The sequence below is a fragment of the Streptomyces sp. NPDC001515 genome (genome assembly GCF_053597115.1).
Genome location: NZ_JBSFHN010000022.1, coordinates 54,729 through 109,616 on the forward strand (window position 1 = coordinate 54,729; position 54,888 = coordinate 109,616).

A 54,888-nucleotide genomic window follows, 5' to 3' on the forward strand; every position below is an offset into this window, starting at 1 on the left:
TGGGCTCCTGCAGACCCCTGGGCACGCGCGGGCGCTTTTCGAGGCCCGGCAGCCGCCGTACACGCAGGACGAAGTGGAGCGCATGGTCGCCGCGCGCATGGCCCGGCAGTCGATCTACGAACGATCACCCGCACCCGCGCTCAGCTTCGTCCAGGAGGAGTCGGCACTCCTGCGCCCCATCGGCGGCAGGGAGGAGTGGCGGAGGCAGCTCGAACGGCTGTTGGAGATCGGGCAGCTGCGTCATGTAACCCTCCAGGTAATGCCCACACATCGCGAGGCGCACCCGGGAATGGACGGCGACATCGACGTGCTGAAATTCAACGACGGTACGGCAGTGGGCCGTTCCCCCGGGGCCTTCAACGGCCGACGGGTGACCGATGCCAGGCAGCTCCGTATCCTGGAACTGCGGTGGGGCACCATCCGGGCCGAGGCTCACACACCCCGAGCGAGCCGGGCCCTCATCGAGCGAATTCTGGGAGAGACATGATCCGCAGGACTTCCGCGCGGGACGTTTCCGAACTGGCCTGGTTCAAGAGCAGCTACAGCAGCAACGGAAACGAAGGCGACTGCGTCGAGGTCGCCGCCGCCCCCGGCGCGGTGCACGTCCGGGATTCCAAGGACGTGCCGGGACCACGGCTCGCCTTCGGCGAGACCGCCTGGGCCGGGTTCGTGTCGTACGCCGCCGGGCACTGAGCCCGTAGACGGCCCGCCCCCCGGGCGCGGAAAGTCGATGGAATCCCGCCCAGCCGCCCGCCAGACTCACCGCGTGACGATTCACGAGAACGAGATTCCGGTCGACGACGCACTGGTGCGGTCGCTGCTGAAGGCGCAGCGGCCGGAGTGGGCGGAGTTGCCGTTGAGGCGGGCGGGGGCGGGGACGGACAACACGATGTTCCGGCTCGGGGACGAGCTGTTGGTGCGGGTTCCGCGTACGGCTGAGCACGCGGCGCCGTTGATGAAGGAGCGGGAGTGGCTGCCCCGGCTGGGGGCGGTTCTTTCGTGGCCGATTCCGGAGCCCGTGCACGCCGGGACGCCCACCGAGGGGTTTCCGCTGGACTGGTCGGTTTACCGGTGGATCGAGGGGGATCCGGTCGGGCCGGAGGCCGTGCGGGACTGGGGGGTCTTTGGGGCCGATCTGGCCTCCTTTGTACGGGAGTTGCACGGGACACAGCTGATGGGTGCGAGTCGCGCGGGCGGGCTCACTTGGTACCGAGGGGGCCGGCCGGCCGAGAGCGACGCGTGGGTCCGGCCGTCGTTCGACGCGTGCCGGCGCCTCGTGGGGGACGAGCTGGACGTGGACGCCCTGGAGGAGATGTGGCGGGCGGGGCTCTCTCTGCCCGACTCCGACGTGGGCCCCGTATGGCTGCACGGCGACCTCAGGCCGGCCAATCTCCTGGCCCGGGACGGGCGGCTCCACGCGATCATCGACTTCGGCGGGCTCTCCATCGGGCTGCCGGACGCCGAGCACGCGGCCGTGTGGGATCTGCCGCCGCAGGCGCGTGCGGCGTACTGGGACGCGCTGGACCTCGATGAGGCGACCTGGACGCGGGCTCGCGCCTGGGCCGTCGCCGTGGCCGTCCCCGGGATCCCGTACTACTGGAACACGTACCCGTCGTTCGTCGCCGAGTGCCGCGCCCGGCTCCGCGCCGTCCTGGCGGGGCCCCGTTCCCTTCACTGACCGCCGGAACGCCGGGGCGCCGGAACGGGTACGCCGCTGCCTGGCCCTCGGCCGGCGCATTTTCTTGCACGGGCCGAGGCCAGGGCATCGTCATTCACGGCCGAGAATCAGGTGATCGTCAGGTCCGTGTTTCCACAGGTAGACGTCCACACATCCCGGGCACCGTATTCGCCGATGCACGCCTGGTAATACACGTACGTTCCCTCGGGGAGCGCGTAATTGCAGTCCTCGTAGCCATTGTTCGCGCCGTCTGAATCCCAGCAGTAGTGATACTGGGAATTCGGGCCGGTCTGCCGCTACCTCCCGATGGCCGAATGGCCGTCCGCGGCCGAGTCGACGACCCTGAAGTGCTCCCCCAGAGAGAAGAACTTGGCCTGGGAGGAGTAGGTGGTGTCGAACATCCACCCGCCCTCCGTGACGGCCGAAGCGCTGCCGGACATGCCGATGCCGATCACAAAAGCCCCGGTCACAGCGGTCAGACCCTGGCCGCGTTACGGAATTCCTTGCCCATCAGATCCCCTTTCCCGGCCGCCCCGCCGCCGTCGATCGGCGCATCTCACCGGGCCGCCTATTCCCCCGTTCACCGCCGGGAAAGAAATGAACCCACGGCGATCTTGAAGGCGTGGCCGGCACGCTAACCGAAGCCCCATCTCCCCGGCGACCGACCCGAACCAGCTCTTCACACAACAGGTGCATGGGTCACGCTTCCCTTACCGCACCCCCTCATCGGACCCCAACGCCACACCTCGCTGGCGACGCCACCCCGGCCGCGCTCCTTACTCCGTATCCAGGAAAATTCCGGCTTCGGAGGATGAATTGAGGAAGAATCGCACAGCCCTGCTGCGAGGTGCGGCCCTGCCCGTGCTCACCGCCGCACTGCTGATGGGCGCCCTGTCGACACAGGCGGTGGCCGGTGGCGACGACGGCCTGGGCGGGGACGGCACCTGCCAGAAGACCTGCCCGCACGGCAAGCCCGGCCCGCCCGGTCCCGCCGGGCCCGAAGGCCCCCAGGGCCCCGCCGGACCTGCCGGGCCTGCTGGACCCGCCGGACCCGCCGGGCCTGCCGGGCCTGCCGGGCCCACTCAGCCGACCCAGATCATCGAGGCGGCCTACCCCCTTCAGCCCGGCCTCAACACGGGAACGGCCACCTGCCCGCCGGGGGACGTCGATCACCGGTGGCGGCATGAAGACGCCGCTCGGTGGCAACAACCTCACGGCGCAGACGTACGAGTCGTACCCGTCCGCCGGGGACACCTGGACGCTGTCCTTCAACAACTCGGCCTCGACGACGGGCACGTACGTCGTGTACGCGATCTGCCTCCCGGTGACGCCTCCGGCCTGAGCGCCCGCCCATGCTCCGGGCCGCTGACGGAGCCGGCTCCGGCCCCACGTCGTTCCGAGCCGCGTGCGACGGCCCCTAACCTGGCCGGGTGATCGAGGCAGAGGACATCCGGGCCGGAGACGTGCTGTCGGTGACCTGCCCCTTCACCCCCGCCGAGGTCGTCCACGGAGTTGGGGCCGCCGGGGAGGAGATCGCGGTGCGATGGCCCTGGTGGGAGATCGACGAGAGCCGGACGTACGGGCACTGGAACGGGGTCGTCGCCCTCGGCGTCGCGCGGGACGGCGGCCACGTGCCGCCCGTGGCGGACGCCGAGCTGTTCCGGACGGAGCCGGCGGCCGAGCGGCTGGCGGCGGGCGACCGCTGCCGGGTCGGGATACCGCCGACCGTGGTCCACGTGACGGGCGTCGAACGGCATGATCCCCCGCTGGAGACCGTCTGGCTGCCGCGCCCCACGCGGACCGTGACCGTGCTGCGGCGGGGGCTGTCGTACCGCGAGTACCCCGACGGCAGCCATCTCGACGGTTCGGGGTACACGCTCCATCCCGGGGACGGCATCCCGTACGCCTTCGAACTGGTGATGCGGCCGTACGCCGCGCTGCTCGCGGGGGACGAGATCGCCGACGCCGCCGGGCGGGCCTGGCGGTTCGACGGGCCGTGGGACTGGACCGCCTTCGACGGCGACTCGTACGGTGCGGCCCCCGTCTGGCCGCTCACCCTGCTCACGCGGGCGGGCGCGCCCCGCTCCCCGGAGGGCTCGGAGGACCCGGAGGCGCGGGCCGTGGCGGTGAGCACGGCGAACGGTTCGCACGAGGAGACGGTGCGGGCGTGGACGGCCCTGACGGGGGCCTCGCCCACGCCGTGACGTTCGCCCCGCCGGACTACCGCCCGGCCTCCGGCCCCTCCACGCACCGCGCCACGAACACGAACTCCCTGCCCGGCCGGTCGGGCGCGTCCCGTACGTCCTCGACCTCGTAGCCCAGCTCCTCCAGCTCCGCCGCCACCTCCTCGCGCTCGCGGAAGCGCAGGGTGGAGTCGGAAGTCAGCACGGCACCGTCCGCGCCGAAGACGTACGTCCAACGGAACGTCACCAGAGGCCCGTTGACGTCAACAAGGTCCACCCAGCTCTCGACCGGCCCGGTCCCGGGGATGTCCGTCACGGTGTACGAGGCGGCGCGGTTCCACTCCTCCCACGCGCGGGCGGCCGGATCGCGGGTTTCGAAGACCAGGTGGCCGCCGGGGCACAGGGCGGCGTGGGCGGCGCGCAGGGTGCCGCGCCAGACGGGCGGGTCGGTGAGGGCCTGGGCGACGTTCGCCGTCATGGTCACCAGGTCGACGCGCAGGGGCGGCAGGGCCGTGGCGTCGCCGTCGATCCACCGGACCCGCTCGGCGCCGGGCTTGCCGCGCGCCACGTCGACCGAGGCCCGCGCGGGGTCCACGCCGACCACCTCGATGCCCCGCCCGGCCAGCAGCAGCGCGAACACCCCCGTACCGCAGCCGATGTCCAGCACCCGCCGCGCCTCGAACTCCTCCGCGATCCGCACGTACGCGTCGAGATCGCCGCGGTCGGGTTCCAGCGCGTCGTAGACGGCCGCCAGACGCGGATCGCCGAAACACTCGTCAGCCATGCGGACGAGGGTAGGGGCGGAGCCGGGCGCCGGCGGCGTCAACTGCCGCTTCGGCAGCGCACTGTGCTCTCACAACAACTCTTTCGAAACACCTGTTGTACGTCTACGCTCGTCGCCCATGGCTGCCTCCTCCTCCTCGCCCTCGTCCGCACCCGGTCCCGCTCCCGATCCCGACGTCCGTCTCGACACCGCCCGGCTCCGGGTCCTCGCCCACCCCATGCGCCTGAACGTCCTCGCGCTGCTGCGCCTGCACGGCCCCGCCACCGCGACCCGGGTCGCCGAGGCCCTGGACATCACCCCCGGCTCCGCCAGCTACCACCTGCGGCGCCTCGCGGCGGGCGGGCTCATCGCGGAGGTTCCGGAGCGGGGCGCGGGGCGCGAGCGGTGGTGGCGGGCCGTGCACCGGCAGTCGGTCCACGATCCGGCGGTGGAGCCCGTGGAGCAGCGGGCGGCCGGGCGGGCGTACGCGCAGGCGGTCGCGCTGGCCGCCGCCGAGCGGCTGCGGAGGGCCGCCGAAGAGGTGCCCGCCCTTCCGCCGGAGTGGTACGCGGCCGGGGTGTACGCCGACTTCGCGCTGCGCCTCGCCCCGGACGAGGTCGAACGCCTGCGCGCCGAACTCTTCGCGGTGGTCGACCGCTACCGGCGCGATCCCGCCGACGCCCCGCCCGGTGCCGCCCCCGTCACCCTCCAGATGCAGGCGTTCCCCGCCCCGGGCACCATGGCCCCCGACACGGAGCCCGTGTGACCGCGCACGCCGACACCCCGCCCGGCCCGCAGGGCCCCTCCGGCCCTCCCGTTCCGCCGGGTCCCCCCGGCCCTCCCGGCCCTCCCGGCCCGCAGGGTCCCCCCGGCCCCTCCAGCCCTCCCGACCCCTTCGGCCCTCCCGGTCCCCCGGGTCCCCCCGCCCACCGCGATCCCAACCTCCTGCGCTGGCTCGGGGCCTACACCGCGTCGGTCATGGGCGACGTGGTGTATTTCCTCGCGCTGTCGTGGTGCGCGACGCGGGCCGGAGGGCCCTCGCTTGCCGGGTTCGTGATCGCGGCGGGGGCGCTGCCCCGGGCGGTGCTGATGCTCGGCGGGGGCGTGGTGGCGGACCGGTTCGGGCCGCGCCGGGTCGCCGTCGTGAGCGACGCGACGCGGTGTGCGGTGATCCTGGCGGCGGCGGCCGTCCTGATACTGACCTCGCCGCGCCTGTGGCTGCTGGTGCCGGTGGCGCTGCTGTTCGGGGTGGTGGACGCGGTGTTCATGCCCGCCGTCGGCGCGTTGCCGCCGCGCCTCACGGCTCCGGGGCAGCTCGCCCGCGTCCAGGGGATGCGCGGTCTGGCCGTACGGCTCAGCAACGCCGCCGGCCCGGTCCTGGCGGGCGTCGTCCTGGCGGCGGGCGGCGCGGCGGGCGCGTTCGCCGCGAGCGGGGCGCTGTTCGCGCTCTCCCTGGCCCTGCTGCTCACCGTACGGACGAAGGATGCGCCGGAGGCGCCGGAACCCACTTCCCCGGCGCGGGAGTTGAGGGACGGACTGCGTTACGTGCGCCGGCACCGGCTCCTCGCCCCGCTGGTCACCGTGATCGGTCTGAGCGAGATGTGTTTCAGCGGGCCGGTCGCCGCCGGGCTGGTGCTGCTTGCCGATGAACGCGGCTGGGGCGCGGCCGGCATGGGGTGGATCGCGAGCGCGTTCAGCGCCGGGGCGGGGGCCGGTGCGGTGCTGATGGCCGCCGCGCCCCGGCTCCCGCGTGCCGGACTGGCCGTTTCCGGGTCCCTGTTCGTCACGGCGGCGGGCACCGTGGCCCTGGGGCACGCCGGGTCCCTGGCCGCCGCCGTGGTGTGCGGTGCGGTGGTGGGACTGGCCAACGGGGTCACCGCGACGGTGACCGGGGCGCTGGTGCAGACGGAGACCGATCCGCGCTACCTGGGCCGGGTCACCTCCGTCACCAGCCTGTGCGCGGTCGGTCTCGCCCCGGTCCTCCTCCCCGTCGTCGGCCTCACCGTCGCCGCGTGGGGAGCCGCCGCCTTCTTCACCGTCTGCGGCACCATCTGCCTGCTCGGGGCGGGGCTCGGGGTCGCCGTCACGGAGCTTCGTCGGGCCGAACTCCGCTCGCCGGAAGGTCCATTGAGCGCGGAAGCGTAGCCCGGGCGCCCCGCCCGTCCACCTGCTGACACCCGGACCCCATTCCCTTGCCCGTGCGCCCGCGGGCCTTTCATCATCAGCGCATGGACGACACACCCAGCACTCAGCCCGCCTCCCTGCCCGCCCTGCGTTCCCGGGCACGCGACGCGGGCTTCACCATGTCCAGCGACGACCGTACGGGGAGTCTGCTGGCCGCACTCGCCGCCGCCCGGCCGGGCGGGCGCATCCTGGAACTCGGTACAGGGGTGGGCGAGGGAAGCGCCTGGCTGCTCGACGGCATGGACGCCTCCGCCCGCCTCACCAGCGTCGAACTCGACGCCGCCGTGCAGGAGGTCGCCCGCGAGGAGCTGGGCGCCGACCCCCGGGCGACCTTCGTCTCCGGCGACGGCGGCGCCTGGCTGGAGGAGTACGACGGGCCCCCGTTCGACCTGGTCTTCGCGGACACGTGGCCCGGCAAGTTCACCCACCTCGACCGGGCCCTCGGTCTGGTGGCGGTCGGCGGCACGTATCTCATCGACGACCTGGACCCCCAGCCCAACTGGCCGGAGGGCCACCAGAAGTCCGTCGACGCGCTCCTCGTGGAGCTGGAGGCCCGCGAGGACTTCCGGTGCGTACGGCTGGCCTGGTCGACCGGGCTGCTGATGGCCGTCCGTACGGGGTGAGGGGCCCGGAATCCGTGGGCCGGGTGTCCCCGTAACTCCCTCGACAACGCACTCGCCGGGCTGGCAGGCTCCCCGCATGACCCAGGGAATCGAGACCCGTCCCGCCCGGTGAGCGCCCAGGAGGAGCGCGACGCGCTCACCCCCGCGCCCGCCGCCCTGTACGACCAGGTGCGCCGGCTGCTGCACACGGCCCACGCCGGGATGCCGCCCCGGCGCGGCTTCCCGCTCCCCCGGCAACCCGCCTCCGGTGCGGACCCCCTGCCGTACGAAGACGTCCCGCGCGTCCTCGCGGAGGTGCTGACGCCGCTGCCGCGCGGCGCGGCCGAGCTGGGCCGCCGCCTCGCCCCGCTCGGCCTGGACCACAGCCACCTCCCCCGGCTCCGGGCGGCCGTCGCCGCCCTGGCCGTGCCGGAGGGGCCGTCCGAACGGGCTGCCGCCGCGCTGGCCCGGGACGTGGTCCGGACCGGCACCACCGAGTCCGCCGTCGCCGTCGGGATCGCGCTCCTCGGCCGGTTCGGCGGGTCCGGGGACGTCCGGTATCTCACCGCCCTCGGGCTGTTCCGGGAGTTCACCGACGGGGCGGTCCGTGCCCTCGACCGGCTGGACCGGCGCCGCGCCGCAGCCGTCTGGCTCGCCGTCCGGGCCCGCCCGGCCGAGCTGACGCCGCTTGTCCACGCCCTGTGGACAGGTGATCCCGATGCCGTCCGGGAGGAACTCGGCGTGCTCTCCCCCGGACCGCGCTTCCTCCCCGCCGAGGTCGCCCGCCGTATCGCGGAGGCCGCGTCGCTCCCGGACCTGCTGGACCGGCACCCCGACGACCCCCTTCTGCTCTCCCGCGCGGCCCGGCTCCTGGTCCGGGGCGGGTCCTCCCGCGACGGCGACACCGCGCTCCTCGCCTTCCGCGACGCGCCCGCGCTGTACGAGCGGGTGGTGGCCCGAGCCGGGCTCCTGCCGCCCACGACCGAACACCACGCCACGCTGCTCTCGCTCGCCCTCGACCTGAGCAGCGGCGCCGCCGTCCTGCTCGACTGGGCGCCGGGACGGCGTACCGATCTGCTGCAAGCGCTGGGCCGGGTGCTGTCGCAACCGCGCTGGGCCGTTGCCGCCGCTTCCGCCGTCGCCGCATCGGAGTCCGGCCCGGCGGAGGGAAGACCGGGGGTCCGCTCCCGTGCGGAGTCCAGCCCGGCGGAGGGCGGACAGGGGCTCCACAGCCCTTCGGAGTCCGGCCCGGCGAACGGAGAACACGGACTCCGCGTCCGCTGGATCCGCCGCACCGGGCGGCGCCCCTTCGCGCTCGCCGCCGCACCGGGGGCGTTGCGCATCGAGGTCGTCGCGGGCGACCCGGTGGACCGCGAACCGGTCGAGACCCGGATCCTCGTCGACGGGCGGCCCCTCGTCCCGGCGCTGTTCCCCTGGGGCCCGGCCGAGGAACCCGAGGCGCTGCTCGACAGCCGGGCGCTCCGGGCGGGCGAGGAACCGCACGAGGTGCGGCTGGCGGAGGCGTACTGCACGGAGGGGTGCTGCGGGGCGCTGTACGTGACCGTGCGGCGGGACGTCGACGCGGTGGTGTGGGAGAACTGGCGGCGGCCGGGCACCCCGCCGCTGCCCCCGGGCGTCCCCGCGGAACCGGCCGCCCTGCGCTTCGACGCGGCGGCGTACGACGCGGAGATCGCCCGCGCCGAGGCCGATACCTCCTGGTCGTGGCCCGCCCGGACCACGGGCCGGCTGATCAGGGCGGGGCTGGTGGCACGTCCGGACCTGCTGGGCCGGTGGGACGCGCGGCGCGGCTGGATCAGCACGGGGTTCGACGATCCGGACACCACCGTCGTGACCTTCGACCACGCGCCGGGCCTCGGCGCGGGCACGCCGGACGGGATCCCGCTCCAGTTCCGCTGGATCATCCCGGACGACGGCACCCAGCCCGAGACCCGGGCCGCCGCCGCCCTCGGCCGTCTCGCCGCCGAGAACCCGACGACGTACGCCGACGTCTGCGGCGGCAACCGCGCCCGCGCCGAACAGCTGGGATTCACCTGGCCCGAGGCCTTGTGAGCCCGACCGCGCGACGACGCGGGCGCGCACGCCGTGCCCCTACCCGACGGGCCGGACGCCTACCCGACGACGCGGGCGCCTACGCCCGCACCCGCGCGTCAGCTCTGCTTGATCGCGGAGATGTCGAACTCCAGGACGATCTTGTCGCCGACGAGCACCCCACCGCCCTCCAGGGCCGCGTTCCAGGTCACGCCGAACTCCTTGCGGGAGATCGTCACGGAACCCTCCAGGCCGACCCGGAGGTTGCCGTACGGGTCGACGGCGTTGCCCGTGTACTCGAAGTCGATGGTCACGGGGCGGGTGACGTCCTTGACGGTGAGGTCACCGGTGACCCGGTACTCGCTCTCCGACGTCGGCTCGACGGCCGTCGTACGGAAGGTGATGTCGGGGAAGTTGGGGGCGTCCAGGAAGTCGTTGGTCCGCAGGTGCTGGTCGCGCTGGTCGACGCCCGTGTCGATGCTCTCGGTCTTGATGACCACCTGCGCGGTGCTGCGCGACGGGTCGGTGCCGTCAAGGTGAGCGGTGCCCTCGAACTGGTGGAACGCGCCGCGGACCTTGGTCACCATGGCGTGGCGGGCCACGAAGCCGATCCGGGTGTGGGTGGGGTCGAGGACGTAGTCCCCGGTGAGGTCGGCGAGTCCTGCGTTGGTCGTCAAGGGGTACCTCCGTGGCCGAAGTGGTGGTGGGGGTGGGCGCACGGGGCCGCCCTGGCCGGGCCGGCCCCGTGGAGCGTTGCCCCCGCCACGCTAGGACGGGAACGGCCTCAGCCGTACAGCGCCACGCGGTACAGCGCGGCCAGGGCCGCGTCGATCGGGTGCGGCTGGGGCCTGCCGTCCGCGCCGAGCCGGTTCCAGCGCTGGAGGTTGATCGCGACGGCCAACTGCCTCCCGCCGTCCGCGCGGGTCATGGCCAGGGTGCCGCCGCCCCACACCGTGCCGCCGTGCCCCCAGAAGGCGTCCGGCCCGTCGTGCTCCTCCTGGCCCTCCATCGGGTGCAGTCCGAGCCCGTACGCGATCAGGCGGCCCTCCTGGGAGACGACCGGGCCCGTACGCCGCATCTCCGCCAGCGAGGCGGGCGCGACGATCCGGCCCGCGAACAGCTCCGCGTAGAACCGGTTGAGGTCCGCGACCGTCGAGACCAGCGAGGCCGTCGGGCCCACCCACGACATGTCGAACACGCTGAAGTCGCGCGGCGGGTCGAGCTTCCCGAACCAGGACTCGTACAGCCGGGAGTGCGGCCCCTCGACCTCCGGGCCCTCCGGGAATCCGGTGTCCCGGAGCCCGGCGCGCTCGATGACGTGGCGCGTGATGTACCGCTCGGCCGGGACGCCGGTGACCTCCTCCAGGAGCCGGCCGAGCAGCAGGTAGTTGGTGTTCGCGTACACCCCCGGCCGGCCGCCCGGCGCCCCCGCCGGCGGCGCGGAGACCCCCATGCCGATCAGCTCCGCCGGATCGAACCGGGTGAACCGGTGCTCCTCCAGGCTCTCGGGCCCCGTCTCCGCGACGACCGGATACGCCTTCAGCGAGGGATAGGCGTACGGAAGGTACTCGGGGAGCCCGCTGGTGTGGTCGAGCAGCATCCGTACGGTGATCGCCGCACCGCGCTCCCCCGGCACCAGCCCCGGCAGATACCCGCCGACGGGCGCGTCCAGATCGATCCGGCCGGCCTCGGCCTGCTGGAGGACCGCGGCGGCGGTGAACGTCTTCGTCACGCTGCCGACGCGATGGCGCAGCCCGGCCTCCGCGGGGCGGCCCGTGTCGAGATCGGCGACGCCCACCGCCCCGCGCCAGACCCGGTTCCCGGCCCGGACCTCGGCGAACAGGCCCGGCACGCCCGCCCGGTGGACGCGGTCGAGGGCGGCGTCCAGCGCCTCGGAATCCAGCGCGTTGTCCGTGTCATCCGGTGCGTTGCCCATGTCGGGGTGTCCCTCCGTCGTTTCCTGCGGCCGGCTTCCTCAGCCCCTCACGTTCATGCACCCATTATGCACGCGGTGCGTGCAACGCCAAGTGCACAGCCGGGCGCATGCCGGTGTCCTTCCGTTACGCTGGCGCCCTGATCCGGCAGTGGAAGCGTGAGGGGAACGACATGGCAGGCCGCAGGCGCTGGTCGACCGAGGAGATCCTGGACGCGGCGGCCGAGCTGCTCCGCACGGGCGACGCCGACGCGTTCAGCGTGCGCGGACTGGCCTCGGCCCTCGGCACGGACTCCTCCAGCCTCTACCGCCACTTCCGCAGCAAGACCGAACTCCTGCGCGCGGTCGCGGACCGGGTCCTCCTCGCCGCCATGGAGGGCCACCGCCCCGAGGGCGACGCGAAGCAGCGCATCACCGCGCTCGCCCTCCGACTGCGCGCGGCCTTCGGCGAGCAGCCGCAACTCGCCGCCGTCTGGGGCCGTTACGCCTCCAGCGGCGACGGCGCCCGGCTGATGATGGAGGAGGTCCTCCAGGCCCTGCGCGCCGCCGGGATCCCCGACGAGGAGATCCCGGCGCGCTACCACCGCCTCGCCGTCCTCATCGCCTCCCTGATCGCCTTCGAGGCCGGGGCCGCCACAGTGGGCCCGGACGAACAGGCCCAGGGCATGGAGCTCTTCCGCGTCGCCGTCCTCGGCGCCGACCCGTCCCGCTTCCCCGCCGTCGCCCACTTCTCCCGCGACCTCCGCCCCCTCGGCGCGGACCGCGCCACCGCGTTCGAGGAGATCCTGGCCGCGCATCTGGAGGGAGCCCTCTCCGTATGACCGCCGTCTGGAGCACCCACGGACTCGACCTCGGGCCCGTCACCGTCACCAAGCGGTTCCGCCCCGGCTCCCACGGCCAGGCCGCCCGCGAGTGGCGGGCCCTCACCCTGCTCGACGCCCACGCGCCCGGTCTCGCGCCCGCGCCCCGGCACGCGGACCTGGACGCCGAACGGCCGTCCGTGGCGATGTCCCGGCTCCCGGGCGCACCGCTGCGGGGCCGCCCGCTCGACGCGGCGCGGCTGGACGCGCTGGCGGCGGCGGTGAGCCGGGTGTACGGAGCGGTGCCCGCGCCGCTGCTGGCGGAGGTGCCCGTACGGCCCGGCTCCCGGGCGTATCTGACCGGCCGGATCCACGCCTGGACTCCGCGCGCCCGGCCCCGCGTGGGACCGGAGGCGGGCGCGGCGATGGACGCCGGGCTGGAGTGGCTGGCGGGGACGGAGTGGGGGCCCGCCGGGGCCGGGGGCCCGGCCGTTTCCGGGCCTGGGGGCGGCTCGGCTGCTTCGGGGCCCGGGGTCCCGGCCTCTTCCGGCCCCGGGGCCCCGACTGCTTCCGGGCCCGGGGTCCCGGCCGTCTTCGGGCCCGGCGACGGCAATCTCGCCAACTACCTCTGGGACGGCTCCCGCGTGCGGATCGTGGACTTCGAGGAGTCCGGCCGCAGCGACCGGCCCCTCGAACTGGCGGAGATCACCGAGCACGTGGGTTCCTGGGTCGACGGCGAACCGCTCGACGCCGAGGCGTTCCTCGCCCGCTTCGACCTGACGGCGGGCGAGCGGTCCCTGCTGCGCGACACCCGTCGGCTGCTCGCCCTCGTCTGGCTGTTCCTGCTCGCGCTCGACGACCCGGACCACCCGCGCAACCCCCCGGGGACGGTGGACCGCCAGGCCGCCCGGCTGATCCGGCTGCTCCGCTGAGCCGGGGCGGGGAGCGGGGGTGCGTCGCCACGAAACCGCACGGCTGCCAGGAACCTGGAATTCCGGGATACCGGGGCTCCCGCCCGGCGCGCTCCCACGCCGACGGACCTCACTCGGCCGCGCGCGCCCGTACCGCCAGGCTCGCGGCCAGCACGCTCGGGACGAGGAGCAGGCCGAAGGCGGCGGCATACGCGGCCGTGTCGGCGGAGCCGCCGGCCAGCGCGAGGTTGAACACGGCGGCGGCCACCCCCATCACCGCCATCTGGCCCAGGTTCTGACTGGTCTGCATCGCGCTGCTCGCGTATCCCTGACGGCCCGGCGGGCTGTGGGTGAGCGAGAGCAGGGTGAGCGAGGGGGCGGCCATGCCCATGCCGACCGCCGCCAGGACCATGGCCGCGGCGGCGGTCTGCGCGGGCAGGGCGGGCAGCGTCCCGGCGGCGGCCAGCGCCACCGACGCCCCCATCACCAGCGCCCCGGCCGTGACCAGCCGGTGCCGGGCGACCCGGCCCTGGAGGCGCCCCTGCGCCCAGGAGGAACCGGCCCACGCGATCGCGGCTCCCGTGAACGCCAGCCCGGTCTGCACGGGCGGCACCCGCCGCGCCGTGCTGAGCAGCAGCGGTACGAACGCCTCCAGCGTGAAGTACGCCCCCGACGTCATCGCGCGCAGCAGGACGGTGGCGGGCAGCCCCCGCGCGGCGCGCCAGGTGCCGGCCGGCAGCAGACGCGGCACGCACACCACCAGCAGCGCGAGCCCCACCGCCCCGCACAGCAGATGCGTGAGGTTCCAGCCCGAGACGCCGAACTGCCCCAGCGCCGCCCCCACGCTCACCGCCGCCGCGACCAGCAGCGGCGGCCTCGGCCGCGCCGCACCCGGACCCTCGCCCTCGCCCTCGCCCGCACCCGGAACGCCGCCCTCGCCCGCGCCCTCGCTCTCCCCGTTCCCCGTGTTCCCCGTTTCGCCCGCGCCCTCCGCCTTCCACGAGCGGCCGCGCAGCTGCATCACGACGATCAGCGACGGGACCACCGTCAGGGCCGCCAGGCCGAAGAACACCACCCGCCACGACCACCAGGCCGCCACCAGGCCCGCGAGGGGCGGGCCGGCCAGGGACGGGATGATCCAGCAGGTGCTCATCAGGGCCAGGGCGCGGGCCCGTAGACGGTCCGGATAGGCGTGCGCGATGGCGGTGTTGATCGCCACCGCGATCATTCCGGCCGCCACCCCGTCGAGGAAGCGCCCGGCCGCGAGCTGCCAGATGCTGGTACTGGTCGCGGAGACGACGAGGGTGACCACCGCGAGGACCACGCCCGCCGCCAGGGGGCGCGCCGCGCCCGAGCGGTCCGCCCAGTCGCCGCCCAGCACCCCGCCGAACAGGCTCGCCGCGACGAAACAGCCCGCCACCAGCGGGTAGAGCGGCACACCGTCCAGCTCCCTGGCGGCCACCGGAAGCATCGGGACGACGGCGAGGGCGGCGAAGCCGGTCAGGAACATCACCGCGGCGAAGCTGAACGTGGCCGCCGCGTACGTCCGGGAGAACAAGCGCTCCTCGGGGCCCTCCGGCGGGGTCGCCGCCCGCCCCGTCGCCGCCCCGTGCCGTCCGTCGTCGGGCGCCTTCCGATCATGGGTCACGGGCCGTCAGGCTAGGCGCGCCGCTCACCGACCCGCCACGGGTTTTCCCGCCCCCGGCCGCCACCACCCCTCCCCCTCCCTCACCCGTGACCCCACCCGCGGCCCCGTTCGTCCCGTCCGTCTCAGCCCCCTCCGCGTACGCCGCGCACCGCCGCGCTCGCCGCCCGAAGCGTCGGCGCGCCCGCTCCCATCAGCAGGTCCGTGCTGTCCGCCCACTGGTCGACGGTCCCCGTCAGCGGCAGCCCGCGCAGCTCGGGGTCGGTGAGCGAGGCGGCCAGCGGGCGGGCGAACCGTTCCGCGTGGAGGACGAGGAACGGCCGGCTGTAGTACGGGCGCGGGGACGGGTCCACCGGGTCGACCAGGCCCGTCGCGTTCTGCCGGACGGCCACCGCCTCGTACGCCGCGCACAGCAGCCGCTCGCGCTCCGGGTACGCCGTGGCGGCCAGCGCGCCGCTCAGCAGCGGGGTCAGCTCCCCGGCCGCGTCCAGCAGGGCGAAGGCGCTGCCGAGCCACTTGGTGTACGGGACGTAGCGCCGCTCCAGCAGCAGGCTCAGCCGCATCAGGTCGCGGACCAGCCGGGCGGCGACGACGGCCGAACCGAGCGCGTCCCCGACCTCGGCGCAGCGCCCGACGAACGCCTCCTCCTGGGAGATCCGCTGCCACTGGCAGGCCAGCACGTACCGCCAGACCTCGTCCGGGTAGCGGGCCAGCCGGGCCCGTGCGGTGGTCAGGTCGCCGGGGCCGTCGTGGAACACCGCGCCGGCGGTGACCCCCGCGAGCCGCTGCTGGGGCATGGCGAGCCAGTCCCGTACGCCCGGTTCGGAGGCGGCGGCGTCCTGACCGACCTCCGCGACCAGCCAGTCCCCGAGCGCGTGCACGGCCACGCGGTGGTCGACCGGCCCGTCGGTCGCGGTCATGTGGCCCGCCGGGTCGAGCGGGTCGACGTCCGGGGCGAAGTGGGTGGACCAGCCCCGGACCCGCTTCGGCAGCCGGTCCGCGAGCAGCCGGCGGATCGCCTCGCCGTGGGCCGCCGCGTCCCGTGGCGCGAGGAAGAGGTCCAGTCGCGGCCCCCAGTCGTGATCGGCCGAGCGCGCGGTGTCGAAGCCCAGCACCTCCGAGCCGGGGCCGATGCGGGCGGCGGCGTACGGCAGGCCGGGGAAGACCTCGTCGAGGAGGGGGCGCACCGCCTCCTCGTACAGGATGCGGGAGAGGTCGAGACCGGGCAGGAAGACGGGTTCGGCAGCGGGCATACGGTCACTCTGCGACCCTCCGGCGCACACGGCCAGCGGTTATCACGAGCCGTCCACTTGCGGACGATCTGTCACAGACCGAATTGTTACGCTGGCGGACATGACGGCCATGGCACCCACCCGCACCGCACCGGACCTCTCCTACCTCCTCGACCACACCAGCCATGTGCTGCGCACCCAGATGTCGGCGGCGCTCGCCGAGATCGGGCTCACATCGCGCATGCACTGCGTACTGGTCCACGCGCTGGAGGAGGAGCGCACCCAGATCCAGCTCGCCGAGATCGGTGACATGGACAAGACCACGATGGTGGTGACGGTGGACGCCCTGGAGAGCGCGGGGCTGGCCGAGCGCCGGCCGTCGAGCCGGGACCGCCGGGCGCGGATCATCGCGGTCACCGAGAAGGGCGCGGAACTGGCCGCCCGGAGCCAGGAGATCGTCGACCGGGTGCACACGGACGCGCTGGGCAGCCTGCCGGAATCCGACCGGAACACCCTGCTGCGCGCATTGGAGCGGCTGGCCGGCGGGCACCTCGCCACCCCGTCCGAGCTTCCCCACACGGCCCGCCGAGCCCGCCAGAACCGCCAGAAGTAGCCCGTCGGGGCCGACGGGGGCCACGAGAACCACGAGGGTCACCCTCCCCTGGCCGCCGTATGCCCAGAAACAAGAACCGAAAGAAATAGTCTGCAACAAAACCATCTGCTACGTTCTCTCTTGTCGCACCGACCGACAGGAGAGCCCCATGCACGCCTCGCATTCCCCTGCCCCCACGCCTGACCCCGCCCCCGGCTCGCCCCGTACGCGCCGCCTCGCCCTCGGCGTGATCGCCACCGGTCTGCTGATGACCGTGCTCGACGGCTCGATCGTGACCGTGGCGATGCCCGCCATCCAGAACGGCCTGGGCTTCACCCCCTCCGCCCTGAGCTGGGTCGTCAACGCCTACCTGATCGCCTTCGGCGGCCTGCTGCTGCTCTCCGGACGGCTCGGGGATCTCATCGGCCGCAAGCGGATGTTCCTCGCGGGCACCGGGGTCTTCACCGCCGCCTCCGTCCTCGCGGGCGCCGCCGGCTCCCCCGCGCTGCTGATCACCGCCCGCTTCCTCCAGGGCGCGGGCAGCGCGATGGCCTCGGCGGTCGGCCTGGGCATCCTCGTCACCCTGTTCACCGAGCGCCGCGAACGAGCGCGCGCCATCGCCGTGTTCAGCTTCACCGGCTCGGCGGGCGCCTCGCTCGGGCAGGTGCTCGGCGGGGTCCTCACCGACGCGCTCGGCTGGCACTGGATCTTCCTCATCAACCTGCCCATCGGCATCGCCGCGCTCCTCGTCGCCGTCCGCGTCCTGCCCGCCGACCGGGGCCCCGGGCTGGCGGCCGGAGCCGACGCGCTCGGCGCGTTCCTCGTCACCGTCGGGGTCATGACGGGCATCTACGCCGTCGTCCGCGTCGAGACGTACGGCTGGCTCTCGGCGCACACCCTCGGGCTCGGCGCCCTCGCGCTCGCCCTGATCGCCGGCTTCGCCGTACGCCAGGCCACGGCCGCCGCCCCGCTCCTGCCGCTGCGCGTCCTGCGCTCACGCGGCGTCGCGGGAGCCAATCTGGTCCAGATGCTGATGGTGGCCGCGCTGTTCTCGTTCCAGATCCTGGTCGCGCTGTATCTCCAGCGGGTGCGGGGCTACGGTGCCACCGCCACCGGGTTCGCGATGCTGCCCGCCGCGCTGATCATCGGCGCGGTGTCGCTCGGGGTCTCGGCCCGGCTGATCGCGCGCCACGGCGAACGGCGGGTGCTGGTGGCGGGCCTGGTCCTGCTGACGACCCTGCTGGGGCTCCTCGCCCGGCTGCCCGTGCACGCCCACTACGCCACGGACCTCCTGCCGCTGATGCTGCTCGCGGCGGGCTTCGGACTCGCCCTCCCCGCCCTGACGACGCTCGGCATGTCGGGCGCCGACGAGAAGGACGCCGGTCTCGTCTCGGGCCTCTTCAACACCACCCAGCAGCTCGGCATGGCCCTCGGGGTCGCCGTCCTCACCACCCTCGCGGCGTCCAGGACCAGCACGCTCCTCGCGGCCGGCCACGACCGCGCCGAGGCACTGACCGGCGGCTACCACCTGGCCTTCGCCGTCGGCTCCGGACTCCTCGCCACCGCCCTGCTGGTGGCCCTGACCGTCCTGCGCCGCCCGGCCCGCCCGGCACCGGCCCGGTCCGTCCCCGCACCCGCCCCCGACGCGTCGCCCCGCACCCCCGCCGAACCGGAACACCAGGCTCACGCACCCCGGTTGCCCCATTAGGATCCCGCCCATGGCTACCGATCCCGGCTACACCTGCTCCCGCTGCGGCGAACACCACCCGGAACTCCCGATGGGGTACTCCACCATGGCGCCCGACGTGTGGGACGCGAGCCTGGAGAACGATCCGGACAGCATGCTCTCCTCGGACCAGTGCATCGTCAGGCACGAGCACTACTTCATCAAAGGTCTGATCGAGATACCCGTGACCGACCACCCCGAGCCGTTCTCCTGGGGTGTCTGGGTCTCGCTGAGCAGGGAGAACTTCGGCCGGGCGCTGGACATGTGGGAGACGCCCGGCCGCGAGTCGGAGAAGCCGTACTTCGGCTGGCTGACCACCGAGCTGGGCCTGTACACCCCCCGGACGACCCACCTCAAGACCAACGTCCACACCCGCCCGATCGGCCGGCGTCCGCGCATCGAACTGGAACCGACCGACCACCCGCTGGCCGTGGAGCAGCGCACCGGCATCACGCTGGACCGGGTACGGGAGATAGCCGAAGCCGTCCAGCACGCGGACGACGGCCGCTAGCCTCCGCCTCCCGTACCCGACCCGGACGCTCCCGCCTCCCGCGACCGCCCCTACCGCCGCTCCAGCCCCGACCGCAGCTGCGCGAAGCCGTCCTCGGCCTCGCGGACCGCCTGGGGATACAGCGCGTCGGCGGTGCGGCCCTCGTCGATCCGCCGCCAGTTCTCCAGCGCCAGGATGCGCAGGACGGCGACGATCTGACCGGCCGCCAGCCGGTCCCCCGTCCCGTCGCCCAGCGCGCGGGCGAGCGCCGCCTCGGAGCGGCTCTGGTACGCGTACATCCCGGCCACCAGGGACGGCGTCCCGTACAGCAGCCGGAGGAAGTCCAGGATCTCGGGGACGTCGCAGAGCCCGGTGACCGGGTCGCGGCGCTCCAGCCCGTCGAGGAGGTGGCGCAGCAGCGCGTCCAGCGGGGTCTCGCCGGCCGCGCGGGAGGCGACCACCCGGGCGGGTTCGTCCTCGTGGTCGGCGAACCGGTGCAGGACCAGGTCCTCCTTGGCCGGGAAGTACCGGAACAGCGTCGGCTTGGAGATGTCCGCGGCGGCGGCGACCTCGGCGACGGAGACCTTGTCGAAGCCGCGCTCCAGGAACAGCGAGATCGCCGCTTCCGAGACGGCCCGGTAGGTCAGCTGCTTCTTCCGCTCGCGCAGCCCCATCGGCGCGGCGGGCTCGGACCGGTGCGGCCGCTCCGCGGGTCCGGGCTTCTCTGCGTTCATGGCCATGAAGGGTACGCGCGGCCTCAGCCGCGCCCGGCCTCCGGGCCCGGGGGCCGCGTCCGGGAGCGGACCAGGACGTCGATCCCGTCCAGGATCCGTTCCAGCCCGAACACGAAGTCGTGGTCGGGGTCGCCGGGCGACCACATGCCCTCGGTGGCGGTGAGCCGGGAGAGCGCGGGATGGCGTACCGGGTCGACCAGCCGGCCCAGCGTGCGGGCGTACCCCTCCATGACCTCCTCGGCCGGGACCCCCCGGGCCTCGACGGCGGCGTCCAGATCCCCCCGCAGCAGGGCCTCGTTCCGTACGAACCCGCTGACCAGCAGCAGGACGGAGATCTGCTCGCCCGGCTCCAGGCCGGTGTCCTCCAGCGCCCGGAGCCCCTGCTCCCACCAGGCGACCGAATGGGGGCTCGCCGGGGGCCCGACGACGGGGATGCGGAGCATCCACAGATGCGCGTGGAAGACCCGGCGCTGCGCCCGCGCCCACTCGGCGAGCGCCGCGCGCCAGCCGGCGCCTTCCTCCAGGGCGGGCAGCGGGGGCGGCGGACCCATGGCCGCCTCCTGCATGAGCACGTACAGCTCGTCCTTGGCGGCCACGTACCGGTAGAGCGACATCGTCGACGCCCCGAGCTCCTTGGCCACCCGCCCCATCGACACCCCGCCGAGCCCCTCGGCCGCCGCGACCCCCATCGCCGCGTCCACGATCCGCTCCAGGCTCAGACCGGGCCGGGGCCCCTTCGCCGGCCGCGCCCGCAGCCCCCAGGCCGTCTCGATGCTCGCCGGCAGCCCCGTACCGCCCGACGCCCGTTCCCCACGCGTCACCCGCATCCCGCCTTCCCTTGACTCCCATCCTAGGGACGCGTAACCCTTACACAGTCATGCGTACCTCATACGCAGAAAGTGAGGAGAGCCATGCCCCCGCCGCCCGCGAGCACCCCCTCACCCCCGAGACCCCCGCCCCGCACCCCGCCGTCCTCCTCCTGCTCACGCCTCACGGCAGCGCCACCACCCCCTGGACCCTCCTCACCCACGCCACCGGCCTCCTCCCGACCCCCATCGGCCCGTTCCGGATCCGGACTCGATGACGGCGCCGGACTCGGGCGTCCCCTCAGGGGAGAGCTGGGCGAGGGCAGCCGTCCGCCGCCTAGAACACGTCCGGGCACCAGGCCCGCCGTCCCGCCCTCAGCATCGTGTCGGCGCGGGCCGCCGCGCCCTCGGTCAGTTCGTCGACGCGGCCGAGCGCGGTGAGTCGGGTGACGGACTCGTCGCCCAGGTAGAGGGTGCCGAGTTCGCGGATGTCCAGGGCGAGATCGGCGCGGCGGGTGGTGGGGGCGCAGGTCGCGCCGTCCGGGGAGGCGTCCAGGTGGAAGCGGCCGTGGGCGAGCCCGGCGGCGTCGTGGACGTCGAGGACGAGGGAGCCGGGGGCGGCGTAGGTGCGGGCCTCCAGGGCCCGGACGACGTCCAGGACGCGCACCCAGAGGAAGTCCGCGTGGGTGACGGTGCGGGCGGCGCGGGGGTCCGGGAGGAGGAGGGGAAGGAGGTCGTCGGGGGCGCGGTGGCCGGTGCGGACCGCGGCGATCCAGTCGATCGAGCAGAGGTAGTGCCACAGGGCCCGCTCGGCCTCCGGGGTCACCGCGTCCAGGTTGCGCACGGTCGCCCGGTTCAGCGGCTGCTTGGCGTCGCCCCAGGCACCGTCCGCGCGGTACGTCAGCAGGCCGTCGACGCTGCCGTCGGCCGACCGGTACACCGCGTGGAACGGCTCGGTCCACGGGTCGCCCGGGAACAGCGCCTGCCCGGTGTACAGGTCCCACCACCGCGCGCCCCGGCTCACCACCCCGTGCCGGGCGGCCCGCAGCCGGTCGTGGAGCGCCGGGCCGAGCGCGCGCACCTCGGCCCCGTCCACGAGGTCGATCCGGCCGCCGTCCGCCGCCGAGGGCACCCGGGCCCCGAGATCCAGGCCGGTGCGGTGGACGTCGACCTCCCACTCCGTGGTCCAGGCCGCGGGCCCGAACCCGTACCGCCCGTAGATCGGGTACTCGGCGGCGATCAGCGTCGCCGCCACATCACCGCGCTCCTTGGCCTCGGCCAGGTCCGCCGCCATCATCCGCGTGAGCAGCCCGCGCCGGCGGTGCGTCGGGGTCACCGTGACGTTCGTGACCGCGTCCGTCGGCACCGTCGCCCCGCCGACCACCGTCAGCTCCTGGGCGAACGATCGGAACGTCGCCACGCACCGCCCCTCGTCGAAGGCGCCCCGCACCCGCGCCAGGTCCATGTGCGGCAGCCGGCCCTCCACCTCCTCCCGCGACGGGGTCGGCACCCGCAGGAAGCCGGTATTCAGGGCGCGGAGCCACTCGGCGAACTCGGCTTCACGGAGGGGACGGACATCGAGGCTGGTCATGCCCCTCACGCTAAACAGCCGGACCGGGCCTGTCGCTCTCTTTTCGTACGGGTGCGGGCCGGGCCTGCCGCCCGCCTTTCGTACGGGTGCGCGGCAGGGCGGAAGGCCCCCGGCAGGCCCGGAGGCGGGTGTACAGGGCCCCGGTCCCCCTCAGAACACCGCGCGGATCTCCCCGACCTCCGCCGCCCCGCCCATCAGCGGCGCCCGGCCGATCCGCGCCACCACCGGGGCGTCCACGCCCAGCAGCCCCAGCGCCCGCGCCAGCACCGGGCCCAGCGCCCGGCCCGCGCCGTCGTCGATCTTGAAGGCGAGGGCCCGGCCGTCCGCCAGCGCCACCGCCTGCACCGCCTCCGCGCCCATCTTCGACAGCGTCCCCGGCACCTCACGCATCAGCCAGGTGTCGGGCCGCCGGGTCCCGGCCACGTATTCCGGGTGCGCCCGCATCGCGTCCGCCACCCGCCGCTCGGCCGTCCCCGGCGCCGCCGTCACGAACGTACGGAACGCCCGCGCGAGCCCCACCAGCGACAGCGCCATCAGCGGCGCCCCGCAGCCGTCCGTGCCGACCGCCGCGACCCGCTCCCCCGCGGCCTCCTCCACCACCTGGTGGACGAGGCGCTGGAGCGGGTGGTCCGGGTCGAGATAGGTCGCCGGGTCCCAGCCGTTGCGCGCGCAGACCGCGAGCATCGCCGCGTGCTTGCCCGAGCAGTTCATCGTGATCCGCTCGCGCACGTGCCCCGCCGCGAGATACGCCTCCGCCTCCACCGGGTCCAGCGGCAGATCCGGCGGGGTCTGGAGAGCGTCGGGGGCGAGCCCGTGCTCGGCGAGCATCGTGCGGACCAGATCGAGGTGGAAGCCCTCGCCGGAATGGCTCGCGGCGGCCAGCGCCAGCCGCTCCCCGGAGAGATCGAGACCGGCCCGCAGCACCGCCGCCGCCTGCATCGGCTTGTTCGAGGAGCGGGGGAAGACCGGGGCGTACGGATCGCCCAGCGTCCGCTCCACGCCGCCGTCCGCGTCCAGCAGGACCAGGGAGCCCCGGTGGTGCCCCTCGACGAAACCGGAGCGGACGACCTCCGCCAGAACGGGCGGGACCGGCGGGACCGCGCCCGGCTCGGATATGACGGACGGAGCTGCGCTGGAGGTCATGGTGGCCTTCCGGGGACGGGCGGGACCCGCCCCCGGAAGGATCGCTTCAGGCGAGCAGGTCGTCTACTTGTGCTTCTCCGTCACGGTACCTGCGGGCGATCTCCGCCCCGCAATCGTCCGCGGTGCGCTGGAGCCGGTGCCGGCGCCGGGAAACCTGCTGTTCGTAGCGGACCAGCCGCCCCATCGCGGTGTGCAGCTCTTCGTCCGTCCGGGCGTCGAGGTCGGACAGTTCGACCTCCGCCAGGGTCTCCGCCGCCAGCCTGCGGTACTCGTCGCTGCGCGGCGGGCCGAGCGTGACGTGCCGGGCGGAGGAACGATGCGGCGACGGGGCGTCCGCCAGGATCTCGGAGAGCCGGTCCACCACCGGGGTCTCCGGATCGCGCCGCCGTGCCAGCTCCGCCCGCAGGATATCGATCCGCCCCTGCACGAGCCGCCGCACATAGCTGAGGTCCGCCTCGTCCCGCTGCGACTCGCGCCGCAGCGCCCGCAGCTCCGGCAGCCGCAGCCCGGCCAGATCCGGCCCCGGGCCGCCGGGCCCCTCCTCGGACCCGTGCCCGGTCCGCTGCACGGGTGGGCGCAGGGTGCTCGCGCCCGACGTCCCCGTGCCGATGCCCGCACTCGTACCGGTACTCGTACTGACACCGCTGTTGACGCCGGGGCGCGCAACCGGCACTGTGCCCGGGGACTGCCCGGTTCCATACGTGCTCATGCTTGTGTCCATCCCCTCGACCGGTGCGTCGGCACACCGCCTCCGTGCATGGTGCCACTCCGAGGGGTCCCGTGGAGGTGCTCTGTACCCGTTCAGCCCAAGATAGGTTGGTCTGTATGCGTGCAGTGGTACAGAGGGTGGATGGCGCGAGCGTCAGCGTGGCCGGCGCCGGTGACGGGCGCGACGGCACGGACGTCGTCGGCGAAATAGTCGGCGAGGGCCTGTGTGTCCTGGTCGGAGTCACTCACGGGGACACCCCGGAGAAGGCGGCCCAGCTGGCCCGCAAGCTCTGGTCGGTGCGGATCCTGGAGGGCGAGAAGTCCTGCTCCGACGTGAACGCGCCGCTTCTGGTGATCTCACAGTTCACTCTCTACGGGGACGCCCGGAAGGGCCGCCGCCCCACCTGGAACGCCGCGGCGCCCGGCGAGGTCGCCGAACCGCTGGTCGACGAGGTCGTGGCGCGGCTGCGGGCGCTGGGCGCGCACGTGGAGACGGGCCGGTTCGGAGCGGACATGCGCGTCTCGCTGACGAACCACGGCCCGTTCACCGTCCTCATCGAGGTCTGAGCCCCCGACGGTGCGCGCGAGCCCTCAGGGCTCGACGACCGTCTCCTGCGCCGCCGCCGTGTCCCCGGCCAGCAGCTCCGCGTCCACCGCCACGTTCCGCTTCACCAGCGCCAGCGCGATCGGTCCCAGCTCGTGGTGGCGGGCGGAGCTGGTGACGAAGCCCAGCTGCCGGCCCTCGGGGCCGTCCGAGGCGAGCCGCACGGGGGTGCCGTGGCCGGGCAGCACGACCTCGCTGCCGTCCAGGTGCAGGAAGACCAGCCGCCTCGGCGGCTTGCCCAGGTTCTGCACCCGGGCGACGGTCTCCTGACCCCGGTAGCAGCCCTTCTGGAGGTGGACGGCGGTGCCGATCCAGCCCAGCTCGTGCGGGATCGTGCGGTGGTCGGTCTCGAAGCCGAGCCGGGGACGGTGGCCCTCCACGCGCAGCGCCTCGTACGCGAGGACCCCGGCCACCGGGCCGTTCGCGGCGGCGTACGCCTCCAGACCGGCGCGCGGCAGGAACAGGTCGCGGCCGTACGCCGTCTCCCGTACGACGGCCCCCTCGGGCGCCTCCGCGATCGAACCGGCCGGCAGGTACACCACGGCGAAGTCGTCGGTCCGGTCCGCGACCTCGACCCGGTAGAAGAACTTCATCGACTCCAGATAGGCGATCAGCTCGCCCCGGGTGCCCGGCTCGACGTGCATCCACACGGTCTCGCCGTCGTCGACGAGGTACAGGGCGTGCTCGATGTGGCCGTTCGCCGTGAGGATCAGGGCCTCGGTGGCGCGGCCGGGGGCCAGCTCGCTGACGTGCTGCGTGATCAGGAGGTGCAGCCAGGCCAGCCGGTCGCTCCCCGAGACGGTGACGACGCCGCGGTGGGAGAGGTCGACGAGGCCGGAACCGTCGGCGAGGGCGCGCTGCTCGCGGAACAGGTCGCCGTAGTGCGCGGCGACGCCTTCGTCGCGGCCTTCGGCGGGGACGGCGCCGGGCAGGGACAGCAGGGGGCTCTTCATACGACCAGCGTACGACCGTCCCGGCACGGGCCGTTCACCCGTGCGGCACCCGGACGCGGGTCAGCGGTCGGCGGCCTCCGCAGGCGCCGCGTTCCCGTCCGCCGACGAGTCCGCCGATGAGGAGTCCGCCGTCGAGGAGTCCGCCGACGTCCCGGCGGAGGCCGCCTTCGCCGTGCAGTCCGCGCAGCGGCCGAAGATCGCGAAGTGCTTCATGTCCGTCTCGAAGCCGAAGGCCTCGCGCAGCTTCTCGGTGAACTCGGCGACGACGCCGACGTCGGCCTCGATGACGTCCGCGCAGTCGCGGCAGACCAGGTGGATGTGGTGGTGCCGGTCGGCCAGGTGGTACGTCGGCGCGCCGTGGCCCAGGTGGGCGTGGCTGACCAGCTCCAGCTCCTCCAGGAGCTCCAGCGTCCGGTAGACCGTCGAGATGTTCACCCCGGACGCCGTGCGCCGGACCTCGGAGAGGATGGCGTCGGGCGTGGCGTGTTCCAGCGTGTCGACCGCTTCCAGGACAAGCTGCCGCTGCGGCGTCAGCCGGTAGCCGCGCTGCCGGAGATCGGACTTCCAGTCGGTGCTCACCACAGGCTCCAGTCTAGGGCGCGTGCGGCCCGCCGCTCCTGCCCCGCGTGGAAAACGGCACCCCGCAGGGCCGGGGTGCTCACGGCCCCACGGGGTGCCCGAGGACTACTTGAAGAACGCGATGCCGTCGTCCGGGAGGTCGCCCAGGCTCTTCGCCATGGCCTGGACCTCTTCGGGGGTGACGACCTTCTTCAGGTGCGCCGACATGTACGGCCGCAGCTCGACCTCGGGGGTGGCCTTCTCACCGACCCACATCAGGTCGCTGTTCACATAGCCGTAGAGCCGCTTGCCGCCGCTGTACGGGCCGGAGGCCGCCGTGCGCGCCACCGCGTCGGTGACCAGGTCGATCTGCGGCTTCTTGTCGGCCAGCTCGCCGTACCAGATCTCGATGACGCCCTGGTCGCGGGCCATGACGACCTCGACCTTGCGGTCCTTGTCGATCCGCCAGTAGCCGGTCTCCGACTCCAGCGGCGCGACCTTGTCGCCCTGGTCGTCGAGGATCCAGGAGTGCGAGACGTACTCCAGGAAGTTCCGGCCGTCGTGGCTGAAGGTGACCTCCTGGCCGAAGTTGCACTTCTCGGCACCGGGGAAGTCGGACACCCCGGCACCCGCCCAGTTGCCCAGCAGGAAGGCCAGCGGCACGAGGTCCGGGTGGAGGTCGGACGGGATCTCGATCATGTGCGGCTCAATCGATCGGTGAGGCGGAGGGGGTTAGCGCTGGCCCTGGTACAGCTTCTTCACGGTCACACCGGCGAAGGCGAGCACGCCCAGGCACACGAGGACCAGCAGGGCGGAGAAGAATGCCTCAAGCACGTGGAGCTCCTTGAACGAGCGGTATGGCGGCAGTACGGGGCCGGGGCCCAGCCTAATGGGTGGGGCCCCGGCACGCCGTTCCGGGGCGTGCCGGGGCCGGCCCGTCGCTCAGCCCAGCAGCTGGTTCTGGAGGATCAGCGTCTGGTGGAACGGGACGCGCGGCGTCCCCCCGCCGCCCTTCCGCTCCTGGACGACCAGGCCGATGGTGTCGCCCGCGACCACGAAGCCCTCGCGGACCTGGGCCGCGCCGAACGGCTTCGGCTCGTCGAAGACGTAGGTCGCGGTCTCCGGGACCTTCCCGCCGCCCTTCCACGTCTCGTCCAGGTCCATGTGCTCCGCGCCGTTCAGCGCGTCCCCGGGCGTGGAGCCGATGTACCGGGCGTCCCGGAAGTCGTCGGCGAACGCCGTCGAGTCGAACTGGAGCAGATAGATCCGGGTCGACGTGCCGTCCGGCATGGTCCAGCCGCGCGCCGCGATGTGCCGCACGGTGGACTCCCCGAGCTGGGCGCGGAGGTCGGCGCGGGAGCTCTTCGCGAACGCGGCGACGAATTGCTCCGTGCCGATCCAGCCGCCCGTCAGCTTCGGGTCCGGCTCCGCCCCGGCCGGGGCGGGGAGCAGCAGCCGGCGCAGGTCGGCGTAGTGCACCTCGGCGGTGTTGCCCTCGGTGAACGGGCGCGGCGATCCGGGCGGGAGCGCGGGCAGGCTCAGCCGGGGGTAGTCCCAGCGCCCGTCGCTCTCGGTGGCGAGGCCCGGGACGTCGCCCCGGTCCGCCGAGGTGAGGGCGTACGCCGTACCGGCACCGAACGCGCCGAAGACCAGCACGGCGGCGGTCCACCGGGCCACCGCCCGCAGCGCCCGGCGCGGCGGCCGGGGCGCCGACGGCACCGCCGCCGGGACGGGGGGCGGGGCCGGCGGCAGCAGCGGCATGGGCGGAAGCTGCGGCGGCTCGGACTGCTCGGGCTGCTGGGACTGCTCGGACTGGTGGGGCTGCTGGGGCTGCTCGGACTGGTGGGGCGGTTCGGGCTGCTCGGGCTGCTGGGGCGGCGGCTGGGGTGCCGGTGCGGCCGTCTGCTCGGTCATACGTACTCCCCCGGGGACGTGAGGTGGTCGAGCTGGTCCTTCACCAGGCCGACGGCGGCGGACGTGTGGAAGGGCTTGGTGCCGGACGCCGTGACGGTGAGGGTGGTCTCGCCGTCGAAGGCCAGGCAGGTCATGCGCTCGACCCCGCTCTCCTTGTCCTCGGGCGCCAGGAAGCACCGGGCGTTCCCGCTGTGGCCGGTGATCTTCGGCCCCTTCCGGAAGGCCCCCACGGCGTCGTAGAGGTGCGTCCGCATCGTGTAGAGGTCCCGGACGGCCTTGGTGTCCTTCATCCGCATCAGTTCCGTCTTGACGAGGAGGTCGTTGGTGTCGGCCGTGTACGTCCGGATGGCGAGGCCCTGGATGCGCAGCTTGTCGATCCGCTTCTCCAGCTCCCTGCGCTGCTTGCCGGCCAGCCCCCGGCCGGCCTCCTTCATCTCGGCGGTGGCCGCGCGTCCGCCGATCTCGCTGTCGTTGCCGTGCACCCCGGAGTCCGGGCCGAGCCGGAAGTCCCGGGGGACCGGCAGGAGCAGCTTGCTCAGTTCGGTGGTGGTCCGGCCCTTGGAGACGTCACCGGCCGGGTCCGGGCCGGGCCCCTGCTCGTCCTCGTACCAGAGGCTGGTCGGGACGGTGCGGTCGGCGTCGTCGGCCACGGTCTTCGTGTACACGCCCGCTCCGGCGACGGCGGCCAGCACCAGCACGACGGGGACCGCCGCGAGCGCCACCCGCCGGACGCGGCTCCGGCGGACGGGGCCGGGCACGGCTTCGGGAACGGCGTCCGGAACGGCTGCGGGCGCGGCTTCCGGAACGGGCGCGGGCTCGGCGTCCGGAACGGGCTCGGGCACGGCGTCCGGAACGGGCTCGGGCACGGCGTCGTTGCTCACAGGCGCTCCAACTGTCGCTCGGCCAGCGTACGGATGTCCTTCTTGCTGATCGGTTCGGTGTCGATCAGGTTGATGTCGGCCATGACGTCGCCCCGGTCGAAGACGGCCCTGGCCCGGTAGAGCGGGAGGTAGCCCGGCTCGCGGTCGACCTTGTACAGGTAGTAGCGGCCGTTGAGGCTGCCCTTGATCGCGTCGCCGGTATTGCCCGCGCCGTGCTTCGGGTCGGGCATGTAGGCGCGCTGGTCGGCGGAGTGCAGGGCGGCGGACATGGCCGTACCGGCCCGGAACTGCACCAGCATGACGCTGACCGCGCGGTTCTCGCCCTTCTGCCAGGCGGTGGCCGCGACCCGGCGGATGTCCGCCTCCAGGAGGCGGCCGAACATGAACGAGTCGTCCTCGAAGTCGCGCACGTAGTCGTCGACCGCGACCCAGCCGTTCCGGATCACGGGCACGTCCTCGCTCGTGCGCCAGCCGGCCGGCCGGGGCAGGAGCAGCTTGCGCAGATCGCCGTCCGTGCGGACCCGGCGGTCCTGGGAGGCGGGCAGCGGATCGGGCACCCGGTCGGCGGGCAGCGCCTTCGCCGGGTACCCGAGCCCCGGCTGCGAGAGCGCGGCGAGCGGCGTCGGGGCGCGGCCGGCCTGGATGTCGTAGCCGACGGCCGCACCGGCCGCGATGCCCAGCACGGCGGCTGCCGCGATGATCAGAGTGGTACGCCCGCGCGGACGCCGCCCCGGCCGAGCGGCCGGTTCCGGCGGTACCGCCGGCTCCGCCACCCCCACGGGAACAGGCGGCTGCGCCTGCTCGTCGGACACTGTGTCGTTCGGATTCACTTTTGGGGTCCCCCCACGAGACCTGGGGCACGGGTTCCGTTACCTGTGCATCCACCTGACCGCCGGGGCGCCAACGGGGTTGCGCGGAAGGGGATTACAGTTCGGCATATGCCGAAGAAGCTCGTGATCAAGGTGACCGCAGGTGCCGACTCCGCCGAGCGCTGTTCGCAGGCGTTCACCGTCGCGGCGGTGGCCGTGGCGAGCGGGGTGGAGGTCTCGCTCTGGCTGACCGGCGAGTCCGCGTGGTTCGCGCTGCCGGGGCGGGCCGCCGAGTTCGAACTGCCGCACGCGGCACCGCTGCCGGACCTGATCGAGTCGATCCAGGCGGGCGGGCTCATCACGCTCTGCACCCAGTGCGCGGCCCGGCGCGACATCACCGAGGCGGACGTCCTCGAGGGCGTACGGATCGCGGGCGCGCAGGTCTTCGTCAGCGAGATCATGGCGGACGGCGTCCAGGCCCTCGTCTACTGACGGCGCGAACCGCTCCGGCGGGGTGGTTCAGCGGCGGTGCCTGCCGTCCAGCTCGTCCCACCAGGCGTCCGATTCCGGATCGCCCGTGAGCCCCTGCCTCACCGGCGGCTCCCGGTCCGTACGCGTCCGCTCGGGCGGGCGGGCCCGCCTCTCGGGCTCGTCCCACCAGCGGTCCTCCGGGCCCTTCCGGTTGGCGACCATCGCCGCGACGGGCGGGATCACCATCGCCACCACGCACATCGCGATGGCGGCGGGCATCGACCAGAGCCGCACGAAGGCCCAGGCCGAGACGAAGAGCACGAGGCATCCGGCCATCATGAGGAAGTAGGCGCGCCGGCGTCGGCGGTACATGACTCCAGCGTAGGCCCGTTTCCGTCACCCGGCCGGTCCAAGGACGGACCGGATCACGCACCCGATCGCGGACAGGCCCACGGATGCCCGTCCCGTTCCCGGTCCGGACGGCGCGAAGGGCCGCACCCCGCTCAGGAAGCGTCCAACCCCCTGGGGTGCGGCCCTTCGGCCGGTTTCGACGGCAGCGACCCGCCGGCCCCGCTCAGACGGCGATGGCCACCTCGGAGAGGCCGCCCGTCTGCGCGACGACCGTGCGGTCGGCGCTGCCGCCGGGGACCAGGGCGCGGAGCGTCCAGGTGCCCTCGGCCGCGTAGAAGCGGAACTGTCCGGTCGCCGAGGTCGGGACCTCGGCGGTGAACTCGCCGGTCGAGTCCAGCAGGCGGACGTACCCGGTGACGGGCTCGCCGTTGCGGGTCACGCTGCCCTGGATGGTGGTCTCACCGGGCTTGATCGTCGAGGCGTCGGGGCCGCCGGCCTTTGCTCCACACATGGTTCTGTCCTTCTGGTCGGGGGTCGTGCCGGTCCGGGTGGCACGGCCGGTCCGCGGGACGAACCGGCCGTACGGGATTACTTGTTGGCGCCGAGCTCGATCGGCACGCCCACGAGGGAGCCGTACTCGGTCCACGAGCCGTCGTAGTTCTTGACGTTCTCCTGGCCGAGCAGCTGGTGCAGCACGAACCAGGTCAGCGCGGAGCGCTCACCGATGCGGCAGTAGGCGATGGTGTCCTTCGACAGATCGACCTGCTCCGCCTCGTAGAGGGCCTTCAGCTCCTCGTCCGACTTGAACGTGCCGTCGTCGTTGGCGTTCTTCGACCACGGGATGTTGCGGGCGCTCGGCACGTGGCCGGGGCGCTGCGACTGCTCCTGCGGGAGGTGCGCCGGGGCGAGCAGCTTGCCGCTGAACTCGTCGGGCGACCGCACGTCGACCAGGTTCTTGGTGCCGATCGCGGCGACGACGTCGTCGCGGTAGGCGCGGATCGACTCGTCCTGCGGCTGGGCCTTGTACTGCGTGGCCGGGCGGGACGGGACCTGGTCGCCGTCGACCAGGTCGCGGGAGTCCAGCTCCCACTTCTTGCGGCCGCCGTCGAGCAGGCGGACGTCCTGGTGGCCGTAGAGCTTGAAGTACCAGAACGCGTAGGACGCGAACCAGTTGTTGTTGCCGCCGTAGAGGACGACCGTGGTGTCGTTGGCGATGCCCTTGGCGGACAGCAGCGCCTCGAAGCCGGCCTGGTCGATGAAGTCGCGGCGGACCGGGTCCTGGAGGTCCTTCGTCCAGTCGATCCGGATCGCGTTCCTGATGTGGTTCTTCTCGTACGCGGAGGTGTCCTCGTCGACCTCGACGAGGGCGACCTGGGGGTCGTCGATGTGGGCCTCGACCCAGTCGGCGTCTACCAGGACGTCACTGCGGCTCATGCTGTTCTCCTCCGGGGCAGTCTGCGGCGGGATGATGCGAGTGGTGCGCGATGGTGCGTGGTGATTCCGGACGTACGCGGCGCGGTCGGCGCGTGCACAGGTGCCACGCGGGACGGCCTCGACGGACGCGTCGGAGGCCAGGGAATGCGGGACGGCGGAGGTCCCGCTCAGACAGTGCGACAGAGCATGGCGGCGACGCGGCACAGGTCCACTGCCCGCCGCTTCGTGAGATCCGCCTGTCCCCGCTGACGGAGACCGCTAATAGAGCACTGCATGGGTCCGATCGTAGGGACGTCCGGGCGGCCATGTCACCGTTGTGTCGTATATTGAGACACGATCGTCCGGCATGTGGGACGAGTGTGGAGTGCACCGGCCGCCCGGGGCTCCGCGTGCCCGACGGGCCCGGAGCACCATCTGCGGAACGGACTCCGCCGTCTCAGTATGTGGTGAGGCGGGCGGACCGGCCGGTACGGAGCGGGCCGGGCGAGGTGGTCAGCCCGCGAGGCGGACGTCGGTGCCCGTCACGGAGATCTCCAGACCGGCGGCGGTCGGTTCGATCCGCTCCAGCTTCAGCCCGTTCGGCAGGGTGCCGACCTCGCGCTCGAAGTCGGTCTTCTCGCGGACGAGCCCTTCGAGGCCCGGGATCCCCTCGCCCGGCACCTTGTCGGCGTGCACCCGCACGGTGTGGCCGTCGACCAGCGTCACCGTGGACAGCACGCTGCGGGTGAGCGTCCGGCCGAGGATGTTCACCGAACCGGTCACCTTCACCTTGCCCTTGCCGCCGTACTCGACGACGACGCCCTGGGAGGCCGCCTTCGTCAGATCCGCGTACGAGACGACGGCCGTCCCGGTGGCCCGGTCGGCGGTCGCCCCGGAGAAGCCGTCGGACAGCCGCACCCGGTGCAGGTCCGCCGTCATGTGGTCGATGCGCAGCGCGCGGCCCCCGGCGGTCGCCTCGATCCCGTCGACCCTCACCTCGACCTCGTCCAGCTCCTTGCCGAGGACCTGGGTCAGGAACGGGAAGCCCTTGATGGAGACGTCCGTGGACCCGATGGTCGCCCCGGAGACCTCCACGCGGTCGGCCGCCCGCGACTCGGCGAACCAGACGGCCGCCCGGTCCACGGCCGTGAACAGTCCGGCCAGGACCACCAAGACGACCAGCAGTATTCGCAGTGCACGCATGCCTGTCCTTCCCCCACCTCACGCCCGTACGGTCCCGGGCGCGGCCCCGCGCGGTCCGGCGACGGCCGGCGCGTCACGCCCCCGGTGATCGACGTGCGGAAGCCCCCCAGCGGTTCCCCGTGGAGGGCTTCGTCCCGGTGGCGCGGCGCGCCCGTCTCCCGTCCCCGCGTCAGCCGAGCAGCCGCCCGACCAGGTAGACGGCGGGCACGGCGGCGGTGAGCGGCAGCGCCACCCCGGCCGTCATGTGGACGAACCGCGACGGGTAGTCGTAGCTGGCCACGCGCAGTCCGACGAGCGCGCAGACCCCGGCGGCCAGACCGAGCAGCGCGCCCCCGGACCCGCCGAGACCGGCGAGGGCTCCGCCCACCGCGCCCCCGGCCGCCGCGACGGCGAGCGAGCCCACGACGGAGGCGGGCCCGGGCAGCGGGAGCGCCCGGACGAGCACGGCGGCGGCGACGGCGACGGAACCGGCCGTCACGGCGTCCGGGACGGCCGCGAGGAGCCCGGCGGCCAGCACCGCGAGCGCGGCCGAGGCGAGGGTGGCCATCAGCCCCTGCATCCGCTCGTCGGCGCCCGCGTGGCTGCGCAGTTGGAGCACGACGGTGAGCAGCACCCAGACGCCGAGGGTGCCCAGGATCGCGGCCGGACCGTCGTCCCGGCCGGCCGCGAGCAGCGCCACGTCCGCGACCAGCCCGCCGGCGAAGGCCAGAGCGATGCCCTGGCGGGCGGGCCACATCCCGTTGAGCCGGAACCAGCCGGCGGCGGTGAGTCCCTGGAGCAGCACCAGCGGGACGGCCAGCGCGTACGGTCCGAGGGCGGCGCCGAGCGCGAGCAGCAGCCCGAGCCCGGCGGTGATCGCGGCCGGCTGCGTCCCGGGCGGGATGATCGGCGAACGGCCCTCGGCGCGGGCCCGCTGGGCGTCGGTGATCCGGCTGTTGCCCAGGGTGGTGGGCGCGCTGTAGCCGTCGGCCGCCGACGCGGAGGCCGGTGCGGCCGGCGCGGCGGGGGCCGCGGGCACCTCGGGCGGCAGCGGGTAGGAGCCGGAGGCGTGCGCCGGGGCCACCGGAGGCACGGAGGCGGTCCCGGCCGCGTGCGCCGCCGGAACGGGCGCCGGATACGGGGCCTCGGCCGCGTTCACCGGAGGCAGGTACGCGGTCTCGGCCGCGTCCACCGCCGGAACGGGCACCGGCGGGAGGTACGCCGTCTGCTCGGCCTCGGGGGCCGGCACCGGGGGGAGGTACGCCGTCTGCTCCGCGTCGGGGGCCGGCACCGGGGCGGGGCCGCCGGGCCGGACCGTCGGCTGGTACTGGGTGTCCCAGGTCTGGCCCTCCCAGGTCTGCGCGACGCCCTGCTCCCCGGACCGCCACCCGTCCCCGGGCTGCGGCTGGGGCGCCCCCTGCGGGTCGTAGGCGCCCTGGGCGCCGTACGCCGGGTCCTGGTGGGCCTGTGCCTGGTGGCCCTGGGCGCCGTACGCCGGGTCGGGGTGGCCGTGACCGCCGTACGCCTGCCCGGTGGGGTCCTGCCCGTACGGATACGGCTGCTGCGGGGCCGGATACGGCTGCCGCGGGGCGTACGGATGCTGGGTGTACGGATCCTGCGGGTACGGGTCCCGGGCGTACGGGTCCTGGGGATACGGCTGTTGCTGATCGCTGCTCATGTTCTCCGGTTCACCCTCCTGCGAACGGCGGGAGCACCTCGACCGTGCCGCCCTCGGCAAGGCGTACGGTCTCATGGCTCCGGGTCCCGACGGGGTCACCGTCGACGAGGAACGAACACCGTCGCAGCACCTGGCTCAGCTCACCGGGGTGCGCGGCGCGCACCGCGTCGAGTGCTTCCCCGAGCGTCGCGGCGGTGTACGGCTCCTCCGCGGTTCCGGCTGCTGCCTTGGCTGCTGCCCAGTAGCGGATCGTTCCCGCAGGCATGGCGGCGCTCCTCTCCTCGTCTCGCGTCAGCTGCCCATCATGGTTCACCCGCGTCACCGGTCCGTCGCCCAGTCGGCGATGCGGGTGAGCAAGGTCTCGTCCGCCGCGTTCTCCGCGTGGCCCATCCCGGGCTCCAGCCACAGGTCGGCGGCCCCGCCCGCCGCGCCGGCCAGCATCCTCGGGTGGTCGAGCGGGAAGTACGGATCCCGGTCGCCGTGGACGATCAGCAGCGGGGCGGGGGCGATGCGCCCGGCGGCCTCGACCGGGGAGAGCGGGACCGGGGCCCACGGGCGGTGGTCGATCCGGGTGCGGAAGCCGTAGCGCCCGACGAGCCGGCCGGTGGGGCGGGTGACCATCCAGTGGAGCCGGCGCATCGGTGCCGTCCCCCGGTAGAACCAGCGCGCGGGAGCGCTCACGGACACCACCGCATCGGCGTGCGCCTCCCCGTGCGCTTCCGTGCGCCCCCCGCCCTCCCCGCGCACACCGGGGGCCGTATACAGCGCCCCGTGCCGGAGCACCACCGAACCGCCCATCGAGAAGCCCGCCGTAACGATCCGCGTGTGTCCGAGCGACCGCGCCCAGGCGACCGCCGCCGCCAGATCCAGCACCTCGCGGTCCCCGACCGTGGACCGACCGCCGGACCCTCCGTGCCCCCGGAAGGAGAACGTCACCACCGCCGCACGCTGGGCGAACACCGCCGCAGCCCGCCGCACCGCCGGGCGGTCGGCCGAACCGGTGAATCCGTGCGCGAGCACGATCGCCGTACCCGCCCCGACCGTCCCGTCCGCCGCACCGGCACCTGCCGTACACGGCTCGTACACCGCCTCGATCGGGACCCCGTCACCCGCCCGCAATGTCGTCCGCAGCGGCCCGCGCGTGATCAAGGGAACAGCGCAACCACGAATTCGCCCCTCGGACACTGAAGTCATGTGGGCTATTCTGCGGGGAAGAGGATCCGGGCAATGCAGCCCCCGGGTCCTTTTGTGCTTTCCGCGTGTTGTTACGGAGACGTTTCGACAAGCTCAGCGTTCCTGGGTGCGGGCCGCACAGGCGAAACCCGTACGACCACCGGTCGTACGGCCGAGCAGGACACAGCGTACGAAGCAGTGCCGCATACTCCCCCGGGTTCCGCCCCGGGAGTGCCCCTCTCGCAGGGAACGAGGAGGACCGACGCAATGGGCGAGCCAACCGTGCACGATCACCGACCGACCGACCGGGCAGGTGGACGGCGATGAGTTCTCTGCTGCTCCTGACGAATGCCCTCCAGCCGTCGACGGAGGTGCTCCCCGCCCTCGGCCTCCTGCTGCACAGCGTGCGGGTCGCCCCCGCCGAGGGCCCCGCTCTCGTCGACACCCCCGGTGCCGACGTCATCCTCGTCGACGGCCGCCGCGACCTGCCGCAGGTCAGGTCGCTCTGCCAGCTCCTGCGGTCCACCGGGCCGGGCTGTCCGCTGATCCTCGTGGTCACCGAGGGCGGTCTCGCCGCCGTCACGGCGGACTGGGGCATCGACGACGTCCTGCTCGACACGGCGGGCCCCGCCGAGGTCGAGGCGCGGCTGCGGCTGGCCACCGGCCGCCAGCAGATCACCGCCGACGACTCCCCCATGGAGATCCGCAACGGCGACCTCTCCGTGGACGAGGCCACGTACAGCGCCAAACTCAAGGGCCGGGTACTCGACCTGACCTTCAAGGAATTCGAACTGCTCAAGTACCTGGCGCAGCACCCGGGCCGGGTATTCACCCGCGCCCAGCTGCTCCAGGAGGTCTGGGGCTACGACTACTTCGGCGGCACCCGCACCGTCGACGTCCACGTCCGCCGGCTGCGCGCCAAACTCGGCCCGGAGCACGAATCCCTCATCGGCACCGTCCGCAATGTGGGATACCGCTTCGTCGCCCCGGAGAAGGTGGAACGGGCCGCCGAGGAGGCCAAGGCGGGCGCGGCCAAGGAGAGCACCGAAACCCCCACCCGTTCGGAGCAGTCGGAGATGTCGGACGTCACGGAAGAAGCCCCGGTCCGGCCTGTCAAGAGGTAGTTCCATCCGCGTAGACTGCCGCGCGTGGCCAAGGTGACGCGGGACGATGTGGCGAGACTGGCGGGGACGTCGACCGCGGTCGTCAGCTACGTCATCAACAACGGACCCCGGCCGGTCGCCCCGGCCACGCGCGAGCGGGTGCTCGCCGCGATCAAGGAGCTGGGCTACCGGCCCGACCGGGTCGCCCAGGCCATGGCCTCGCGGCGGACCGACCTCATAGGGATGATCGTGCCGGACGCCCGGCAGCCCTTCTTCGCGGAGATGGCGCACGCGGTCGAACAGGCCGCCGCCGAACGCGGGAAAATGGTGCTCGTCGGCAACTCCGACTACCGCGACGAGCGCGAGGTGCACTATCTGCGCGCCTTCCTCGGCATGCGGGTCTCCGGCCTGATCCTCGTCAGCCAGGGCCCCAGCGAGCGGGCGGCGGCGGAGATAGAGGCGTGGGACGCCCGGGTCGTGCTGCTGCACGAGCGGCCCGAGGCCATCGACGACGTCGCCGTCGTCACCGATGACGTGGGCGGCGCCCAGCTCGCCACCCGCCACCTCCTGGAGCACGGCAACGCCTATGTGGCGTGTCTGGGCGGCATGGAGTCCACGCCGTCCGTCGGCGACCCGGTCGCCGACCACATCGAGGGCTGGCGCCGGGCCATGCACGAATCGGGGCGCTCCACCGAGGGCCGCCTCTTCCAGGCGCCGTACAACCGCTACGACGCCTACCGGGTCGCCCTGGACCTCCTCTCGGGCCCCGACCGGCCGCCGGCGATCTTCTGCGCCACCGACGACCAGGCCATCGGCGTGCTGCGGGCCGCGCGCGAACTGCGCATCGACGTGCCCGGCGAGCTGGCCGTCGCGGGCTTCGACGACGTGAAGGAGGCCGGTCTCACCGACCCGCCGCTGACCACGGTCTTCTCCGACCGTCCGGCGATGGCACGGGCCGCGGTGGACCTGGTCCTCGACGACTCGCTGCGGGTCTCCGGCTCACGGCGCGAGCGGCTGAAGCAGTTCCCCTCGGCCCTCGTCGTCCGCCGCTCCTGCGGCTGCGGGGAACCCCCGAAGCCGCTCTGAGCCCTCCCGGCGCACCGGACCCCGTACCGGCCCCCGCCCGGTCTTTATATCGGGCATACGAGGTTCTGCCGGGCTTCTCAGCGCGTGCTCACGCTCCTCTCATCTTGGCCGGACAGGCTCTTGGTCATGACAGAGAGCCAGCGCCCGAGCGGCGAGTACCCGATGTACCCCTCGTACGGCAACGGCGAAGCGGCCTACCCGCCGCCGCCGTCATACCGGCCCGCCCCGCCGGTCGACGCGGGCCACGGCACGACCGGGTGGCCCGGATCCGGTGACGGCGGCTTCCACGGCGCCGCCCCGGCCCCGCACTCCCCCGGACCGGCGCCCTCCCGCCGCCGGGCCGGCCGCCCGGTCGCCCTGCTGGCGGCCGTGGCCCTCGCCGCGGCGGTCGTCGGCGGCGGCACCGCGACGCTCCTCGGCCGGATCACCGACGACACCGCCACGCCCGCCGGCGGCGGAATCGTCCCCGGCACCACCGTCTCGCAGAGCAGCAAGGGCACCGTCTCCGGCGTCGCCGCCGCCCTCTCCCCGACCATCGTCGAGATCGCCGCGACCTCCACCTCCGGCCAGTCCACCGGCTCCGGCGTCGTCATCACCGCCGACGGCGAGATCGTCACCAACAACCACGTCATCGCGGGCGCCACCTCCATCGAGGTCACGCTCTCCGCCGGCAAGAAGTACACCGCCGACGTCGTCGGCACCGACCCCGACAAGGACCTCGCCCTCATCAAGCTCCGGGGCGCGAGCGGACTGAAGACCGCCACGCTCGGCGACTCCTCCAAGGTCGCGGTCGGGGACCAGGTCGTCGCGATCGGCTCCCCCGAGGGCCTGACCGGCACCGTCACCAGCGGCATCGTCTCCGCGCTCGACCGCGACGTCACCGTCGCCAAGGAGGGCGGCGACGAGAACGGGAACCAGGGCGGCGGCCGGCAGTGGCCCTTCGAGTTCGGCGGACAGCAGTTCAACGGCGACACCGGCGACTCCACCACCACGTACAAGGCCATCCAGACCGACGCCTCGCTCAACCCCGGCAACTCCGGCGGCGCGCTGATCAACATGGACGGCGAGATCATCGGCATCAACTCGGCCATGTACTCGGCGAGTTCCGCCGGGGGGCAGGGCAGCTCCAGTGCGGGCAGCGTCGGCCTCGGCTTCGCCATCCCGGTCAACACCCTCAAGGCCGACCTCGCCGGTCTGCGGGCCGGCGACGGCTCCTGAGCGGGCGGGGCTGAGAAACTGGCACCCGCCCCCGACCGCACGCACCGAGAAGAGGACGCGACAGCGATGAGCCCCGCCGAGGAAGGTCCCCAGCGCATCCTCGTCGTCGACGACGAGCCCGCCGTGCGCGAGGCCCTGCAACGCAGCCTCGCCTTCGAGGGATACGGCACCGAGGTCGCCGTCGACGGTCTCGACGCCCTCGCCAAGGCCGAGACGTACGCCCCCGACCTCATCGTCCTCGACATCCAGATGCCGCGGATGGACGGGCTGACCGCCGCCCGCCGCATCCGCGCCACCGGCACCACCACGCCCATCCTGATGCTCACCGCCCGCGACACCGTCGGCGACCGCGTCACCGGACTCGACGCGGGCGCCGACGACTACCTCGTCAAACCCTTCGAACTGGACGAGCTCTTCGCCCGTATCCGCGCTCTGCTGCGCCGCAGCTCCTACGCGGCCGCGGCGGGCGCCCCCGTCCCCGACGACCACACCCTCTCCTTCGCCGACCTGCGCATGGACCTCGCCACCCGCGAGGTCACCCGGGGAGAGCGCCGGGTGGAACTCACCCGCACCGAGTTCACCCTCCTGGAGATGTTCCTCGCCCACCCGCGCCAGGTCCTCACCCGCGAACAGATCCTCAAGGCCGTCTGGGGCTTCGACTTCGAGCCCAGCTCCAACTCGCTCGACGTGTACGTGATGTACCTGCGCCGCAAGACCGAGGCCGGCGGCGAACCCCGCCTCGTCCACACCGTGCGGGGCGTCGGCTACGCCCTGCGCTCCGGCGGAGCCGAGGGATGACCGGTCCCCTCCGCCGCATCCGCGCCCTGCCGCTCCGCTCCCGCCTCGCCCTCCTCATCGCCACGGCGGTCGCGGTCGCGGTCGCGGCGGTGGCGGCGGCGTGCTGGTTCGTGACGCGGGAGCAGTTGCAGAACCAGCTGGACTCGACCCTGCGCGGCTCCAATGTGGACGCCCGCTATCTGACCAACCTTTACGACTACTGCCGCGGCGCCAACCAGATCCCGCCCCGGCCCTACTCCGGGCTCACCGTCCAGCTCATCGACGCCCAGGGCACGGTCTGCCTCGCGCCCGGCTCCTCCAAGCTCCCCGTCAGCGACGCGGACCTCGCCGTCGTCACCCACGACCGCCCCGACGCGCTCCGCACGGCGAAGGACGCGAACGGCGTCGAGATGCGCGTCTACACCGCCCCCGTGAAGGGCCCCATCGACCTCGCCGTCTCCCTCGCCCGCCCCCTCAGCGAGATCGACAAACCCCTCACCACCCTCGCCTGGGTGCTCCTCCTCGTCTCCGGCATCGGCGTCCTCGGCGCCGGCGCCGCCGGGCTCTGGGTCGCCCGCTCCGGACTGCGCCCCGTCGACGAGCTGACCGAGGCCGTCGAGCACGTCGCCCGGACCGAGGACCTGACCGTCCGCATCCCCGTCGAGGGCGAGGACGAGATCGCCCGCCTCTCGCGCTCGTTCAACTCGCTGACGTCCTCCCTCGCCACCTCCCGCGACCGGCAGGCACAGCTCATCGCGGACGCCGGCCACGAACTGCGCACCCCGCTCACCTCGCTGCGCACCAACATCGAACTCCTCGCCCGCAGCGACGAGACCGGCCGCGCGATCCCGCCGGACGACCGCAAGGCGCTGATGGCCTCCGTGAAGGCCCAGATGACCGAGCTGGCCTCGCTCATCGGCGACCTCCAGGAACTGGCCCGCCCCGACGCCGCCAAGTCCGGCCCCCTCCAGGTGGTCGCCCTGCACGACATCACCCGCACCGCCCTGCAACGCGCCCGGCTGCGCGGCCCCGAGCTGACCATCACGGCCGAGCTGGCCCCCTGGTACGTCCGCGCCGAGCCCGCCGCGCTGGAACGGGCGATCGTCAACGTCCTGGACAACGCGGTGAAGTTCAGCCCGCCCCGGGGCACCGTCACCGTCGTCCTGCACCGGGGCGAGCTGACGGTCCGCGACCAGGGCCCCGGCATCCCCGCCGACGAACTCCCCCATGTCTTCGAGCGCTTCTGGCGCTCCCCGTCCGCCCGGCAGCTCCCCGGCTCCGGCCTCGGCCTCTCCATCGTCGCCCGCACCGTGCAGCAGGCCGGCGGCGAGGTCACCCTCCTCCCCGCCGAGGGCGGCGGCACCACAGCCACCCTCCGCCTCCCCGGAGCGCCCCAGCCACCGCCGGAGCCCCCGGGGGAATGACATGCGAGGACGCGGTACGACACGGGTCCGCCGACCCATCTCGTACCGCGCCATCGGAGCGGCACCCTGGAAGGAGGGCACCGTCCGCCGAGGAGACTAGGCCGCTCCGGAGCGGGTGAATGTGCCGCGCGTGCAGGGGTCTGTGCCAGGTGTGCAGGGAGGGGCGCGCGTGCGGGAAGGGAGCACACGCCGGGAAACGACGGATGCGCGGGCCGGGGCCTTCGCCCCCGCCCGCGCATCGCGCCCGGTGTGGTTCCGGACTACTTGATGACGGTGATCCGGTCCGCGGCCGGCGGGGCCAGCGGGGCGGCGGCCGTGGAGTGGGCCGCCAGGTAGGCGTTGAACAGGTCCAGGTCCGAGGCGCCCACGAGCTTGTTGGTGCCCTGGCCGAGGGCCGCGAAGCCGTCGCCGCCGCCCGCCAGGAACTCGTTCATGGCGACGCGGTAGGTCTTGGCCGGGTCGATCGCCTCACCGTTCAGACGGATGGTGTCCGTGACCACCCGGGCCGCGCCCGACTTCGTCATGTCCAGGGTGTAGGTGAGCCCCTTCGACACCTGGAGGATCTTCGGGCTGGCCTCGTTCGACCCGCTGACCTGCTGCTGGAGCGCGGAGACCAGCTGGGCGCCGGTCAGGTCGACGACGTTCATCATGTTGGTGAACGGCTGCACGGTGAACGCCTCGCCGTACGTGACGACGCCGTCGCCCTCGCCGCCCGTCGCCTTGTACACGAGGTCCGCGCGGATGCCGCCGGGGTTCATGAACGCGACGACCGCCCCGCCCTTGTCGGCCGGGGCCAGACCCTCCAGCTGGGCGTCGGCGATCAGGTCGCCGAGCGGCTTCTCCGGCGCGGTGGAGCCGCGGCCGTTGATGTCCGCCGAGATGTAGCCCTGCGGGCGGTTGGCGATCGGGGCGGCCAGGGTGTTCCAGCGCTTGATCAGCCGGTACATGTCGCCGGCTGCCTTCTGTGTGCGGCTGACGACGTGGTTGGCCGCCTTCGGGTTCCCGGCACCGGCCGATGCCACCGAGGTGCGGACGATGTCGTTGGTACGGCGGTCGTACGTCAGCGTCGTCTCGGTGTAGAGCTTGCCGAACGAGGCCGCCGAGGTGACCAGGCGCGGGTTACCCGCCGGGTCCGGGATCGTGCACACGTACGCCTGGTGCGTATGGCCCGTGACCAGCGCGTCGACCTTGGGCGTGATGCCCTTGGCGATCTCGGTGATCGGACCCGAGATGCCGTCACCGGGGCCGTTGCTGTCGCAGTCGTAGTTGTACGAGGACGAGGCCGGGGCGCCGCCCTCGTGGATCAGCGCGACGATCGACTTGACGCCCTGGCGGTCCAGCTCCTTGGCGTACTTGTTGATCGTCTCGACCTCGTCGTGGAACGTCAGCCCCTTCACGCCGTTGGCGGTCACGATGTTCGGCGTGCCCTCCAGGGTCACCCCGATGAAGCCGATCTTGACGTTCCCCTTCTGCCACACCGTGTACGGCTTGAGGATCGGCTTCCCGGTCTTCTCGTCCGTCACATTGGCGGCGAGGTAGGGGAACTTCGCCCCCTTGAACTTCTTGCCCTTCTCGTAGCAGCCCTCGACCGGGTGGCAGCCACCGTTCTGGAGACGGCGCAGCTCCGTGACGCCCTCGTCGAACTCGTGGTTGCCCACGCTCGTCACATCGAGGTTCATCTTGTTGAGCGCCTCGATGGTCGGCTCGTCGTGGAAGAGCCCGGAGAGCAGCGGGCTCGCGCCCACCATGTCGCCGCCGGCCGCGGTGATCGAGTACGGGTGCCCCTTGCGCGCGGTGCGCAGCGACGTGGCGAGGTACTCGACGCCGCCGGCCTTGACCGGCACCACGGTGCCGTCGGCCTGCCTCTCACTGACCTCGCCCGAGGAGCCGGCCGGCGGCTCCAGATTTCCGTGCAGATCGTTGAAGGACAGCAGCTGCACGTCGACGGTGGAGCCCTTCCCCTTGCCGGGGTGCTCCTGGGCGCCGGCCGGCATCGCGGCCACGAGCGCGCCGATCGTGGCGAGCCCGGCCACGGCGGCGAGCGCCCGCCGGGACGCGCGGTTCTTCTGAGGTGTCGCTGACATCGGACCCCTTGTGAGTTCAGCGGGAGGTGTGACGATCGAGCCACGTCTGAAACTGGATACTGCGTGCGCAGCCTAGGGTCAACGCGCGTAGCGCGACAGATGTTTGGGGTTACGAACTGGTTGCCGCACGATCGGAACGGGGCCAATCGCCCAAATGGAGCGGGGCCCTCCGGGTGCGGGTGCGCCTGTGTCCGGTGGGTGGTGGGTGGTGCCCCTCCGGGGAGACTCCTCAGAAATGGCGTGTGCACCCGGGTGCGCAAGGGGACCCGGGTCGTACGCCATTTCCTGCGGGGACTCCCCTGCGCGCCCCCAACCGGCCGGTCGGGCGTCTTCCCCCCGGTGGGGCCTGAGGCCCACGAACGCGCCCCGCCGGTTACCCTCCCCCCGCCGGCGAATCCCGGGCCGCAGACGCACGACGGCCGGGTCCGGGGGCGTGCAGGGGAGTCCCCGCAGAACGACGAACACAGACCGGGGTCCGTACGCGTGGTGCCCGCACGTTCGTCGTTCGAGGAGACGCCCCGGAGGGACCCCGGACCCCACACGACGACCCTGGGCGCACCCCACGGGAAACCCGCACAAACAAGCCCGTCCGGCGATTGAGGACGGAACCCCGAACACGGGGGCCCCGCAAGCAAACCCCGCCCCAACCTCGCCGCCCCCCGCCCAAGGGGCCCGTACGCTCGTATCCATGACGACTGACGTACCCCTCCCCGCTCCCGGACGCGAGATCCAGACCCTGGACACCCTCACCCCCGACCAGGCGGAAGCCGTCGCCGGGCTCCTCGCCGAGGCCGCGCGCTCCGACGGCCGGCAGGCCGTGTCCGAGCAGGGACGGCTCCAACTGCGGGGCGGGCACCGGGACGGCGTCCGGCACTTCCTGCTGACGGCCGGCGGCACACTCGTCGGGTACGCGCAACTGGAGGACACCGACCCGGTCGAGGCCCCGGCCGCCGAACTCGTCGTGCACCCGGCCCACCGGGGCCACGGCCACGGACGGGCCCTCGGCGCCGCGCTGCTGGCCGCCACGGGCAAGCGGCTGCGGGTCTGGGCGCACGGCGGGAAGGCCGCCGCCCGCCATCTGGCCCAGGTGCTCGGACTCTCCCTCTTCCGCGAACTGCGCCAGCTCCGCAGGCCGTTGAATCCGCTGAACATCGCCGAGCCGGTCCTGCCGCCGGGCGTCACCGTCCGCACCTTCGTGCCCGGCCAGGACGACGCCGCCTGGCTCGCGGTGAACAGCGCCGCCTTCGCCCACCACCCCGAACAGGGCGCGCTGCGCCAGCGCGACCTCGACGACCGCAAGGCCGAGCCGTGGTTCGACCCGAAGGGGTTCTTCCTGGCCGAACGGGCCGGCGAGGACGGCACCCCCGAACTGATCGGCTTCCACTGGACCAAGGTGCACGCCCAGGAGCGGCTGGGCGAGGTGTACGTGGTCGGCATCCGGCCCGACGCCCAGGGCGGCGGCCTCGGCAAGGCGCTCACCGCCATCGGGCTGCGCCACCTCGCCGCCGAGGGCCTGCCCACGGCGATGCTGTACGTCGACGCGGACAACACGGCCGCCGTGACGGTCTACGAGCGGATGGGCTTCACCACCCACGAGGTCGACCTGATGTACCGCACGGAGTCCTGAGGGCGGGGCACTCACAGGGGCGGCGTCGCTTGACGCCGCCCCTCTTTCACGTCACCCTTTCACTAGTTAATTAGTGAAAGGGTGACGATGGCAGACTCCGCGGCAGTCGAGTTCCGCATCGACCGGCGCAGTGGCGTCGCCACGTATCTCCAGATCGTCCAGCAGGCGAAGCAGGCCCTGCGCCTGGGCCTGCTGGAGCCGGGCGACCGGCTGCCCACCGCCCGGGAAGTGGTCGAGGCCACCGCGATCAACCCGAACACCGTGCTCAAGGCGTACCGCGAGCTGGAACGCGAAGGACTCGTCGAGGGCCGCCGCGGGCTCGGCACCTTCGTCACCGGAACGCTCGGCGGCGCGGCGGCCGGTGACGACTCCCCGCTGCGCGCCGAACTGGACGACTGGGCGGACAGGGCGCGGGCCGCCGGACTCGACCGGGACGACGTGAGCGCGCTCTTCACCGCCGTACTGGACAGGACATTCGAGGGGGACCAGGACCGATGACAGGTTCAGCGATCGAGGCCGACGGCCTCGGCATGCGATACCGGCGCAGGCGGGGCGGCTGGGCGCTGCGCGACTGCGCGTTCCGGCTGCCGGCCGGCGCGGTCTGCGCGCTCGTCGGCCACAACGGCGCCGGCAAGTCCACCCTGCTCACCCTGGCGGCGGGGCTCCTGCGCCCGGCCGAGGGGACGATCCGGGTGCTCGGCACGACGGCCGGTGAGGCCCGTGCCCGGATGGCGTACGTGGCCCAGGACAAGCCGCTGTACCCCTGGCTGACGGTCGCCGGGACGCTCTGGGCGGGGGCCGAGTTGAACCCCGGCGGCTGGGACCGGGACGCGGCCGAGCGCGTCGCCGGACCGCTGCCCTACGACGCGAAGGTCCGCGAGCTGTCCGGTGGCCAGCGCACCCGGCTCGCCCTGGCCCTCGCGCTCGGCAAACGGGCCGAACTCCTGCTCCTCGACGAGCCGATGGCCGATCTCGACCCCCTCGCCCGCCACCAGCTGATGGGCGTCCTGATGGCCGAGGCCGCCGAGCGCCGGACCACCATCGTGATGTCTTCGCACATCATCGGCGAGCTGGAGGGCGCCTGCGACCACCTGCTCCTCGTCGACGGCGGCCGCGTCCGCCTCGGCGGCGGGACGGACGACCTCATCGCCGCACACGCCCTGCTCACCGGCCCCGTACGGGCCCTCGCGCCGCACACGGTGGTCGAGTCCCGCACCACGGGACGGACGCTGACCGCACTGGTCCGCCCGGAGGGCCCGGTGGACGCGGCCTGGAACAGAACCGAACCCTCCCTGGAGGAAGTCCTGCTGGCCCATCTCCGCTCCCCCGAGGCGCCCGCGCTGCTCACCACGGACACGACGGCCCGTCAGGCGGTGGCGGCATGAGCGCGGTCTCCCTGCGGGGTCCGGCGCGGCTCGTCGCACGGCAGCACCGCCTGGTGCCGTGGATCGGCGGCGCCCTCGTCCTCGCCTGGACCGCCCTGGTCGCCGGGGCCTGGTGGTTCGTGTCCGCCGCCGCCGACGACTTCGCCGGAACCGGCTGTTCGGTGCAGCACACCGTCCGGGGCTGCGGCATCCAGGTCCGCCACCTCCTCAGCGTCGAATTGCACTACGGGCGGCTCTTCGACTACTCAGGGCTGGCCATGACGGCGCTGCCCGTGCTCATCGGCCTCTTCGTCGCGGGACCGGTCATCGGCCGGGAACTGGAGGACGGCACCTACCGCCTCTCCTGGAGCCAGTCCGTGAGCCCCGCCGACTGGCTGGCCGCCAGGCTCGCGGTACCCGCAGCGGTCACCGTGGCCGGCGTCGCCGCACTGTCCGCCGTGTACGCGTGGGGCTGGTCCCGGACGTCCGCGACGCACTACCCCGTACAGTCGTCCGAGCCACTGGTGTACCGGGCGATGGGTCCCGTACCCGTCGCCTGCTCCCTGCTCTGCCTCGCCCTCGGCGCGCTCATCGCCCTGCTGGTCAGGCGCACGCTTCCGTCGATGGCCCTGACCGCGGTCGTCTCCACCGCGGTGATCGTGACCCTGGGGGCCGTCCGCCCCGGCGGTGGTTTCTGGCCCCTCCAGCTCGCCGAGACCGCCCTCCTGCTCGTCCTCACCGCCGCCATCACCGCGCTCGCCTTCCGGGTGCTGCGCCGCCACCACGCCTGAGGCGTAGCCCGAGCCCGCCCGGGGCCCCGGCCCCGGGCGGAGCCGCCACACACGGCCACTCACCGCTTCCTGCATGTCATGTCGCCGTTACCGGGCATTCAGACGCCCTTGCGACCCTCTCAGGATGCAGCCAGCCCTGCCGACCCCCCGCAACGGGAAGAATCCCGGACCGCGACGCGCTCCGCGCGCGGTTCCCGTGATCCCGACCCCCTCCGACGCGCCTCCGGAGCCGTCCGCGCGGAAGAATGGGTTCATGAGCCAGCAGCCCAGCTCCGAGGTCCCGGTCCAGCCCGCCGCCCAGCCGTCGGTCGGCTCCCTCGCCGCCCACCGCCCGCACGCCGTCGCCGGCCAGGCGGCCCGGCCGGGCGCGCTGTCCACCGCCGCCGACCTCGATCCGGACATCGACGCGGACGCGGACGCGTACGAGCCGGGTACGGACGGCGACGAGCTGCCCCAGGGCCGCTTCCTGGACCGGGAGCGCAGTTGGCTCGCGTTCAACGAACGGGTGCTGGAGCTGGCCGAGGACCCGTCGACACCGCTCCTCGAACGGGCTAATTTCCTCGCCATCTTCGCCTCGAACCTGGACGAGTTCTTCATGGTCCGGGTGGCCGGGCTCAAGCGCCGCATCGCGACCGGCGTCGCCACCCGCTCCGCCTCCGGGCTCCAGCCCCGCGAGGTCCTGGACCTGATCTGGACCCGCTCGCGCGAACTCATGGCCCGGCACGCGGCCTGCTACCAGCAGGACGTCGCGCCCGCCCTGTCCGACGAGGGCATCCAGCTGATCCGCTGGCCGGAGCTGACGGAGAAGGAGCAGGCCCGGCTGTTCACCTTCTTCCGCCAGCGCGTCTTCCCCGTGCTGACGCCGCTCGCCGTGGACCCCGCGCACCCCTTCCCGTACATCTCCGGCCTCTCGCTCAACCTCGCGGTCGTCGTCCGCAACCCGGTCAGCGGCCACCGCCACTTCGCCCGGGTCAAGGTGCCGCCGCTGCTGACCCGCTTCCTGGAGGCGTCGCCGCAGCGGTACGTGCCCATAGAGGACGTCATCGCGGCCCATCTGGAGGAGCTGTTCCCGGGGATGGAGGTGCTGGCGCACCACATGTTCCGGGTGACCCGGAACGAGGACCTGGAGGTCGAGGAGGACGACGCGGAGAACCTGCTCCAGGCCCTGGAGAAGGAGCTGATGCGGCGCCGCTTCGGCCCGCCGGTCCGGCTGGAGGTCGAGGAGTCCATCGACCCGTACGTACTGGACCTGCTGGTGCGCGAGCTGAAGGTCTCCGACGCCGAGGTCTACCCGCTGCCCGGCCCGCTCGATCTGACCGGGCTGTTCGGCATAGCCTCGCTGGACCGGCCCGAGCTGAAGTACCCCAAGTTCGTGGCCGGCACCCACCGCGACCTCGCCGAGGTGGAGTCCGCCTCCGCGCCGGACATCTTCGCCGCGCTGCGGGAGCGGGACGTGCTGCTGCACCACCCGTACGACTCCTTCTCGACGTCCGTCCAGGCCTTCCTGGAGCAGGCGGCGGCCGATCCGGACGTGCTGGCGATCAAGCAGACGCTGTACCGGACCTCGGGCGACTCCCCGATAGTGGACGCCCTCATCGACGCCGCCGAGTCCGGCAAGCAGGTCCTCGTACTCGTCGAGATCAAGGCGCGCTTCGACGAGCAGGCCAACATCAAGTGGGCGCGCAAGCTGGAGGAGGCGGGCTGCCACGTCGTCTACGGCCTCGTCGGGCTGAAGACGCACTGCAAGCTCTCCCTCGTGGTCCGCCAGGAGGGCGACACCCTCCGCCGCTACTCGCACGTCGGGACCGGCAACTACCACCCGAAGACGGCCCGGCTCTACGAGGACCTCGGCCTGCTCACCGCCGACCCGCAGGTCGGCGCGGACCTCTCGGACCTGTTCAACCGGCTCTCCGGCTACTCCCGCCGCGAGACCTACCGGCGGCTGCTGGTGGCCCCCAAGTCGCTGCGCGACGGGCTGATCGTCCGGATCAACAAGGAGATCGCCCACCAGCGGGCCGGGCGCCCCGCCTATGTCCGCATCAAGGTCAACTCGATGGTCGACGAGGCCGTCATCGACGCCTGCTACCGGGCCGCGCAGGCCGGCGTCCCGGTCGACATCTGGGTCCGCGGCATCTGCGCGATCCGCCCCGGCGTCACCGGCCTCTCGGAGAACATCCGGGTCCGCTCGATACTGGGGCGCTTCCTCGAACACTCCCGGGTCTTCTCGTTCGGCAACGGCGGGGAGCCCGAAGTCTGGTTCGGCAGCGCCGACATGATGCACCGCAATCTCGACCGCCGCATCGAGGCCCTGGTCCGGGTCACCGACCCCGCGCACCGGGCCGCGCTCAGCCGGCTCCTGGAGACCGGCATGGCCGACACGACCTCCTCCTGGCACCTGGGCCCCGACGGGGACTGGACCCGGCACGCCACGGACGCGGAGGGCCGGCCGCTGCGGCACGTACAGGAAATGCTCATTGACGCCCGGAGGCGCCGGCGTGCGACGCCCTGACCACCAGACACAGGCGGACGTGACCGCGGGGGCGGTGCTCGCACCGTATCTGCGGGACCGGGCCGCGGAGTTCCTGCGCAGCCTGCGTCTGCACCGCGAGAACAGTGCCCCCACCGACGCCGGCCCCCGGGCCGCCGAGGAGGCCGCCTGGGCGCTGCGCCGCTCGGCCCGGCGGATCGGGGGGACGCTCCACACGTTCCGCTCGGCGCTCGACCCGCTCTGGGCCGAGCATCTGCGCACCGAACTGGCCTGGCTGTCCGGCACCCTGGCCCGCGAGCACGCCTACGCGGACCGGCTGACCCGGCTCCTGGACGCCCTGCACCGGCTCCCGGGCACCGCCCTGCCCGCCGCCCGCGCCGAAGCGGGAGCCACCGCGGCGGCGGGCGCGGCCGCGGCGGAGAAGGAACGCGCCGTCCTCGGCGTCGGCGCCGCCCGCGCCGGGGCGCTGCTGGACCGCCAGCTCACCCTGGCCCGGACCCGCGCCCACTCCGCCGCGCTCCAGGCGCTCGGCTCCTCCCGCTTCCACGCGGTGGCCGACGCGGTCGCCCTGCTCGCCTCCGAGGTGCCGCTGTCCGCGGCCGCCGCCGAACCGGCCGGTGAGCTGCTCGGCGATCCGGCCGACCGGGCCGAGCAGCGGCTGCTCGGTGCCGTCGCGGCGCTTCCGCCGGACGAGGCGGCCGAGCCGTACAACGACGCGCACGACGCGCCCTGGCACCAGACGCGACTGCTGCTGCGGCTGCACCGGTACGCGCACGAGGTGCTGCGCGGCGCCCCCGACCCGGTCCTGGCCGGCCCCGGGCGCGCCCTCGACCGCCACCGGGACGCCGCCGAGGCCGCCGCCGCTGCCGCCGCCGCGGCCCGCACCCCGCGCATCGCCCCGACGACCGCGTACGCCCTGGGCGTGCTCCACGCCGACCAGCGCCACGAGGTGGAGGCGGCCCGCGCTTTCTTCCGGGAGAGCTGGCCGTACGCCACGGCGGCGGTCCGGCCGTGAGCGGGGAGCAGGAGCGCACGGTGCGCGCGGCAGGCTGCGTCCTGTGGCGCCGGTCGCGGACGCCGCACGGCGGGGTGGAGCTGTGCCTCGTGCACCGGCCGCGCTACGACGACTGGTCGTTCCCCAAGGGGAAGCTGAAGCGCGGCGAGTCCCCGCGCGAGGCGGCGCTGCGCGAGGTGCTGGAGGAGACCGGCCACCACTGCGTGCCGGGGGCCGCGCTCCCGCCGGTCCGCTATCTCGCCCACGGCCGCCCCAAGGAGGTCACCTACTGGTCGGCCGAGGCCACGGCGGGCGCGTTCGTCCCGAACCGCGAGGTGGACGACGTGCGCTGGCTGACGCCCCGGGCCGCCCGCGCCCGGCTGACCCAGGACCGCGACCGCGCGCTCCTCGACGCGGCGCTGGACACCCTGCCGACCGCGTAACACCGGCACCCGCGCACCCCTGAGGGCCGCCTGACACCGGGACCCACGCGCCCCTTCCAGCCGCGTGACACCGGCACCCGCGCACCCCTGAGGGCCGCGTGACACCGGGGCCCACGCGCCCCTTCCAGCCGCGTGACACCGGCACCGGCGCACCCCTGAGGGCCGCGTCGTCCCGTACCGCGCACCCCTTCCGCCCCGGCCCGTCCGGGGCGGAAGGGGTGCTGCCCGTAGCCGGAACCGGGCCGCCCGACACGGTTCACCTGCCGTTCACCCACCCCCGCAAGCCGATTCACCTGATCTGCCTAATTTCGGCTGTGCACGGTGCGAGGCACTCACCGCACCGTCCACGACTTCCGCACCACCCACCACCTCGCACGCCGTCGTAGCGACCACACCACCTCGGCGGCTTCTGGAAGGAACACCCGAAAGTGAAGCTTCAGCGCAAGAACCGGCTTCGTGCCACCGCGCTCGGTGCCCTCGCCGTCTCCGGCGCCCTGGTCCTCACGGCGTGCGGTTCGGACGACAACAGCGGTAACGACACCAGCGGCGGCAAGCAGACGAAGGCCGCCTCGAACGTCACGTGCGACGGGGCCAAGGGGCAGCTGCGCGCCTCCGGCTCCAGCGCGCAGAAGAACGCCATGGACCTCTGGGTCAAGGAGTACATGGCGGCCTGCTCCGGCGTGGAGATCAACTACAACTCCTCCTCGTCCGGCGAGGGCATCGTCGCCTTCAACCAGGGCACGGTCGGCTTCGCCGGCTCCGACTCGGCGCTGAAGCCCGAGGAGGTCGCCGACTCGAAGAAGATCTGCAAGGGCGGCCAGGGCATCAACCTCCCGATGGTCGGCGGCCCGATCGCGATCGGCTACCACCTCGAAGGCGTCGACAGCCTGACGCTGGACGCCCCCACCCTCGCCAAGATCTTCGACACGAAGATCAAGAAGTGGAACGACGAGGCCATCGCCAAGCTCAACCCGGGCGTCAAGCTCCCGGACAAGGCGATCCAGGCCTTCCACCGCTCCGAGGACTCCGGCACCACGCAGAACCTCGGCAAGTACCTCGGCGCCGCGGCGCCGAGCGACTGGAAGTACGAGGCGGAGAAGAAGTGGCCGGCCCCCGGTGGCCAGGGCGCGACCTCCTCCTCCGGTGTCGCCACGCAGGTCAAGCAGGTCGACGGCGCGATCGGCTACTTCGAGCTGTCCTACGCGGCCTCGCAGCAGATCACCACGGTCGACATCAACACCGGCGGCTCCGCCCCGGTGAAGGCCTCCTCGGAGAACGCCTCCAAGGCCATCGCCGCCGCCAAGGTCAAGGGCACCGGCAAGGACCTGGCCCTGGACCTCGACTACACCACCAAGGCCGAGGGCGCCTACCCGCTGGTCCTGGTCACCTACGAGGTCGTCTGCGACACCGGCAACAAGGCCGACACCCTCGGCACCGTGAAGTCCTTCCTCACCTACACCGCCTCCGAGGACGGCCAGAAGCTCCTCACCGAGGCCGGCTACGCCCCGATCCCCGAGGCGATCAACGCCAAGGTCCGCGAGACCGTCGCCGGTCTCTCGTAACCCCCGCTCCACCCGGGCTTCCCGGGCCGGTCCGGCGCACCCCTCCGGACCGGCCCGCCACCACCCACCCCCATCCGGTGCACCGCCGCCAGGGGCGCCGTCCGCGGCTCCCCCACACAGACCGGAAAGACCATGGCTTCCACCACACAGACAGACATCCCACCGGCCCGGCCGGGCGGAGACTCCCGTCCGAGAAACACGGGCCGGCTCGGGGACACGATCTTCCTGGGCCTCTCCCGGGGCTCCGGCATCCTGCTGCTCGTGATCATGGCGTCGATCGCCGCCTTCCTCACGTACCGCGCGGCGATAGCCATCTCCGAGGACGAGGGCAACTTCCTCACCACGTTCGACTGGAACCCGGCCGGTGACCCGCCCGTCTTCGGCATCGCGGTCCTGCTCTTCGGCACCGTGATCAGCTCGGTCATCGCGATGGCCATCGCGGTCCCGGTCGCGGTCGGGATCGCCCTGTTCATCTCGCACTACGCGCCGCGCAAGCTGGCCGGCCCGATCGCGTACGTCATCGACCTGCTCGCCGCGGTGCCCAGCATCGTCTACGGCATCTGGGGCGCCCTGGTCCTCGTGCCGTATCTGGAGGGCCTGAACCTCTGGCTCGACCAGTTCTTCGGCTGGACGTACGTCTTCGAGAAGACCGAGGTCGGCGTCGCGCGTTCGCTGTTCACCGTGGGCATCCTGCTGGCCATCATGATCCTGCCGATCGTGACGAGCGTCAGCCGCGAGGTCTTCCTCCAGGTCCCGCGCATGAACGAGGAGGCGGCGCTGGCGCTGGGCGCCACCCGCTGGGAAGTCATCCGCCTCTCGGTGCTGCCCTTCGGCCGCTCCGGCGTGATCTCCGCCTCGATGCTCGGGCTCGGCCGCGCGCTCGGCGAGACGATGGCCGTCGCCACGGTCCTGTCGCCGAACTTCCTGATCTCGCTCCATGTGCTCAACCCGGGCGGCGGCACGTTCGCCCAGAACATCGCCGCGAAGTTCGGCGAGGCCGACGCGTTCGGGCGGGACGCCCTGATCGCCTCCGGCCTGGTCCTCTTCGTCCTCACCCTGCTGGTCAACGGCGCCGCGCGGCTCATCATCGCCCGCCGCAAGGAGTATTCGGGGGCCAACGCATGAGCCACGCACCCACGAGCGTCCAGGACATTCCGACGCCCGCACCCACCACCCCCGCCACGGGCACCCTCCGCAGCCGCTCGCTTCCCCGACTGGCACCGCTCGGCTTCGCCGCCGCGGGCATCGTCCTGGGCGTCGGCCTCGCCGCCGTGGCCGGCTGGCACAGCCGCGTCCAGTGGGGCCTGCTCTCCGCGCTGTTCTTCCTGGTGATCTCGTACATCACCACCAGCGTCGTCGAGAACCGCCGGCAGGCCAAGGACCGCCTGGCCACCAGCCTGGTCTGGGTCTGCTTCCTGCTCGCCGTCGTCCCGCTGGCCTCCCTGCTGTGGACGACGATCAGCCGCGGCTCCGAACGCCTGGACGGCTACTTCCTGACCCACTCGATGGCCGGCGTCCTCGGGCCCGAGGCCAGCGGCGGTGTCTACCACGCGCTGATCGGCACCCTGGAGCAGGTCGGCATCGCCACCGTGATCTCCGCCCCGATCGGACTGCTGACCGCGGTCTACCTGGTGGAGTACGGCAAGGGCGCGCTGGCCCGGTCCGTCACCTTCTTCGTCGACGTGATGACCGGCATCCCGTCCATCGTGGCCGGTCTGTTCATCCTCTCGATCATGCTGATCGCGGGTCTGGAGCCGAGCGGGCTGATGGGCTCGCTGGCCCTGTCGATCCTGATGATCCCGGTCGTGGTCCGCTCCACCGAGGAGATGCTCAAGCTCGTCCCGAACGAGCTCCGCGAGGCATCGCTCGCCCTCGGCGTCCCCAAGTGGCGCACCATCCTCAAGGTGGTCCTGCCGACCGCGATCGGCGGCATCGCCACCGGCGTCATGCTCGCCATCGCCCGTATCGCCGGTGAGACCGCCCCGATCATCCTGCTGGTCTTCGGCAGTCAGCTGATCAACACGAACCCCTTCGAAGGCGCCCAGTCGTCACTGCCGTTCTACATCTACGAGCAGTACAAGATCGGTGAGACCGCGTCCTACGACCGCGCCTGGGCGGCGGCCCTGGTCCTGATCGCCTTCGTCATGATCCTCAATCTGGTGGCCCGCGG

58 protein-coding genes (2 of these 58 running past the window's edge) are annotated in these 54,888 nt (G+C 73.3%); 32 read left to right on the plus strand and 26 right to left on the minus strand.

Going from position 1 to position 54,888, the window contains the following annotated elements; translation table 11 throughout:
- The 3 genes from ACWCXC_RS23265 to ACWCXC_RS23275 all read left to right on the plus strand — a co-directional run.
- Positions 1-487 carry the 3' portion of a helix-turn-helix domain-containing protein gene (locus tag ACWCXC_RS23265; RefSeq protein WP_450890422.1) on the plus strand. 392 nt of this gene lie to the left of the window's left edge, so 487 of the gene's 879 nt are visible here — the last part of the coding sequence; the start codon falls outside the window, past its left edge; the stop codon is at positions 485-487.
- A complete protein-coding gene (locus tag ACWCXC_RS23270) occupies positions 484-693 on the plus strand; it encodes a DUF397 domain-containing protein (protein ID WP_450890423.1) in 210 nt (69 codons plus the stop codon). Before ACWCXC_RS23265 ends, ACWCXC_RS23270 begins: the two co-directional genes overlap by 4 nt.
- 73 nt (positions 694-766) lie before the next feature.
- Positions 767-1,678 (plus strand): aminoglycoside phosphotransferase family protein, encoded by a 912-nt coding sequence (locus tag ACWCXC_RS23275; protein ID WP_450890424.1) that lies wholly within the window; start codon positions 767-769, stop codon positions 1,676-1,678.
- Positions 1,679-1,974: 296 nt separating this feature from the next.
- Here the strand turns inward: ACWCXC_RS23275 and ACWCXC_RS23280 are convergent, their stop codons facing one another.
- On the minus strand, positions 1,975-2,148 hold the full coding sequence (locus ACWCXC_RS23280) for a hypothetical protein (protein ID WP_450890425.1): 174 nt from the start codon (positions 2,146-2,148) through the stop codon (positions 1,975-1,977).
- Positions 2,149-2,861: 713 nt separating this feature from the next.
- On the opposite strand from ACWCXC_RS23280, the gene ACWCXC_RS23285 reads away from it, so the two are divergent.
- Both ACWCXC_RS23285 and ACWCXC_RS23290 read left to right on the plus strand, forming a co-directional pair.
- Complete coding sequence (locus tag ACWCXC_RS23285; protein ID WP_450890426.1) at positions 2,862-3,020, plus strand: hypothetical protein; 159 nt, start codon at positions 2,862-2,864, stop codon at positions 3,018-3,020.
- 88 nt (positions 3,021-3,108) lie between these two features.
- Positions 3,109-3,882: a hypothetical protein gene (locus tag ACWCXC_RS23290; RefSeq protein ID WP_450890427.1), complete on the plus strand. Its 774-nt coding sequence runs from the start codon at positions 3,109-3,111 to the stop codon at positions 3,880-3,882.
- A 16-nt stretch (positions 3,883-3,898) separates the two neighbouring features.
- Here the strand turns inward: ACWCXC_RS23290 and ACWCXC_RS23295 are convergent, their stop codons facing one another.
- Positions 3,899-4,645, minus strand: coding sequence for a class I SAM-dependent methyltransferase (locus ACWCXC_RS23295; protein WP_450890428.1), 747 nt, complete (start codon positions 4,643-4,645; stop codon positions 3,899-3,901).
- Positions 4,646-4,763: 118 nt separating this feature from the next.
- Between ACWCXC_RS23295 and ACWCXC_RS23300 the strand changes: the two genes are divergently transcribed.
- The 4 genes from ACWCXC_RS23300 (at position 4,764) to ACWCXC_RS23315 (ending at position 9,480) form a co-directional block, all read left to right on the plus strand.
- Positions 4,764-5,390: an ArsR/SmtB family transcription factor gene (locus ACWCXC_RS23300; RefSeq protein WP_450890429.1), complete on the plus strand. Its 627-nt coding sequence runs from the start codon at positions 4,764-4,766 to the stop codon at positions 5,388-5,390.
- Between the two features lie 179 nt (positions 5,391-5,569).
- Positions 5,570-6,769 (plus strand): MFS transporter, encoded by a 1,200-nt coding sequence (locus tag ACWCXC_RS23305; RefSeq protein WP_450684036.1) that lies wholly within the window; start codon positions 5,570-5,572, stop codon positions 6,767-6,769.
- Between the two features lie 83 nt (positions 6,770-6,852).
- On the plus strand, positions 6,853-7,431 hold the full coding sequence (locus ACWCXC_RS23310; protein ID WP_450684003.1) for an O-methyltransferase: 579 nt from the start codon (positions 6,853-6,855) through the stop codon (positions 7,429-7,431).
- A 108-nt stretch (positions 7,432-7,539) separates the two neighbouring features.
- The gene (locus ACWCXC_RS23315; RefSeq protein WP_450890430.1) at positions 7,540-9,480 is read left to right on the plus strand and encodes a hypothetical protein; all 1,941 of its coding nucleotides are present in this window, start codon (positions 7,540-7,542) and stop codon (positions 9,478-9,480) included.
- Between the two features lie 98 nt (positions 9,481-9,578).
- On the opposite strand, the gene ACWCXC_RS23320 is transcribed toward ACWCXC_RS23315, so the two are convergent.
- Both ACWCXC_RS23320 and ACWCXC_RS23325 read right to left on the minus strand, forming a co-directional pair.
- A complete protein-coding gene (locus tag ACWCXC_RS23320) occupies positions 9,579-10,136 on the minus strand; it encodes a YceI family protein (RefSeq protein WP_450684005.1) in 558 nt (185 codons plus the stop codon).
- 107 nt (positions 10,137-10,243) lie between these two features.
- Positions 10,244-11,395: a serine hydrolase domain-containing protein gene (locus ACWCXC_RS23325; RefSeq protein WP_450890431.1), complete on the minus strand. Its 1,152-nt coding sequence runs from the start codon at positions 11,393-11,395 to the stop codon at positions 10,244-10,246.
- A 170-nt stretch (positions 11,396-11,565) separates the two neighbouring features.
- Here ACWCXC_RS23325 and ACWCXC_RS23330 point away from each other — a divergent pair, with 170 nt between their 5' ends.
- Positions 11,566-12,213, plus strand: coding sequence for a TetR/AcrR family transcriptional regulator (locus ACWCXC_RS23330; RefSeq protein WP_450890432.1), 648 nt, complete (start codon positions 11,566-11,568; stop codon positions 12,211-12,213).
- Positions 12,210-13,124 (plus strand): aminoglycoside phosphotransferase family protein, encoded by a 915-nt coding sequence (locus ACWCXC_RS23335; protein ID WP_450684008.1) that lies wholly within the window; start codon positions 12,210-12,212, stop codon positions 13,122-13,124. The genes ACWCXC_RS23330 and ACWCXC_RS23335 overlap by 4 nt, the downstream gene beginning before the upstream one ends.
- A gap of 109 nt (positions 13,125-13,233) precedes the next feature.
- Here the strand turns inward: ACWCXC_RS23335 and ACWCXC_RS23340 are convergent, their stop codons facing one another.
- Positions 13,234-14,613 (minus strand): MFS transporter, encoded by a 1,380-nt coding sequence (locus ACWCXC_RS23340; protein WP_450890476.1) that lies wholly within the window; start codon positions 14,611-14,613, stop codon positions 13,234-13,236.
- 260 nt (positions 14,614-14,873) lie between these two features.
- Entirely contained in the window at positions 14,874-16,001 is a 1,128-nt protein-coding gene (locus ACWCXC_RS23345; protein WP_450890433.1) for a DUF4037 domain-containing protein, read from the minus strand.
- 100 nt (positions 16,002-16,101) lie between these two features.
- On the opposite strand from ACWCXC_RS23345, the gene ACWCXC_RS23350 reads away from it, so the two are divergent.
- The 3 genes from ACWCXC_RS23350 to ACWCXC_RS23360 all read left to right on the plus strand — a co-directional run bounded on the left by ACWCXC_RS23350 (position 16,102) and on the right by ACWCXC_RS23360 (position 18,809).
- Entirely contained in the window at positions 16,102-16,593 is a 492-nt protein-coding gene (locus tag ACWCXC_RS23350; protein ID WP_450890434.1) for a MarR family winged helix-turn-helix transcriptional regulator, read from the plus strand.
- Positions 16,594-16,741: 148 nt separating this feature from the next.
- The gene (locus ACWCXC_RS23355) at positions 16,742-18,280 is read left to right on the plus strand and encodes an MFS transporter (RefSeq protein WP_450684011.1); all 1,539 of its coding nucleotides are present in this window, start codon (positions 16,742-16,744) and stop codon (positions 18,278-18,280) included.
- A 70-nt stretch (positions 18,281-18,350) separates the two neighbouring features.
- A complete protein-coding gene (locus ACWCXC_RS23360; RefSeq protein WP_450684038.1) occupies positions 18,351-18,809 on the plus strand; it encodes a DUF2199 domain-containing protein in 459 nt (152 codons plus the stop codon).
- A 50-nt stretch (positions 18,810-18,859) separates the two neighbouring features.
- Here the strand turns inward: ACWCXC_RS23360 and ACWCXC_RS23365 are convergent, their stop codons facing one another.
- Both ACWCXC_RS23365 and ACWCXC_RS23370 read right to left on the minus strand, forming a co-directional pair.
- The gene (locus tag ACWCXC_RS23365; RefSeq protein ID WP_450684012.1) at positions 18,860-19,528 is read right to left on the minus strand and encodes a TetR family transcriptional regulator; all 669 of its coding nucleotides are present in this window, start codon (positions 19,526-19,528) and stop codon (positions 18,860-18,862) included.
- A gap of 17 nt (positions 19,529-19,545) precedes the next feature.
- On the minus strand, positions 19,546-20,349 hold the full coding sequence (locus tag ACWCXC_RS23370) for a TetR/AcrR family transcriptional regulator (RefSeq protein ID WP_450684013.1): 804 nt from the start codon (positions 20,347-20,349) through the stop codon (positions 19,546-19,548).
- 50 nt (positions 20,350-20,399) lie between these two features.
- Here ACWCXC_RS23370 and ACWCXC_RS23375 point away from each other — a divergent pair, with 50 nt between their 5' ends.
- The gene (locus tag ACWCXC_RS23375; RefSeq protein ID WP_450890435.1) at positions 20,400-20,606 is read left to right on the plus strand and encodes a hypothetical protein; all 207 of its coding nucleotides are present in this window, start codon (positions 20,400-20,402) and stop codon (positions 20,604-20,606) included.
- A gap of 59 nt (positions 20,607-20,665) precedes the next feature.
- Here the strand turns inward: ACWCXC_RS23375 and ACWCXC_RS23380 are convergent, their stop codons facing one another.
- The 3 genes from ACWCXC_RS23380 to ACWCXC_RS23390 form a co-directional block, all read right to left on the minus strand.
- Entirely contained in the window at positions 20,666-21,919 is a 1,254-nt protein-coding gene (locus tag ACWCXC_RS23380) for a GNAT family N-acetyltransferase (protein WP_450890436.1), read from the minus strand.
- 150 nt (positions 21,920-22,069) lie between these two features.
- Positions 22,070-23,062: an asparaginase gene (locus tag ACWCXC_RS23385; RefSeq protein WP_450890437.1), complete on the minus strand. Its 993-nt coding sequence runs from the start codon at positions 23,060-23,062 to the stop codon at positions 22,070-22,072.
- Positions 23,063-23,108: 46 nt separating this feature from the next.
- Entirely contained in the window at positions 23,109-23,771 is a 663-nt protein-coding gene (locus tag ACWCXC_RS23390) for an RsiG family protein (protein WP_450684017.1), read from the minus strand.
- Between the two features lie 116 nt (positions 23,772-23,887).
- On the opposite strand from ACWCXC_RS23390, the gene dtd reads away from it, so the two are divergent.
- Positions 23,888-24,337: a D-aminoacyl-tRNA deacylase gene (dtd, locus tag ACWCXC_RS23395; RefSeq protein WP_450684018.1), complete on the plus strand. Its 450-nt coding sequence runs from the start codon at positions 23,888-23,890 to the stop codon at positions 24,335-24,337.
- Positions 24,338-24,361: 24 nt separating this feature from the next.
- Here the strand turns inward: dtd and ygfZ are convergent, their stop codons facing one another.
- The 6 genes from ygfZ to ACWCXC_RS23425 all read right to left on the minus strand — a co-directional run bounded on the left by ygfZ (position 24,362) and on the right by ACWCXC_RS23425 (position 29,510).
- A complete protein-coding gene (ygfZ, locus tag ACWCXC_RS23400) occupies positions 24,362-25,327 on the minus strand; it encodes a CAF17-like 4Fe-4S cluster assembly/insertion protein YgfZ (RefSeq protein WP_450684019.1) in 966 nt (321 codons plus the stop codon).
- Between the two features lie 60 nt (positions 25,328-25,387).
- The gene (locus tag ACWCXC_RS23405) at positions 25,388-25,909 is read right to left on the minus strand and encodes a Fur family transcriptional regulator (protein ID WP_450890438.1); all 522 of its coding nucleotides are present in this window, start codon (positions 25,907-25,909) and stop codon (positions 25,388-25,390) included.
- A gap of 102 nt (positions 25,910-26,011) precedes the next feature.
- Entirely contained in the window at positions 26,012-26,584 is a 573-nt protein-coding gene (locus tag ACWCXC_RS23410; protein WP_450684021.1) for an FABP family protein, read from the minus strand.
- A 243-nt stretch (positions 26,585-26,827) separates the two neighbouring features.
- Positions 26,828-27,799 carry a hypothetical protein gene (locus ACWCXC_RS23415; protein ID WP_450684022.1) on the minus strand — a complete coding sequence of 324 codons (972 nt, stop codon included), beginning with the start codon at positions 27,797-27,799 and terminating at the stop codon, positions 26,828-26,830.
- Entirely contained in the window at positions 27,796-28,680 is an 885-nt protein-coding gene (locus ACWCXC_RS23420; RefSeq protein ID WP_450890439.1) for a hypothetical protein, read from the minus strand. The genes ACWCXC_RS23415 and ACWCXC_RS23420 overlap by 4 nt, the downstream gene beginning before the upstream one ends.
- Complete coding sequence (locus ACWCXC_RS23425) at positions 28,677-29,510, minus strand: hypothetical protein (RefSeq protein WP_450684024.1); 834 nt, start codon at positions 29,508-29,510, stop codon at positions 28,677-28,679. The genes ACWCXC_RS23420 and ACWCXC_RS23425 overlap by 4 nt, the downstream gene beginning before the upstream one ends.
- A 108-nt stretch (positions 29,511-29,618) precedes the next feature.
- On the opposite strand from ACWCXC_RS23425, the gene ACWCXC_RS23430 reads away from it, so the two are divergent.
- A complete protein-coding gene (locus ACWCXC_RS23430) occupies positions 29,619-29,981 on the plus strand; it encodes a DsrE family protein (protein ID WP_383648149.1) in 363 nt (120 codons plus the stop codon).
- Positions 29,982-30,008: 27 nt separating this feature from the next.
- Here ACWCXC_RS23430 and ACWCXC_RS23435 read toward each other — a convergent pair whose 3' ends face one another.
- The 8 genes from ACWCXC_RS23435 to ACWCXC_RS23470 form a co-directional block, all read right to left on the minus strand.
- Complete coding sequence (locus ACWCXC_RS23435) at positions 30,009-30,332, minus strand: DUF3099 domain-containing protein (protein WP_450890440.1); 324 nt, start codon at positions 30,330-30,332, stop codon at positions 30,009-30,011.
- A 202-nt stretch (positions 30,333-30,534) separates the two neighbouring features.
- The gene (locus ACWCXC_RS23440) at positions 30,535-30,822 is read right to left on the minus strand and encodes a DUF1416 domain-containing protein (protein WP_148837139.1); all 288 of its coding nucleotides are present in this window, start codon (positions 30,820-30,822) and stop codon (positions 30,535-30,537) included.
- 77 nt (positions 30,823-30,899) lie between these two features.
- Positions 30,900-31,745: a sulfurtransferase gene (locus ACWCXC_RS23445; RefSeq protein ID WP_450684026.1), complete on the minus strand. Its 846-nt coding sequence runs from the start codon at positions 31,743-31,745 to the stop codon at positions 30,900-30,902.
- A 167-nt stretch (positions 31,746-31,912) separates the two neighbouring features.
- Positions 31,913-32,020 (minus strand): putative leader peptide, encoded by a 108-nt coding sequence (locus ACWCXC_RS23450; protein ID WP_351392369.1) that lies wholly within the window; start codon positions 32,018-32,020, stop codon positions 31,913-31,915.
- Positions 32,021-32,237: 217 nt separating this feature from the next.
- Entirely contained in the window at positions 32,238-32,927 is a 690-nt protein-coding gene (locus ACWCXC_RS23455; protein WP_450684027.1) for an LmeA family phospholipid-binding protein, read from the minus strand.
- Positions 32,928-33,096: 169 nt separating this feature from the next.
- A complete protein-coding gene (locus ACWCXC_RS23460; protein WP_450890441.1) occupies positions 33,097-34,584 on the minus strand; it encodes a hypothetical protein in 1,488 nt (495 codons plus the stop codon).
- Between the two features lie 10 nt (positions 34,585-34,594).
- Positions 34,595-34,849 (minus strand): MoaD/ThiS family protein, encoded by a 255-nt coding sequence (locus ACWCXC_RS23465; RefSeq protein ID WP_450684029.1) that lies wholly within the window; start codon positions 34,847-34,849, stop codon positions 34,595-34,597.
- 53 nt (positions 34,850-34,902) lie between these two features.
- A complete protein-coding gene (locus tag ACWCXC_RS23470) occupies positions 34,903-35,778 on the minus strand; it encodes an alpha/beta fold hydrolase (protein WP_450684030.1) in 876 nt (291 codons plus the stop codon).
- Between the two features lie 302 nt (positions 35,779-36,080).
- Between ACWCXC_RS23470 and ACWCXC_RS23475 the strand changes: the two genes are divergently transcribed.
- The 5 genes from ACWCXC_RS23475 (at position 36,081) to ACWCXC_RS23495 (ending at position 41,365) form a co-directional block, all read left to right on the plus strand.
- The gene (locus tag ACWCXC_RS23475; RefSeq protein WP_450684031.1) at positions 36,081-36,881 is read left to right on the plus strand and encodes a response regulator transcription factor; all 801 of its coding nucleotides are present in this window, start codon (positions 36,081-36,083) and stop codon (positions 36,879-36,881) included.
- 24 nt (positions 36,882-36,905) lie between these two features.
- Positions 36,906-37,946 carry a LacI family DNA-binding transcriptional regulator gene (locus ACWCXC_RS23480; protein WP_383648119.1) on the plus strand — a complete coding sequence of 347 codons (1,041 nt, stop codon included), beginning with the start codon at positions 36,906-36,908 and terminating at the stop codon, positions 37,944-37,946.
- A gap of 126 nt (positions 37,947-38,072) precedes the next feature.
- On the plus strand, positions 38,073-39,164 hold the full coding sequence (locus ACWCXC_RS23485; RefSeq protein ID WP_450890442.1) for a S1C family serine protease: 1,092 nt from the start codon (positions 38,073-38,075) through the stop codon (positions 39,162-39,164).
- A gap of 66 nt (positions 39,165-39,230) precedes the next feature.
- Positions 39,231-39,962 carry a response regulator transcription factor gene (locus tag ACWCXC_RS23490; RefSeq protein WP_450684033.1) on the plus strand — a complete coding sequence of 244 codons (732 nt, stop codon included), beginning with the start codon at positions 39,231-39,233 and terminating at the stop codon, positions 39,960-39,962.
- Positions 39,959-41,365, plus strand: coding sequence for a sensor histidine kinase (locus ACWCXC_RS23495; RefSeq protein ID WP_450684034.1), 1,407 nt, complete (start codon positions 39,959-39,961; stop codon positions 41,363-41,365). The genes ACWCXC_RS23490 and ACWCXC_RS23495 overlap by 4 nt, the downstream gene beginning before the upstream one ends.
- A gap of 260 nt (positions 41,366-41,625) precedes the next feature.
- Here the strand turns inward: ACWCXC_RS23495 and ACWCXC_RS23500 are convergent, their stop codons facing one another.
- Positions 41,626-43,449 carry a bifunctional metallophosphatase/5'-nucleotidase gene (locus ACWCXC_RS23500; protein WP_450890443.1) on the minus strand — a complete coding sequence of 608 codons (1,824 nt, stop codon included), beginning with the start codon at positions 43,447-43,449 and terminating at the stop codon, positions 41,626-41,628.
- A gap of 688 nt (positions 43,450-44,137) precedes the next feature.
- On the opposite strand from ACWCXC_RS23500, the gene mshD reads away from it, so the two are divergent.
- From mshD to pstA, 10 genes are all read left to right on the plus strand, one after another.
- Positions 44,138-45,076: a mycothiol synthase gene (gene mshD, locus ACWCXC_RS23505; RefSeq protein WP_450890444.1), complete on the plus strand. Its 939-nt coding sequence runs from the start codon at positions 44,138-44,140 to the stop codon at positions 45,074-45,076.
- 87 nt (positions 45,077-45,163) lie between these two features.
- A complete protein-coding gene (locus tag ACWCXC_RS23510) occupies positions 45,164-45,574 on the plus strand; it encodes a GntR family transcriptional regulator (protein WP_450890445.1) in 411 nt (136 codons plus the stop codon).
- Positions 45,571-46,461: an ATP-binding cassette domain-containing protein gene (locus ACWCXC_RS23515; protein WP_450890446.1), complete on the plus strand. Its 891-nt coding sequence runs from the start codon at positions 45,571-45,573 to the stop codon at positions 46,459-46,461. Before ACWCXC_RS23510 ends, ACWCXC_RS23515 begins: the two co-directional genes overlap by 4 nt.
- Positions 46,458-47,231 carry a hypothetical protein gene (locus ACWCXC_RS23520; RefSeq protein WP_450890447.1) on the plus strand — a complete coding sequence of 258 codons (774 nt, stop codon included), beginning with the start codon at positions 46,458-46,460 and terminating at the stop codon, positions 47,229-47,231. Before ACWCXC_RS23515 ends, ACWCXC_RS23520 begins: the two co-directional genes overlap by 4 nt.
- A gap of 253 nt (positions 47,232-47,484) precedes the next feature.
- On the plus strand, positions 47,485-49,740 hold the full coding sequence (locus tag ACWCXC_RS23525) for an RNA degradosome polyphosphate kinase (RefSeq protein WP_450685194.1): 2,256 nt from the start codon (positions 47,485-47,487) through the stop codon (positions 49,738-49,740).
- Complete coding sequence (locus ACWCXC_RS23530; protein ID WP_450890448.1) at positions 49,727-50,734, plus strand: CHAD domain-containing protein; 1,008 nt, start codon at positions 49,727-49,729, stop codon at positions 50,732-50,734. The genes ACWCXC_RS23525 and ACWCXC_RS23530 overlap by 14 nt, the downstream gene beginning before the upstream one ends.
- Positions 50,731-51,156, plus strand: coding sequence for an NUDIX hydrolase (locus ACWCXC_RS23535; RefSeq protein ID WP_450685192.1), 426 nt, complete (start codon positions 50,731-50,733; stop codon positions 51,154-51,156). Before ACWCXC_RS23530 ends, ACWCXC_RS23535 begins: the two co-directional genes overlap by 4 nt.
- A gap of 428 nt (positions 51,157-51,584) precedes the next feature.
- Positions 51,585-52,718: a phosphate ABC transporter substrate-binding protein PstS gene (gene pstS / locus ACWCXC_RS23540; RefSeq protein WP_450685191.1), complete on the plus strand. Its 1,134-nt coding sequence runs from the start codon at positions 51,585-51,587 to the stop codon at positions 52,716-52,718.
- A gap of 132 nt (positions 52,719-52,850) precedes the next feature.
- Positions 52,851-53,843, plus strand: coding sequence for a phosphate ABC transporter permease subunit PstC (gene pstC / locus ACWCXC_RS23545; RefSeq protein ID WP_450685190.1), 993 nt, complete (start codon positions 52,851-52,853; stop codon positions 53,841-53,843).
- Positions 53,840-54,888 carry the 5' portion of a phosphate ABC transporter permease PstA gene (pstA, locus tag ACWCXC_RS23550; RefSeq protein ID WP_450890449.1) on the plus strand. It continues 37 nt past the right edge of the window, so 1,049 of the gene's 1,086 nt are visible here — the first part of the coding sequence; its start codon is at positions 53,840-53,842; its stop codon lies off the right edge, out of view. The genes pstC and pstA overlap by 4 nt, the downstream gene beginning before the upstream one ends.

Coding starts and splice junctions, on each gene's coding strand:
- ACWCXC_RS23355 (WP_450684011.1), top strand. CDS start 16,742: ATGCACGCCTCGCATTCCCCTGCCCCCACGCCTGACCCCGCCCCCGGC.
- ACWCXC_RS23410 (WP_450684021.1), bottom strand. CDS start 26,584: ATGATCGAGATCCCGTCCGACCTCCACCCGGACCTCGTGCCGCTGGCC.
- ACWCXC_RS23435 (WP_450890440.1), bottom strand. CDS start 30,332: ATGTACCGCCGACGCCGGCGCGCCTACTTCCTCATGATGGCCGGATGC.
- ACWCXC_RS23350 (WP_450890434.1), top strand. CDS start 16,102: ATGACGGCCATGGCACCCACCCGCACCGCACCGGACCTCTCCTACCTC.
- ACWCXC_RS23495 (WP_450684034.1), top strand. CDS start 39,959: ATGACCGGTCCCCTCCGCCGCATCCGCGCCCTGCCGCTCCGCTCCCGC.
- ACWCXC_RS23310 (WP_450684003.1), top strand. CDS start 6,853: ATGGACGACACACCCAGCACTCAGCCCGCCTCCCTGCCCGCCCTGCGT.
- ACWCXC_RS23300 (WP_450890429.1), top strand. CDS start 4,764: ATGGCTGCCTCCTCCTCCTCGCCCTCGTCCGCACCCGGTCCCGCTCCC.
- ACWCXC_RS23270 (WP_450890423.1), top strand. CDS start 484: ATGATCCGCAGGACTTCCGCGCGGGACGTTTCCGAACTGGCCTGGTTC.
- ACWCXC_RS23390 (WP_450684017.1), bottom strand. CDS start 23,771: ATGAGCACGTATGGAACCGGGCAGTCCCCGGGCACAGTGCCGGTTGCG.
- ACWCXC_RS23285 (WP_450890426.1), top strand. CDS start 2,862: ATGAAGACGCCGCTCGGTGGCAACAACCTCACGGCGCAGACGTACGAG.
- ygfZ (WP_450684019.1), bottom strand. CDS start 25,327: ATGAAGAGCCCCCTGCTGTCCCTGCCCGGCGCCGTCCCCGCCGAAGGC.
- ACWCXC_RS23500 (WP_450890443.1), bottom strand. CDS start 43,449: ATGTCAGCGACACCTCAGAAGAACCGCGCGTCCCGGCGGGCGCTCGCC.
- ACWCXC_RS23380 (WP_450890436.1), bottom strand. CDS start 21,919: ATGACCAGCCTCGATGTCCGTCCCCTCCGTGAAGCCGAGTTCGCCGAG.
- pstC (WP_450685190.1), top strand. CDS start 52,851: ATGGCTTCCACCACACAGACAGACATCCCACCGGCCCGGCCGGGCGGA.
- ACWCXC_RS23415 (WP_450684022.1), bottom strand. CDS start 27,799: ATGACCGAGCAGACGGCCGCACCGGCACCCCAGCCGCCGCCCCAGCAG.
- ACWCXC_RS23335 (WP_450684008.1), top strand. CDS start 12,210: ATGACCGCCGTCTGGAGCACCCACGGACTCGACCTCGGGCCCGTCACC.
- ACWCXC_RS23475 (WP_450684031.1), top strand. CDS start 36,081: ATGAGTTCTCTGCTGCTCCTGACGAATGCCCTCCAGCCGTCGACGGAG.
- ACWCXC_RS23385 (WP_450890437.1), bottom strand. CDS start 23,062: ATGACCTCCAGCGCAGCTCCGTCCGTCATATCCGAGCCGGGCGCGGTC.
- ACWCXC_RS23325 (WP_450890431.1), bottom strand. CDS start 11,395: ATGGGCAACGCACCGGATGACACGGACAACGCGCTGGATTCCGAGGCG.
- ACWCXC_RS23450 (WP_351392369.1), bottom strand. CDS start 32,020: ATGCAGTGCTCTATTAGCGGTCTCCGTCAGCGGGGACAGGCGGATCTC.
- ACWCXC_RS23340 (WP_450890476.1), bottom strand. CDS start 14,613: ATGTTCCTGACCGGCTTCGCCGCCCTCGCCGTCGTCCCGATGCTTCCG.
- ACWCXC_RS23455 (WP_450684027.1), bottom strand. CDS start 32,927: ATGCGTGCACTGCGAATACTGCTGGTCGTCTTGGTGGTCCTGGCCGGA.
- ACWCXC_RS23360 (WP_450684038.1), top strand. CDS start 18,351: ATGGGGTACTCCACCATGGCGCCCGACGTGTGGGACGCGAGCCTGGAG.
- ACWCXC_RS23365 (WP_450684012.1), bottom strand. CDS start 19,528: ATGGCCATGAACGCAGAGAAGCCCGGACCCGCGGAGCGGCCGCACCGG.
- ACWCXC_RS23525 (WP_450685194.1), top strand. CDS start 47,485: ATGAGCCAGCAGCCCAGCTCCGAGGTCCCGGTCCAGCCCGCCGCCCAG.
- ACWCXC_RS23520 (WP_450890447.1), top strand. CDS start 46,458: ATGAGCGCGGTCTCCCTGCGGGGTCCGGCGCGGCTCGTCGCACGGCAG.
- ACWCXC_RS23510 (WP_450890445.1), top strand. CDS start 45,164: ATGGCAGACTCCGCGGCAGTCGAGTTCCGCATCGACCGGCGCAGTGGC.
- ACWCXC_RS23465 (WP_450684029.1), bottom strand. CDS start 34,849: ATGCCTGCGGGAACGATCCGCTACTGGGCAGCAGCCAAGGCAGCAGCC.
- mshD (WP_450890444.1), top strand. CDS start 44,138: ATGACGACTGACGTACCCCTCCCCGCTCCCGGACGCGAGATCCAGACC.
- ACWCXC_RS23485 (WP_450890442.1), top strand. CDS start 38,073: ATGACAGAGAGCCAGCGCCCGAGCGGCGAGTACCCGATGTACCCCTCG.
- ACWCXC_RS23515 (WP_450890446.1), top strand. CDS start 45,571: ATGACAGGTTCAGCGATCGAGGCCGACGGCCTCGGCATGCGATACCGG.
- ACWCXC_RS23375 (WP_450890435.1), top strand. CDS start 20,400: ATGCGTACCTCATACGCAGAAAGTGAGGAGAGCCATGCCCCCGCCGCC.
- ACWCXC_RS23330 (WP_450890432.1), top strand. CDS start 11,566: ATGGCAGGCCGCAGGCGCTGGTCGACCGAGGAGATCCTGGACGCGGCG.
- ACWCXC_RS23445 (WP_450684026.1), bottom strand. CDS start 31,745: ATGAGCCGCAGTGACGTCCTGGTAGACGCCGACTGGGTCGAGGCCCAC.
- ACWCXC_RS23345 (WP_450890433.1), bottom strand. CDS start 16,001: ATGCCCGCTGCCGAACCCGTCTTCCTGCCCGGTCTCGACCTCTCCCGC.
- ACWCXC_RS23490 (WP_450684033.1), top strand. CDS start 39,231: ATGAGCCCCGCCGAGGAAGGTCCCCAGCGCATCCTCGTCGTCGACGAC.
- ACWCXC_RS23460 (WP_450890441.1), bottom strand. CDS start 34,584: ATGAGCAGCGATCAGCAACAGCCGTATCCCCAGGACCCGTACGCCCGG.
- ACWCXC_RS23295 (WP_450890428.1), bottom strand. CDS start 4,645: ATGGCTGACGAGTGTTTCGGCGATCCGCGTCTGGCGGCCGTCTACGAC.
- ACWCXC_RS23470 (WP_450684030.1), bottom strand. CDS start 35,778: ATGACTTCAGTGTCCGAGGGGCGAATTCGTGGTTGCGCTGTTCCCTTG.
- ACWCXC_RS23370 (WP_450684013.1), bottom strand. CDS start 20,349: ATGCGGGTGACGCGTGGGGAACGGGCGTCGGGCGGTACGGGGCTGCCG.
- ACWCXC_RS23430 (WP_383648149.1), top strand. CDS start 29,619: ATGCCGAAGAAGCTCGTGATCAAGGTGACCGCAGGTGCCGACTCCGCC.
- ACWCXC_RS23440 (WP_148837139.1), bottom strand. CDS start 30,822: ATGTGTGGAGCAAAGGCCGGCGGCCCCGACGCCTCGACGATCAAGCCC.
- dtd (WP_450684018.1), top strand. CDS start 23,888: ATGCGTGCAGTGGTACAGAGGGTGGATGGCGCGAGCGTCAGCGTGGCC.